Origin of the sequence: Bacteroides sp. (genome assembly GCF_030151085.1) — a bacterium.
Lineage (GTDB): Bacteria > Bacteroidota > Bacteroidia > Bacteroidales > Bacteroidaceae > Bacteroides.
In genome coordinates this window covers 115344-173014 of the sequence record NZ_JASLER010000056.1, presented here as the reverse complement: position 1 = coordinate 173014, position 57671 = coordinate 115344, and the positions used below count along the sequence as shown (strand labels likewise).

General features: G+C 45.7%; 31 protein-coding genes (1 of these 31 only partly in view). 3 read left to right on the top strand and 28 right to left on the bottom strand.

All coding sequences use genetic code 11. From position 1 onward, the window contains the following. Positions 1 to 154 precede the first annotated feature (154 nt). Both Q1W14_RS11465 and Q1W14_RS11460 read left to right on the top strand, forming a co-directional pair. Positions 155 to 745, top strand: coding sequence for a DUF3575 domain-containing protein (locus tag Q1W14_RS11465; RefSeq protein WP_300701579.1), 591 nt, complete (start codon positions 155 to 157; stop codon positions 743 to 745). Positions 746 to 773: 28 nt separating this feature from the next. After that, positions 774 to 2222 carry a DUF3868 domain-containing protein gene (locus Q1W14_RS11460; RefSeq protein ID WP_300701577.1) on the top strand — a complete coding sequence of 483 codons (1449 nt, stop codon included), beginning with the start codon at positions 774 to 776 and terminating at the stop codon, positions 2220 to 2222. A gap of 94 nt (positions 2223 to 2316) precedes the next feature. On the opposite strand, the gene Q1W14_RS11455 is transcribed toward Q1W14_RS11460, so the two are convergent. The 24 genes from Q1W14_RS11455 to Q1W14_RS11340 form a co-directional block, all read right to left on the bottom strand. Continuing rightward, positions 2317 to 3273: an ROK family protein gene (locus Q1W14_RS11455; protein ID WP_300701575.1), complete on the bottom strand. Its 957-nt coding sequence runs from the start codon at positions 3271 to 3273 to the stop codon at positions 2317 to 2319. 84 nt (positions 3274 to 3357) lie between these two features. Then, positions 3358 to 4623, bottom strand: a complete 1266-nt coding sequence (locus Q1W14_RS11450) for a DUF4995 domain-containing protein (protein ID WP_300701573.1) — start codon at positions 4621 to 4623, stop codon at positions 3358 to 3360. A 110-nt stretch (positions 4624 to 4733) separates the two neighbouring features. After that, positions 4734 to 5315 carry a hypothetical protein gene (locus tag Q1W14_RS11445; RefSeq protein WP_300701571.1) on the bottom strand — a complete coding sequence of 194 codons (582 nt, stop codon included), beginning with the start codon at positions 5313 to 5315 and terminating at the stop codon, positions 4734 to 4736. A 20-nt stretch (positions 5316 to 5335) separates the two neighbouring features. Further along, entirely contained in the window at positions 5336 to 7027 is a 1692-nt protein-coding gene (locus tag Q1W14_RS11440) for a RagB/SusD family nutrient uptake outer membrane protein (RefSeq protein WP_366945756.1), read from the bottom strand. A gap of 11 nt (positions 7028 to 7038) precedes the next feature. Next, on the bottom strand, positions 7039 to 10167 hold the full coding sequence (locus Q1W14_RS11435) for a TonB-dependent receptor (protein WP_300701569.1): 3129 nt from the start codon (positions 10165 to 10167) through the stop codon (positions 7039 to 7041). 69 nt (positions 10168 to 10236) lie between these two features. Then, entirely contained in the window at positions 10237 to 12735 is a 2499-nt protein-coding gene (locus Q1W14_RS11430) for a DUF4962 domain-containing protein (RefSeq protein ID WP_300701568.1), read from the bottom strand. Positions 12736 to 12774: 39 nt separating this feature from the next. Continuing rightward, complete coding sequence (locus tag Q1W14_RS11425; RefSeq protein WP_300701566.1) at positions 12775 to 15255, bottom strand: DUF4962 domain-containing protein; 2481 nt, start codon at positions 15253 to 15255, stop codon at positions 12775 to 12777. A gap of 652 nt (positions 15256 to 15907) precedes the next feature. Then, positions 15908 to 19966 (bottom strand): hybrid sensor histidine kinase/response regulator transcription factor, encoded by a 4059-nt coding sequence (locus Q1W14_RS11420; protein ID WP_300701564.1) that lies wholly within the window; start codon positions 19964 to 19966, stop codon positions 15908 to 15910. A 129-nt stretch (positions 19967 to 20095) separates the two neighbouring features. Continuing rightward, positions 20096 to 22030 carry a heparinase II/III family protein gene (locus tag Q1W14_RS11415; RefSeq protein ID WP_300701562.1) on the bottom strand — a complete coding sequence of 645 codons (1935 nt, stop codon included), beginning with the start codon at positions 22028 to 22030 and terminating at the stop codon, positions 20096 to 20098. Positions 22031 to 22059: 29 nt separating this feature from the next. Then, a complete protein-coding gene (locus tag Q1W14_RS11410; RefSeq protein ID WP_300701762.1) occupies positions 22060 to 23322 on the bottom strand; it encodes a DUF4995 domain-containing protein in 1263 nt (420 codons plus the stop codon). Between the two features lie 25 nt (positions 23323 to 23347). After that, positions 23348 to 24754: an alpha-L-fucosidase gene (locus tag Q1W14_RS11405; protein ID WP_300701560.1), complete on the bottom strand. Its 1407-nt coding sequence runs from the start codon at positions 24752 to 24754 to the stop codon at positions 23348 to 23350. Between the two features lie 19 nt (positions 24755 to 24773). Then, a complete protein-coding gene (locus Q1W14_RS11400) occupies positions 24774 to 25634 on the bottom strand; it encodes a hypothetical protein (protein ID WP_300701558.1) in 861 nt (286 codons plus the stop codon). Between the two features lie 21 nt (positions 25635 to 25655). Further along, a complete protein-coding gene (locus tag Q1W14_RS11395; protein ID WP_300701556.1) occupies positions 25656 to 27254 on the bottom strand; it encodes a SusD/RagB family nutrient-binding outer membrane lipoprotein in 1599 nt (532 codons plus the stop codon). An 11-nt stretch (positions 27255 to 27265) separates the two neighbouring features. Continuing rightward, the gene (locus Q1W14_RS11390) at positions 27266 to 30298 is read right to left on the bottom strand and encodes a TonB-dependent receptor (RefSeq protein WP_300701555.1); all 3033 of its coding nucleotides are present in this window, start codon (positions 30296 to 30298) and stop codon (positions 27266 to 27268) included. 374 nt (positions 30299 to 30672) lie between these two features. Beyond that, a complete protein-coding gene (locus Q1W14_RS11385) occupies positions 30673 to 33441 on the bottom strand; it encodes a DUF4962 domain-containing protein (protein WP_300701553.1) in 2769 nt (922 codons plus the stop codon). An 81-nt stretch (positions 33442 to 33522) separates the two neighbouring features. Beyond that, entirely contained in the window at positions 33523 to 35211 is a 1689-nt protein-coding gene (locus Q1W14_RS11380; RefSeq protein WP_300701551.1) for a RagB/SusD family nutrient uptake outer membrane protein, read from the bottom strand. Between the two features lie 17 nt (positions 35212 to 35228). Then, positions 35229 to 38510 carry a TonB-dependent receptor gene (locus Q1W14_RS11375; protein WP_300701549.1) on the bottom strand — a complete coding sequence of 1094 codons (3282 nt, stop codon included), beginning with the start codon at positions 38508 to 38510 and terminating at the stop codon, positions 35229 to 35231. 137 nt (positions 38511 to 38647) lie between these two features. Further along, positions 38648 to 39340 carry a DUF6250 domain-containing protein gene (locus Q1W14_RS11370; RefSeq protein ID WP_300701547.1) on the bottom strand — a complete coding sequence of 231 codons (693 nt, stop codon included), beginning with the start codon at positions 39338 to 39340 and terminating at the stop codon, positions 38648 to 38650. A gap of 76 nt (positions 39341 to 39416) precedes the next feature. Beyond that, complete coding sequence (locus Q1W14_RS11365; RefSeq protein WP_300701545.1) at positions 39417 to 43481, bottom strand: two-component regulator propeller domain-containing protein; 4065 nt, start codon at positions 43479 to 43481, stop codon at positions 39417 to 39419. A gap of 122 nt (positions 43482 to 43603) precedes the next feature. Beyond that, a complete protein-coding gene (locus Q1W14_RS11360; protein WP_300701543.1) occupies positions 43604 to 44872 on the bottom strand; it encodes a glycoside hydrolase family 88 protein in 1269 nt (422 codons plus the stop codon). 3 nt (positions 44873 to 44875) lie between these two features. Continuing rightward, on the bottom strand, positions 44876 to 46282 hold the full coding sequence (locus Q1W14_RS11355) for a sulfatase-like hydrolase/transferase (protein WP_300701541.1): 1407 nt from the start codon (positions 46280 to 46282) through the stop codon (positions 44876 to 44878). A 51-nt stretch (positions 46283 to 46333) separates the two neighbouring features. Continuing rightward, the gene (locus Q1W14_RS11350; protein ID WP_300701539.1) at positions 46334 to 49345 is read right to left on the bottom strand and encodes a polysaccharide lyase family 8 super-sandwich domain-containing protein; all 3012 of its coding nucleotides are present in this window, start codon (positions 49343 to 49345) and stop codon (positions 46334 to 46336) included. 66 nt (positions 49346 to 49411) lie between these two features. Further along, positions 49412 to 51973 carry a DUF4962 domain-containing protein gene (locus Q1W14_RS11345; RefSeq protein WP_300701537.1) on the bottom strand — a complete coding sequence of 854 codons (2562 nt, stop codon included), beginning with the start codon at positions 51971 to 51973 and terminating at the stop codon, positions 49412 to 49414. Positions 51974 to 52066: 93 nt separating this feature from the next. Further along, on the bottom strand, positions 52067 to 52519 hold the full coding sequence (locus Q1W14_RS11340) for an HU family DNA-binding protein (RefSeq protein WP_300701535.1): 453 nt from the start codon (positions 52517 to 52519) through the stop codon (positions 52067 to 52069). Positions 52520 to 52638: 119 nt separating this feature from the next. Between Q1W14_RS11340 and Q1W14_RS11335 the strand changes: the two genes are divergently transcribed. Beyond that, on the top strand, positions 52639 to 52776 hold the full coding sequence (locus tag Q1W14_RS11335) for a hypothetical protein (protein ID WP_300701534.1): 138 nt from the start codon (positions 52639 to 52641) through the stop codon (positions 52774 to 52776). 25 nt (positions 52777 to 52801) lie between these two features. On the opposite strand, the gene Q1W14_RS11330 is transcribed toward Q1W14_RS11335, so the two are convergent. The 4 genes from Q1W14_RS11330 to Q1W14_RS11315 all read right to left on the bottom strand — a co-directional run. Then, positions 52802 to 54439 carry a DUF6562 domain-containing protein gene (locus tag Q1W14_RS11330; RefSeq protein WP_300701532.1) on the bottom strand — a complete coding sequence of 546 codons (1638 nt, stop codon included), beginning with the start codon at positions 54437 to 54439 and terminating at the stop codon, positions 52802 to 52804. A gap of 82 nt (positions 54440 to 54521) precedes the next feature. Further along, entirely contained in the window at positions 54522 to 55550 is a 1029-nt protein-coding gene (locus tag Q1W14_RS11325) for a DUF6562 domain-containing protein (protein ID WP_300701530.1), read from the bottom strand. A 13-nt stretch (positions 55551 to 55563) separates the two neighbouring features. Next, entirely contained in the window at positions 55564 to 56550 is a 987-nt protein-coding gene (locus Q1W14_RS11320; protein ID WP_366945755.1) for a DUF3575 domain-containing protein, read from the bottom strand. A 15-nt stretch (positions 56551 to 56565) separates the two neighbouring features. Continuing rightward, positions 56566 to 57671 carry the final stretch of a DUF4962 domain-containing protein gene (locus Q1W14_RS11315; protein ID WP_300701528.1) on the bottom strand. It continues 1522 nt past the right edge of the window, so only the last 1106 of its 2628 coding nucleotides appear in the window; the start codon falls outside the window, past its right edge; the stop codon is at positions 56566 to 56568.

Below are 57671 nucleotides of genomic sequence, written 5' to 3'. Positions count from 1 at the left end.
TTCAAGAACATTTTTATGTAATATTGAAACGAATCAAATTATAAATTGTAATTAATAGATTTATTTCTTTTAAATGATTATCTGGTTGTTCAAAACAAAAATGGGTGGTCCGGCGTTTATCCCGTATCATTTTAAAACCTAAGCCAAGACAGTAATGAAAACAATTAAACTCTTTTTAGTGGCAGGTTTCCTGTTGGTCTTTGCCACATGTGTGTATTCACAAGATCAACCGGGCACCAAAACTTACCTGCCTAAGTTCGCCCTAAAGACGAATGCTCTTTATTGGGCTACGACCACTCCTAACTTGGGATTCGAAGTAGCATTAGCTCCCAAAATGACACTGGATGTATCGGGTAATTATAATCCGTGGAAGTTCTCGGACAACCGCCAACTAAAGCACTGGCTTGTTCAGCCCGAATTGCGTTATTGGCTCTGCGAGCGTTTCAATGGCAGTTTCTTCGGAATACATGGTCATTATGGAGAAATGAACGTGAGCAATCTCGACATTTTTGGAATGGGAGATTATCGTTATGACGGTAAAGTATATGGTGGTGGAATTTCTTACGGTTATCAGTGGATATTGAGTAGACGTTGGAGTATGGAAGCCACTATCGGCGTAGGATATGCCCGTCTTGATTACGACAAGTATAAATGTGGTAAGTGCGGTGAGAAGCTCGGTCATAATACCAAGAATTATTTCGGACCTACCAAAGTGGGACTGAGTTTCATATATGTTATCAAGTAAGTAGAACCTTCCTAAACCCAAAACAAGAATGAAAAAGTATCTATATTTTATATTGTTGGCTTTGCTCACTATACTTCCTGTAAAAGCGCAGAGCCTTATGAACAATACCTTGAATTTGTCCGACGTGTCTTTGTGGCAACAAGGTAATACATTGTCTGTCACCATGAAGCTTGACATGCAGAAGTTGACTATCAGTCCGCAACGCTCGCTTACTTTGACTCCTCTTTTGACAGATGGTCAACATAATGTTGCTCTTCAGGATATTATTATTAATGGTCGTCGTCGTCAGAAAGCATACATGCGTGGGCTTGCCATTGAGAGAAAAGCTCCTGATGCAATTGTCATTCCTTACGAAAAGAGAGAAGTGCTGACTTATACACAAGTCATTCCTTACGAACCGTGGATGGCGAATGCCGCTTTCAATTTAGTAGAGAATCTTTGTGGTTGCGGTAATGCTAATGAAATGATTGCTCAGGAACTAATAACAAATGATGTTTCTACAGAAGCCAAGCGTCTGGCTGCCATGATGCCGATAGTTGCCTTTATTCAACCCGAAGTAGAAGTGGTGAAGATGCGTAGTGACCAGTACGAAGCTCATTTGGACTTCCCGGTGAATAAGTTTGTTATTCTTCCCGAATTTATGAATAACAAGAAAGAGCTGACAAGCATTCATGATATGTTCGACAAAATCCAGAATGACCGTAATCTGACCATAACTCAAATTAGTATTGAAGGTTTTGCTTCACCTGAAGGTCCGCTGAAGTTTAACGAACAACTTTCTCAGAAGCGTGCCGATGCTCTGAAGAATTACTTGGCAACTAACGAAAAAGTTCCTGCCAATCTTTATAAAGTAACCTTTGGTGGTGAAAATTGGGATGGTCTTGTAAAGGCTCTTGAAGCTTCATCTATGAAGGAGAAAGAAACCTTCCTGAGCATCATTAAGAATACTACAGATGATGTACGTCGTAAGAAAGAGATTATGAGCGTAGGAGGTGGCGTACCCTATCGTATGATGCTGAAAGAAATCTATCCGGGACTTCGTAAAGTGAACTGCAAAATAGACTATAGTGTAGTAAACTTTGACGTAACACAAGGACGTTCCATCATTCTGACCGATCCGAAGTATCTGAGTTTGAATGAAATGTATCAGGTGGCCAATAGTTATCCGGCAGGCAGTAATGACTTTATCAATGTATTCGATGTTGCTGTTCGCATGTATCCGGATGATGAAGTCGCTAATCTGAATGCAGCCGCTGTATTATTGAGTCGTAAAGACGTGCGTAATGCCGAAAAATTCATGAATAAGGCGAATCGTCAGACTGCTGAATACATCAATAATATGGGTGTTTACAATTTCCTGAATGGAAATGTGCAGCAAGCCATTGCCAACTTCAATCAAGCGGCCCAAATGGGTAATAAGGTTGCCATTCGGAATCTGTCGCAATTGCAGCAGATTATGAATATGAAGCCTAACTGATAAAGGTCCTATTCTACACATGAAGTGTCTCCCCTGAGTTGTGTTGATTAATTAAAGTTCATTTTAATTAATCAACACAATTCAGGGTAAGTTATTATAAGGCCGCTTTAGTTTGAAATACCAATGAAGCGGCGCCTGCGCATCCGGCTTTATTTCCTAAGCCTGCCTTCATAATCTGAGTATTTTCGGAGCATGTATCTATCGCATATTCCAAGGCCGACTCCTTTATCTTTTGAATGTAAAATTCGCCGGCTTCGGACAATCCACCACCAATGATAACGCGTTGTGGACTGAAGATATTTATAAATCCCGCTATTCCTCTTCCCAAAAAAGAAAAGTGTTCGTTCATGCAAGCAACCGCTATAGGGAAAGATTCATGATACAACCGGACAATGAGTTCTCCATTTATTTCTGCGTCAAATTTTAATCCTTGTTTTTCGGTCGATGCGGTGAAGCGCCTGATCAATGCGGCAGTTGACGCATAATGTTCCAAACAACCTGTTGCCCCGCATGCACACTGTTCGCCGGTAGCTATCAGTGGAGTGTGTCCTAACTCAGTGCCCCGGTTGGCAAAGCCATTGAATAACTTCCCGTTGATAACAATTGCACCGCCTATCCCTGTTCCTATGGTGAGAAAAAGAAGGTCTGTACAACCTTTTCCGGCTCCATAGTTGAGTTCGCCTAAGCCCATAAGGTTGGCGTCGTTATCCTGCGAAATAGGAAGAGCGGTTCTTTTTTCAAGGATATCGGCGAGAGCAAGATTTTGCCAGCCTTTCAAGTTTTCGGCACCTCCAAGTACAATGCGATTTGTTTCGTCCATAATGCCGGGTGTACCGATGCCAATTCCTAAGATAGGATAATCGTGTTTATCGGCAAAACCCTTTGTCTCTTCTATCACTCGAACCAATTGACTGATTACAGCTTCTGCCGAAGTTTCAGCGTAAGAAGGTACTTTCCCTTCATACAGGAAATTGCCGTTGGAGTCGAGTAGACTGTATTTAATAGATGTTCCTCCTAAATCAATGCCAATGGCATATTGTTTCTGTGTCATAAAGTACATTTTTATTAAACTTAAATCCGCTACCACCGCTTTACACGTCAGTAACGGATTTAACCCTTGAAATCAATCTATAACCTATTTTGTTAAGTTTTTATATCTCTGTAAAGCTTCCAGATAATAGTAGTCCGCATAGTTCAGCGGTACGTCTATTTCTGAACCGTGGGGAAGTGAGCCGGTGGAATGCATTAGCACAAATCCCTGGTTGCCGCCTTTCACTGCCAGATAGCTGTCACTTGAAAGATTCTTCAGAATTGTTTCGGCATAGTCGAAATACTTCTTTCCGTTTGGAGCTAAAGTACTGAGCTCTAACATGGCTGAGGCTGTGATGGCAGCCGCCGAAGCATCCCGGGGAGTTGCCTCTCCTGCCGGAGCGTCATAATCCCAGTAGGGGATGCAATCGCCGTTATTGACACGTTTCATAATCATGTCGGCTATGTTCACCGCTTCTTGCAGGAAAGTAGTGTCCTTTGTTTCACGATAGCAGGAGGTGTAACCGTACACTCCCCACGCTTGTCCGCGTGACCAGGCCGATTCATCGTTTTTGCCTTGATGCGTCTGTCTCTTTTCTACTGTTCCGTCATTGTTGTAGCTTACCAGATGATAGGAAGTATAGTCGGGACGAAAGTGATTCTTCATTGTGGTTTGTGCATGTTTCACTGCTACGTCATAATATTTGGAGTCGCCCGACAACTTTGAAGCGTTGAACAGCAAATCGAGGTTCATCATATTGTCGATGATAACCGGGAAGTTCCATTCTCCGAAATCCCATGAACGGATACATCCGATTTCGGGGTTGAAGCGTGAACATAGGTTGTCGGCTGTCTCCAGTATAACGGCTTTGATTGTATCGTTGGGGGAAAGGCGAAGCGCATTTCCGTAACTGCAATTTATCATGAAACCTACATCGTGGGTATTCTTGAGGCGGCGTACCGGATTCAATAGATTGGTGTACTGCGTGGCACGGGCTTTCAGTTCTTCATCGCCGGTCATTTCATACGTGTACCACAGGCTGCCGGGAAAGAATCCACTGGTCCAGTCCTCTATGCCGCAAAGGTATTTCTGCTTTAATTTTTGGGCGGAGGGGTTAGGGTGCAAAGAATCAATGTACGACTTGTCTTCACGCTGCAACTGGCTGTCCAGGAAGTTCAAGTCATAACCCGCATACATGGAACGGGGTATCTGATTGGTGCCGGTCAGCTCCTCGGCTGTTGATTTCAGTTGGCAGGAAGCCACGTCGAGCGCATGCTCCACCCATCCGTCTTGTTTGGGAGTGTTGTTGCAAGCTGCCAGACTTAAAGCGAGGGCAGCAACGAGAATAGTATTCTTTTTCATATTCATCATAAGTTGATTATTAAAGTTTATATTCAAGATTCGGAAGTAGTCTGAGAGGCTTACAAGCTATATAATCAAAGGCTTTCAGCCTAATAAACTATTTCCGAAACTTAAATTAGTTACTTGATAACAACAGTCACATAGTAGTTTTCCGAAATGGCACGCACTTCGTATTCATCGGTCTTGATGATAGAGGTAGTATTTACATCGGTCACATCTATCTTTTTGGTCGGATCGAACGTGAGCACACGGAAAGAACCTTTCTTGCCGTTGAGCGTCTTGATGTAGATGTCCTGTACACCCTTCTTGGCATTGGGCCACGTCATTTTGTAGGCGCCGGATGCATCAGGGGGTAAGGTTTTTCCGTCTTTGTCTACTACTACATAGTCGGTGCCGCATATTAAATCTGTTACTGTCTCACCTTTTTTGGGAGGAATAGCCGAAGTATAATAATATACTTCAGGACTGTACGAGCGGGTAAATGAACTCATGAACTGGGTGGGGATAGCTATTGTTTCGCCTTGTGCCACAGAGTAAGCTACTTCGTTGTTGCCTCCCCATTGCTCGAAGCAATAATAATAGACATGTGCCAGATCAGGGTCGCCGTCTTCCCATTCGTCATGGTCGTTGCTGCATCCGGTAAACAGACATCCCATAGTAAGGATGCAAATAAGTGTGAGTTTATTGAATATCGTTTTCATATTGTTCTTTCTTTTATTAGTTATTTCCATTCCGGATTTTGTTTGATGTTACCACCTGAAGTCGCGATTTCATAAGAAGGAATAGGGTAAAGATAATCGCGTGCAGGATTGAAACTACGGCTTGCAGCCTCTTCAATGACGTAGATTCGAGGTTGGTCGTACACCTTGACATCATTATAGTTCCCATTTGTGTCAGTGAAGCGATGGTTCAGTTCTTTGTCCGTCTTGGCACTTTCGTCCGGGTTTACTAGGATGCCCAAAATTGCTTTGGGCAATACGTCTTCGGCTGTTTTCCAGCGGATGATGTCGTCGTAATGCAAGTACTCGTCTATGAACTCTACCATACGTTCGCGACGGATTTCTTCGAGCATGTTCAGACTGTTGGTCTTGACAAAAGCGTTGGACAACCGGGTGGTAAAGCCTGAACGCCGGCGAATCAAATTTACTGTTTCGTCCAGTTTCTGGTCGCTGATGTCTCCATTATACTCGTACAGTGCTTCGGCATACGATAGCAGTACTTCGGCATAGCGGATAATGATACGGTCGATAGTCTCCCTGCCGTTGGTGTCGAATTCGGAATTAAGGAAACCTTTCTTTATGGGATAGCCCGAACCACCGTAGTTGACGTTGTCGAATGGAGTGAATCCTACATTTTTATAAGCAACTTCACCGTACTTGAACACTGTCATGTCTAAACGTGGGTCACGGTTTTCAAAGGCATCGTTCATACGGATGTCTGCTTGATAGAGTGGCGACTTTTGTTTGGGCAAGCCGTCTGTATATAGGAAGTTATCTATCATTTGGCGTGTGATGGATGCGTTCATAGCTTTGGTCGATGCCTGATTGTGCATTACAATGGCATTGGATGCACCGTTAGGACCGTAAACCTTCACTAAAATGTTTTCTTTGTTTTGGCGTCCTTCGCCTTCAAAATAGAACAGCTTTTGAAAATCGGGATAAAGTTCGTGCCGTTTCTCGTTGTAAATCATGTCTTCTGCTGCGTCGATAGCTTTTTTTAAATGATTTTGGCTGTCACCTTCGGGCAGGCTGTGATACTTGATGTAAGTGCCTTCGTATAGCCCGATACGAGTCGTCATAGCTAAAGCAGCCGAGCGGGACACACGGCCCCAGTTGGCATTGTCGGCTACTTCGTCGATGTCAGGCAACCAGGTTGCGGCAAAATCCAAATCTTTGTAGCATTGTTGGATAACGATTTCACGTGAATCCTGACCACGCTTGATGTCCGGGTCGGTAGTATCATCAAATACTTTCAGAATCAAAGGCACGCCGCCATACTTCTTCAGCAGGTCGAAATAGTAGTAAGCGCGGAAGAAATAGGCTTCGGCCAACCAGCGATTCTTGATACTTTCGGAAACAGCTGCTTTCTCACCTTTGATGATGATGTTGTTGCATACGTTAATGTAGCTGTAGGGCTTGCTCCAGTCATCCGATCTTTCGGGAACGCCTCTGCTGCCCGCAGATATATCATTGGGGGTCGTTCCTACTATTTCATCGGAACGCATGTCGTGACCGTTGCCCGATAGGAATCCGGGCAGGTCTATGTATAGGCGGTTGCAAGCGCCTCTCAAGTCTGTTTCCGATTTCCAGAAGCCGGTATCGGTCAAGGTAGTTTCCGGGTATTTATCCAGTGAACAGCTGTTTAGCGCAAGTGCGCCAACAAGCAATGAAAATATAAGTTGTTTTTTCATCATGGTAATCTTTTTTAGAATGTAACATTAACTCCTACAGTCCAACTGCGGAAGAAGGGATAAAGTGATCGTGAAACATTGTTTTCGGTTTCAGGGTCTAACACAGACAGCATGTCGGTGATTTCAAACAAATCTTGTCCGGTGACGTAAACTCTCAGCTTTTCCATATACTTCTTTGAAACAGGAATGGTGTAGCCCAATGTCAAATTTTTCAAGCGTAAGTAGGATGCGTCTTGCAGCCAGCGGTCGGCAGCTTTGCTGTTAAAGTTTTCCCCTTTGTATTGGTACAGGCGTGGCCAGTAAGCGTTTTGATTTTCTTCCGTCCAGTGGTTGCGGTGAATAGTCCACGGCATTTGTTCATCTCTGTACATGGGGAACATGTCTCCACTCAGCATTACGTCCCTTTTGCCCACACCCTGGAAAATGGCTGTGAAGTCGAAGCCTTTCCATTGTGCTGAGAGATTGATTCCATAGAAGTAGCGCGGAGTAGTGTTGCCCAAGCACACCAAGTCGCCTGAATTTTCGGGAGTACCGCCTCCTACGCCAATTTGATGGTCCGGCTTGCCTTGTGCTACATATTTCACGTCACCGCCACTAATGATATTGTCATTGAATGACGAAAATCCGGGATGTTCTTCTTTATACTTGATATACTCTTCTCGGCTCGACCAGAAACCGTCTGTCTTGTAGCCCCAGATGGTATTGATGGGGTGTCCTTCCAGCAGACCGACAACTCCCGCTTTAACTACGCTGGCACCGTCGTACTTTATGAGTTCGTTTTTGCTGTCCGATACGTTGAAACCAATCTGGTAGCTGAAATCTTTGATCTGGTCTTTCCAGTTGATGTTGAAGTCCCATCCCCAAGTTTTCAGTTTGCCTACGTTCATTTTGGGCACTTTAATACCTATCTGCGAGGGCAGTTGCAGGTCGGAAAGCATCTCATTGTTGTATTTCCAGTAGTATTCAAAGCTACCGGTCAGGCGATTGTTCAAGAAACCGAAGTCCACACCGAGGTTGGTTGTTTCGATGATTTCCCATGTCTTGTCTTTAGAAGCCATGCTGGATTGGTAGAACCACTTTTCGCCTTGATAGGTTGTGGGGATGTTGTCTTGTGAGTGAGATATCAGAGGTAGGTAGTCGTACAAGCCCACTACGGCGCCGTTACCCAACTGACCCCATGATGCACGTAGTTTGAGACTACTCAGCCACTTGATGTCTTTGAACCATTCTTCCTCACTTACGCGCCATGCTGCCGATACGGAGGGGAATGCACGCCAGCGTTTGTCGGGTGCGAGTCGTGAACTTCCGTCGTAGCGTACATTGGCTTCGAGCAGGTATTTCTCTTTATAGTTATAATTGATACGCCCGAAGTATGACATCATGGCCCATGTACCGATGTAGTCGCCCAACACTGTGTTGGTAGCTTCCGAGGTATTATAATAGTTGAACGAGAAGAAATCGTTGGATAGCATGTTTTTTGCCGTAGCATTGATTTTGTCCATGCGGTAGTTCTCGTAGGAGCTTCCTGCCAAAACATTGAAATTGTGTTGGGCATCATCCAGACTGAAGCTATAGTTGGCAGTGGCTTCTAATACATCGTGGTATGAAGAGTTCTTTTCTTTATACAGCGAGTTGGCGGCATTGGCAGTTCTTCGTACCTCACCGAGGTAGTTATACCAGTTTAGTGTGCGTTCGTTGGTGTTGCGCGAGTAGTATCCGCCTCTTCTTGATGCGCTCAAGTTGATGCGCAGGTTTTTCACCAGGTCTTTGATCGTGAGTTGTGCTTTGCCCATGTACGATTCATACTTGCTTCTTTTTTCTCCACCGTTTTGCATGAGGTCGATGGGATTGTCTTGCAAGTCACCGTTGTAGGGGCTCTTGTAGTTTTCCTGCTCCGGCTGGTAGATAGATTGGCGTCCGCGATTGGTGAATAGCAGATTGAAGATGTCTGTCGATCCCCAAGCGCTTTCTGCCTGTTCATCGGACTGATACTGCACGTTGATGCTCAAATCTATATGTTTATTGATGGAAGCGTTTACTTTGGCCAATAAGTTATAGCGGTTGTAATCATCGGGACCATATTGCAGCAGACCATTCTTGTAAAAATAGTTGGCGGAGAAAAGGTAGTTCATCTTGTCACTTCCACCACTTGCTGATACGGAATGATTGTGCTGTAGCGCGAAGTTCTTCGTACCTTCCCCCAGCCAGTCCACGCTATCGAACAAGTCCCAGCGACCGTTATTCAGTGGGCGGTAGTTGAAGTTGGGATTGCCTACCCACGACGTTTTCTCAGCGTTCCACTCGGCACTACCTCTGGACTGTATGCGCGATTCGTTGATGAATGTTTGTTCTTCCCAAGCGGGAATGCGTTCGGGCATGTTGCCGGGAAGATTGAATGAAACGTAGCCGTTGTACGAAACTTTGGGTTTACCTTCGTTGCCGTTTTTGGTGGTGACAAGCACTACACCCGCCGCCGCACGTGCACCGTAGATGGCACATGATGCGGCATCTTTCAATACAGAGATAGAGGCTATGTCATCGGCATTGAGCAGTGACATATCGCCTTCTACGCCATCAATGAGCACCAACGTTTCGGTTGAGTTGACCGATGTGGCACCACGGACCTGTAAACCAGCTTTTGAGCCCGGTTGTCCGCTGCTACGTGTAATAGCTACACCCGGCATCTCGCCTTGAAGGGCGGAGAGTACATCGGTAGATGGCTTTGCGGCAATCTGCTCACCGTCGATAGCGGATACAGAACCGGACAAATTCACTTTCTTCTGAACGCCATAACCCACTACTACCACTTCTTGCAGCATTTCCGAGTCTTCGGCGAGTTTAATGGTTATTCCATTACATTCCGCGGCTTTCTTTTCAACGGTGGTATAACCGATGTATGAAAAGACGAGAACTGCCTCCGGACTTGTCTGAATATTGAAGTTGCCGTCAATATCGGTTATGACGCCGTTGGCTGTTCCTTTTTCCAGGATGGAGACGCCGATTAGAGGTTCTTTGATGGTTGCGTCAATCACCTTGCCTTTGTAGGAAGTGTTTTGTGCTACTATTCCCAAATTGCTGAGACATAGCATGCAACAAACCAATAGGAGCGATAAAAGACTCCTCTGAGATGTTTTTCCAGTCATAATAATTCTTTTAAAGAGGTTAAAAATATAATAATAAAACTTTGTTTTCATTCCATTTGCTGATGAAATTTACTTTTTGCCTGTAAATTGCATCTTCTGGTCATTCATTTCTAATGTTTTCCATTCACCGTCTATCTGGTCGTACAGCACGGAAGCATCCGCTTTCTGGCACTGATAGGCTTTGCCGTTCATTTCCGGATTCTTCTTTCCAAAGCTGAAAGTCGCTTGGCTCTGAGTGTTCCGGATGTATAGACCGGTGGGGCGTTTGGTGTTCAATTCCGCTTCGATTATCCAGTCACCGCATTGAAAACTGTTGCCTGTGCGAATTATTTCCACAGCTTGTTTTCCGTCAGTTTCTACCTGTATGACAGTCAGTATGCGGGTCTTCTTGCAGGGAGCGAAACTGGCAGTCAGTGACCAGGGACGGTTGAAGTCTTCACCCCGTACGGCAATTTGCTCGTTGGGTTCGCTGTGGTATCGGTCTGTTTGCGAAATGCTGCATGCCTGTTCGCTGAAGAGTTGTGCTACGGAAGTGAGATTTTCTTCCGTATTCTCTGTTACGAGGGTATTTGTCTTTTCGTCAATGGAGAATTTCACCGGGCTGTGCAGCAGCCAGTCCCACCGAACTGCTTTGTCGGCTTCCAGTTCATCGTAGATGACTACTTTGTCGGGATGCAGCAGGAAAATGTGACGGCGGTATTTCTTCAGCGGTGTTGGACCAAAGCCGTTTTCTACGGACTGTTCGAGTTTCTCGCTCTTAAAGTTATTTATCCACATGGGGTATTCGCTGACGCCACAGTAAGCATTCGAAGCATCGCCTAAAGCGTAGGAGATGTGTTCACCGTTGAACATGCGTGTGATATAACCATAGGCTTGGATGGTGAAGGGTTGTCCGATACCATCTACCAACAGAGTGTTCTGACCGCGAGTGTGACGATAATCCAGCAGGTTGTGTGCATCCTTGAAGTTCATATAATGCCCCACGGCACGATAAATGGCTTTTCCGCCATAGTGCAGGTTGAAGGCATTCTGATTGGAGTGTGTGTGGCTGCCCGAACCGTAGGGACTGGAATGGAAACTCAGGCTGAGGTTCCGCTTTCCATCTTTCAGGTTGGAGTTGGCAATCATCTCTCCGCTATCTTTAAACCATACGGCTTTCGGTGCATCTTTAGGTAGTTCGCTGTTAGTAGGGCGCTTCTTGCCGCTTGCCAATCGGTAGAGGCGGGTTTCGTATTCATCTTTGTATCGGTCGTTGATGGACGAGTACCAAGCGGCATAAGCATCGCCGGTGGTGCGTGCCATGAGGTCGGCAAAGGCACTACGTATGCGCAGAGGTTTCGGATTCATCTGTTCATGTCCGTCTCCGAAGCCTGCGCTGAGCGAGCTCGGTTGCCAACTGTAAGCTACACCTATTCCTGCATTCTTATACCACGGGTGTTGCATGAAGTCTGTTCCTGTGAGGTAGGAGAACAAAGTAGGTATGTAGAACAAGGACACGGCGTTGGCGCTGAAGTAAGCAGTTCCGTTGTGCCAGTTGCCATCACGGTTGAAGCCTGAGGCCGGGGCACGTGCCGTCCACAGCTCGTAACTGTATGCTAAATACTCCTTAGCCTGTGGATATTTATCGTATATCGCCAGTGAAGCCTGCAAGAGGTGACGGAATGTGAATTGCCAGAAGTGGTTGTCGAAGATGTGCACTTCTTCCTGATTAATAATATGAGGGGTGTACTGATTGAGAACCATCAGTAATATCTCTTCAATCTGTTTGCGCTCCTTTTCGGTGAAACGATTGTAGCAAGTTTCGTAGGTGCAAGCCAAGAGGTAAGCCAGTTCACCGGCTTTGAAGTCATTGTTTATCACCTTCTTGTCAACGTCTACGGCTAAAAGGCATCTGACGTTCTCTACCATTTTATTGGCATACACATCGCGTTGGAACATGGTGTAGGCGGTATTCAGGTAATCGGTATGAATATACATCAAGCCCACTTGCTGGTAGGGCGCTTTATCCATCTGATAGTTCATTGCCAACGCTTCGCGCGAATCGGCAATCATTGCTTCGAAGTCGGGATGCTGGCGCATGTTTTTGCGGGCGTTGTCCAATGAATCCCGAAGGAAGCAGTGGATGCGGGCATGCTCTTGGGGAATATTGTTCAGGAATACATCTACCGTAGGGGTGACGAATCGGGGAATATCCTCCGTAACATGGAACGTGTATGTATCGCTCCAAGGCATTGCCTCACCCGATTTACTGACCGAGCGTACGCGCCAGTACCACGTACCGTTTGCCAGTACTTGGTGCGGATTGAACATACACCAGGGGGTAGTTGAGGATAAGATACTGCTGGCGCTTTCAAATCGTTTGTCTTGCGACAAGTTGAACTGCAAGAAGTCCGACTGCTTCATCTCCTGGGGTATCAGTAGAGGAGAGGGATTGATGTATAGAGTATGGTACTGCTGTGGGAACGGCGTTTCGCGCACGTTCTCGTGAATCTGATCGGGAGTACCGGCATAGGTCAACTGCACCAAAGTGAGGCAGCACGTCAGCAGAGTCGTGAATATCTTTCTCATATATCTTTTTGTTTTAGTGATTATTACTTCTGTATCGACTTACCATTTACCCATCGTTTGTATGCACTGATCGCTCATCTCTTGCGTCTTCCATTCTCCGTTTATGGCGTCATAGAGCACAGAGGCATCGGCTTTCTTGCACGAGTAGCTTTGCCCGTTTATGATGGGACCCTTCTTTCCGTAGCTGAAGGTCGCTTTATTCTTATTATGATGAATGTACAAACTAGCCGGACGTTTAGCATTCAATTCCGCTTCAATCGTCCAATCGCCACATTGAAGCTGATTGTCTTTACGGGTTATATCCGCAGCTTGTTTTCCGTCGGCCTCTAATTGGATAATGGTCAATATACGGTTTGCTTTGCTGGGACCGAAGCTGGCAGTCAATGACCACGGATTGGTGAAATCTTCGCCACGTTCAGCGTTCTTCCGGTTGGGGGCGGCGGCGTATTGGTCAGTTTGACTAAGATTGCACGGCTGTTCACTGAAAAGGCGGGCTACGGAGGCGAACTGTTTCTCCTTATTGACTGTAACCAGAGTTGCTGTAGCTTCGTCAATCTCGAATTTCACAGGGCTGTGTAGTAACCAATCCCAACGTACGGCTTTCTCTGCTTCCAGCTCGTCGTAGATAACTACCGTGTTGGGGTGCAACAGGAAGATATGACGGCGATACTTCTTCAACGGTGTCGCTCCGAAGCCGTTTTCGGCGGATTGCTCCAGCTTGTTTTCGGCGAAGGCACGTACCCAATAGTTTATTTCGCTGATGCCACAATAAGCATTGGAAGCGTCTCCTAAGGCGTATGACAAGTGGTCGCCGTTAAACATACGTGTGATGTAACCGTTGGCGAGTTGCGTAAAGGGTTGTCCGATGCCGTCTATTAATAAGGTATTGTATGCGCGGGTGTTGCGATAAGACAATAGATTGTGCGGATCATCGAATTTCATGTAGTTACCTACGGCACGGTAAACAGCTTCTCCACCATAATGCAGGTTAAAAGCGTTTTGGTTGGAGTGGGTGTGATTGCCCGAACCGAATGGACTGGAATGGAAGCTCAGACTGATATTCCGCTTTAAGTCGTTCAAGTCACTGTTGGCTATCATTTCGCCACAATCTTTAAACCATACGGCTTTGGGGGCATCGGTGGGCAGGGAGGCTTGTGCAGGGCGTTGCTTTCCGCTTGCCATGCGATAGAGACGTGTTTCGAATTCGTTTTTGTATCGGTCGTTGATAGATGAATACCAAGTGGCATAGGGATCGCCCGTGTTGCGGGACATGAAATCGGCAAAGGCGCTACGGATGCGCAGAGGCTTACTGTTGGTATTCTCATGGCCGTCGCCAAAACCGTTGCTCAGTGATCCCGGTTGCCAGCTATAGGCTATGGCTAAACCGGCGTTTTTGTACCACGGGTGTTGCATGAAGTCCACTCCCGTGAGGTGACTGAACAAGGTAGCCGTATATGCCAGACTGATGGCGTTGGCACTGAAGTAGTTTGTACCGTTGTGCCAGGCTCCGCTGCGGTTGAAGCCGGAGGCGGGGGCACGGGAGGTCCAGAGTTCGTAACTGTACTCCATATATTCTTTTGCCAAAGGATATTTATCGTATAATACCAAAGCCCCTTGCAGGAAATGGCGGAAAGTGAACTGCCAGAAGTGTTCGTCGAAGAACATGTTTTCCTCGCGTCCCAATATGCGTGAAGTGTAGTATTGGGTTAGCGTATTCATAATAATGGTTTCTATCTGTTTCCGTTCTTCGGGAGTGAAGCGGTCCGGGCAGTTATCGTAGGTGCACGCCAGTGTATATACCAGTTCGCCGGCATTGAAGTCATTGGCTATCACTTTGGGGTCTGGTTCGGTGGAGAGCAGACAGCGCACGTTCTTTACCATTTTATCAGCATAGAGGTCACGTTGCAACATTTGGTAGGCAGTGTTCAGTTTGTCGCAGTCGGCAGCCATCAAGGTTATTTGGTTGTAAGGCTTGGTGTCGTTGCTGTAGTCTATGCTCAGTGCGTTGCGGCCTTCGTCTATCATGGCTTCGAATTCAGGATGCGAGCGTACTTGCTTGCGCGCTTGTTCCATATTGTCTTTCAGGAAACAGAAGATACGCGGATATTCTTTGGGTGCATTTTCCATGAATACGCTGAACGGGGGCGTAGCGAATCGGGGCGTGTCATCGGTCACCGTGAAACTGTACGTCTCACTCCAAGGCATTTCTTCGCCCGACTTGCTGATGGAGCGGAAACGCCAGTACCACGTGCCGGAGCTGAGCGTCTGATGTGGATTGAACACGCACCAAGGCACGGGCTTGGATAGGATATTGTTGTTACCTTTAAAGTCTTTGTTTGGTGATAGGTTGAATTGCAAGAAGTCCGATTGCTTCATGGCAGGTGGAACAAGCAACGGAGCGGGATTCAAATAAATGACATGCTCCTGCTGCGGATAAGGCACTTTCCGAATGGGATTGTTAGCGTGCAAATGGGTTAGCATTGTGCACAATATAACAAAGGTAGTGAATAGAGTTTTCATAATATGCTTTTGATATTTTGTTCGTCAGCAAAGGTAGCGGATAGGCAAATAGGGGGCTTATAGGGTGGTGTAAACGTATTATAATGTGATACAAAAGGATGGTATTTGTGTCCATTTGGCTGATAAAATAGTCTAAAACCAAAGAAGAAGAGGTATGTGAACTGACGTGAGTTGTCAAGAGCAGATTTACGAAAGATTAACCGAGTGAGGCTACAGCCTCTCGTTTGTGCCATCAAAACAGATGATGTGTTTGCTCTGAATGGACTATCTATTTACCCCAAACGCATCATCTGTTTACTCTGAACGGACCATCTGTTTTGCCACACCTTACTGTCCGGAATGCCGAGGATTTTTGCCAAACTCACAGAGGTTTTCAAGGCAAATGGCTGGCATTTTACCTGCTGAAACGTCACGTTTAGGGAGCTAAAGTGCAGCATTAGGTGAGCAAACATGAGGTATTTCAAGTAAGAATACGTGGGAGGTAAAAAGAAACGGAGAAGCAATGCCTCTCCGTTTATCCTAATTTAAAATTGAAGTATCTATAAATTCACTTTACAAATATACAACATTGCAAAGGCGATGTCAAGAGTTTCGGCAATTATTTTAGCTTGAGTTCAATCAACTATATTTAATCAAACTCAAGTACAACTGTTTAGTCCTCGGAAGTGTTCCCTCCTTTCTTGCTGTATTCGGAAGGAAGGCAACCAAAGTGCTTCTTGAAGCAATTAGTGAAATAAGAAGGGGTGTTGAACCCTACGAATGTACTGATTTCGGCCACCGTGTAACGCTCCTCTTTTAGCAGCTTGCATGCTTTGTTGAAGCGTATTTTGCGGATGAACTCATTCGTAGCCTCTCCGGTCAGTGCTTTCATCTTTATGTGCAGATTAGATCGGCTCATGCACATCTCGCGGGCAAACTCATAGGTAGAGAAATCGACGTTGTCCATGTGTTTCTCTACTATTTCGACGGCCTTCTTGAGTAGCTCTTCGTCCAAGGCATTGAGCGCCACCTTCTCCGGTTCAATCTCCAGCGAATTGGAATAATGCTCGATGGCACGATGCCGGGTGCGGAAGAGGTTCTTGATTTTGGTGGTCATCACTGCCAGCGAGAAAGGTTTCGGTATGTAGTCGTCCGCACCTACTTGCAATCCCTCCAACTGCTCTTTCAAATCCGTCTTGGCAGAGAGCATAATCACCGGAATGTGGCAAGTATATAAATTCTGCTTGATGTGCTTGCACAGCTTCAAACCATCCATAACCGGCATCATCACGTCGGTCAGGACAAGATCAATCTCTTGTTCTTTCAGTATATTCAGGGCTTCTTCTCCGTTCTCCGCTTCCAGAATCCGGTACGACTGCCCCAGCTCGGTGCTGAGGTACTGGCGAATATCCGTGTTGTCTTCTACAATCAAGATGTTTTCGCGGGGACGTTCCTCGGCTTCGGGCGTAGCACTCTCGGGGTCGCAGGTTTCGGCATCCATGAGGTACATGTCCGCACTATTGGTGGAGTGAATGGCTTGTTCGTTCTTGATACCTGTTTCGGTTGCTATTTCCTCGGGTTGGTAAGCATCCTCGTTGGTGGGCAGATAGATGGTGAAGGTGGTTCCTACGCCTTCGGCACTTTCTAAATTGATTTCTCCGTGGTGCAATTCTACCAGCCGATGTACTAAAGAAAGCCCGATACCGGTGCCGATGTGTTCATTGTCCATCTGATAGAAACGTTCGAATATTTTGCTTTGCTTGTCGATGGGGATGCCAGTTCCTGTATCTTGCACCTGCAGCAATAGGCGGCCATCTTCTTTTTTCAAGGCTACTGTGATGGCTTGCCCTTCATGGGTGTATTTGAAGGCATTGGATATCAGATTGTTGATGATAAGTTCTACATAGCTCGAATCGCATAGTACTTCGAGGTCTTCGACTTCGGAATAGAAGTTGTAGGTAATCTTCTTATGACGTGCCACCCGGTCGTAAAGGAGGAAGTTTTTCTTTACGATTTGATGCACCGGATTGAGCCTTACTTTGAGATGGAATACTCCCAGTTCGGCTCTGCGATAATCCATCAGTTGGTTTACCAGGTGCAGGAGGCGATTTGTATTCTTCTGCACATGCTCCAGTTGCTTGAGAATCCAGCGGTCGGTCACCTTGCTAAGCACTTCTTGCAGGGGAGCCAGAATCATGGTAAGTGGCGTACGCAGTTCGTGGGAGATATTGATGAAGAACTGGAGTTTCATTTCGTTCAACTCCTTTTGACGTTCTTTATCCGCAAGCTCCATCTGTATTTGTGCTTTCATACTTTTACGCATCCAGAAATAGTAGAAAATGAAGGTTGTGGTTGCGATAAAAAGAGTAATGAATAGCAAGGTAGCCCACCAAGTCTTATACCAGACGGGAAGAATCGTAATTTCCAGTTTGGTAGGCAGTTCGTTCCATCTTCCATCACTATTGGCAGCTTTCACTAAAAAACGATAAGTGCCTTGCGGTAGATTTGAGTAGGAAGCTATGCGGGAAGTTTTGGAATGATACCATTCTTTATCGTACCCTTCCAACTTATACGAGAAGGTATTATGGGTGCCGGATATATAATTGGGTACGACAAATTCTAATGCGAACATAGATTGTCCGGCCGTCAGCGTGATGCTATGTATCTCGCTGATATTTTTCTCCAATATCCCTGTTTCATCTCCTGGATAAACGGTTTTATTGAATAACGTCAATCGAGTTATGATGACTGGCGGTATATACGGATTGTCCGGGAGCTGTTCCGGTCGGAAAGTAGTGATTCCGTTGATACCTCCAAAATACATCAATCCACTCTTGGTATGACAAAAAGCATTATTGGTGAATTGGTTACTCTGTATTCCATCATTGTCCGTATAATTACGGAATTTCTCGGTTTGTGGCTGAAAACGGCTTAGTCCTTTGTCTGTGCTAAGCCAAAGATAACCAAATGAATCTTCCATTATGCCATGTACTACATTATTAGGAAGTCCTTGAGCGGTTGTGTATTGCTTGATTTCTTTCGTCTTTTCGTCAAAGCGGTAAATGCCATTGCGAGTACCTATCCAGAAAATGCCGTTTTGTCCGGACTCGAATACGCAGTTAACCATTTTATGATTGATGAGGAATTGTGATGGCAATATAGGGCATTGTAGCAATTGTCCGTCTGTCTCTGTATACACATCCAAGCCTTTTTCACCAATTAGCCAAAGCCGATGTTTGCTATCACGAACAATGGCAGTAATCTGCTTGTTTAGAAAAGGGCTTCCATCCGCTTGGGTATGGATAGGAGTGATCTTTTTGTTTTTCGGATTGAAACGTAATAGTGAGCTTATTCCACTTATCCAGAATTCACCGTTTTCTGTGGGTTCAAGGGTATAAACGTTGTTCGTCTCGTTCGTGCAAATTGTTTCAATACGTCCTGATTTGCGGTGGAGGATATTAAGACCGCCTGTGTGTGTACCTATATAGACCTGATCATTAGTCTCATCAATATAGATTACTTTCACATCGTTAGAACCGATACCCTCTTTTTGCGTGTAATGCTTGAAAGTCTGTGTATGCGGATTATAGAAGTTCACTCCACCGCTATTGGTACCTATCCATAAGTTACCTTCTGCATCTTCTTGAATACATCCTATGATATTACAGTTTAGTGAGTTACTTTTGACTGTTGATTGAAGATTATAAAAGCGGTCTTTGAAAGGATGGTAGTAATTCAGTCCGCCGAAGTAAGTGCCTAACCACATACCGCCTTGCAAGTCCATGAAAATATCGCGTACAGAAGCTTGTGAAAGACTGCCGCTTTCCTGTGGGTCACTATTGTAGACATTAAAGCTGTTCTCTTTTTCATTGTAAATGTTCAATGAATTGAGCGTTCCTATCCATAGTTGGTTTTGTGAATCAAGGGCGAGTGTACGGATGTAGTTGGAACTGATGGAGTTTTGAACCTTTGGATTACGGGTATAGCTTTTTACTTCGTTTGTCCGGAGGTCGATACAAAATAATCCGCTTCCTTCAGTTCCTATCCATAGATGTATTGGAGATTGTTGCAAAATGGTGTATATATCCTTGTCTCTTAGTGCTTCTGAAGCAATGTTTTTCAGCGTATTCTTTTCTATGGAATAAACAAATACTCCTTCATTACTGCCGATATAGATATGATCGTCTTGACGATAGAGGGCAGTGGGTATAATGGATGAAAGAGAAGGAGTGAGACTGTTGCCGGTATATTGAAAAGTTTCGGTATCGAACAATAACAATTTCTCTTTTCTGACATAGAGTAATAGTAGTTTGTCGTTGACTTCTACAATGCCGTTAATCGCTAGGTTTTTCCCATTCTCCTGATAAGTGAAGTTCTCGAATTTGTCTGTGTTGACGTTATAGAGAGAAAGGCCTTCATCGGTTCCTATCCATATTCTGCCTTGTTTGTCTTTTATGCAAGTTCTGATAATATCACTTCCTATGCTGTGTGGGTCTTGTTCATCATACTGATAGACGGTGAAATCATAACCGTCGAACTTATTTAATCCGTTATGGGTGGCAAACCACATATTGCCTTGATTATCTTGTGTAATATCGAAGACGGTGCTTTGCGACAATCCTTTATTTAACCCTATATGAATAAAGCTGATTGATTTAGACTTTTGTCCATAGAGTCCATAGAGGGAAACTATTAATAAATTTACGATGAGGTATAAGAAAAGTCGTTTCATATCTTAGCGCATTTAAGGTAATGGGGCAAAGATATGTAATAAAATTATAAATTGGCTCTGTTACTATATAAAAAAAAGAATAACATCGGCTATGCAGTCACATATCGTATGTTATTCTTTTTCCCTCTTTTACAGCTTTTTTATAACCAATTTGCTCCTGCCGGAAGTTGCTTGTGACTGTATTGTGAGACGAATACGTGCAAGTTTCTTCTCCTTCCATGCCTTTATCAATTTTGGGTCCGTCAATTCTATGGCATCGACCGCAGGGTTTAGTAGTTTCTTATTATATTCTAATTTAAATCGACCGGTTTCGTTTGTCAATATGATGTCTTTATTATCATCAATTATCACTTCACAGCACGTCATTAAATTCAAGACCGATGGATTTTGGAATGAAGCCAGTTGCCAAGCATCGGTTATTGTGAAGTCTTTCCCTTTATTCAGCGTGTAGTTGCGTATCCAGCTATCTACATTTGCCTCTTTAGGATAGGCTTGGGCAATATTGACTTGGTATGATACACTTCTGGAAGCAGCTTTGTATTGTTGACTATGTGCCGCAAATTCTTTACCGTTCTTTTGTTCCATTCCGTTGATGGTAGGCAAGTTGTGATAACCGGACTGCATGGTCCATATTGTATATCGTTCCGGACCGAAAGTTTGTCGGGTATAAGTTCCCACCCCGGCATCTATAAGTAGCGGACTGTTATTGTAATAAAGAATGCACGAACCGACATCATTATGATTGTGACTTTCCTGATTGTGTCCACCCTTAGCCGCGAAAAAGAAACCGTTCGTTTGACCTTCGCGGTCGCGGGTTACACAAATCTGAGTATCTTTAAACCAATAGCCACCAATCAGCGGTTCGCCTTGCGGATGTCTGACAATCTCCTTGTACATGAAAAGCTCGTCCAAAGCTGAGGCGAAATAACCGTTTACGCCATCTTTGAAACTTTGATTCTGCTGTGCCATTAATGCTGCGAATTGCATCATCTTGGAATCTCCGATTCGTTTCCCATATTGGTAAAGAATGCCGGGGTTCGGATTCACTTTGGGTGAAGAGTCTGCAAAGTTCACGAAATAGTTTCCACCAATGTGTACCCGGTAGATGTATTGCGCCATGTTGTGCAGAAGAGGTTTATCGAAGATATTTATACGATTACTGGTTACTTTGCCGAGTAAATCCAAAAACTTCAACGCATATCCTGCCGCTCCGCTCCAATAAGTGGGGCCTTCGTCGCAAGCGCCGTCTTCATGGTACATGCTGAAGAAGGAATCGGTTGACTTCATTAACTTCCATATTCCCTGTTGAATGCGCTCCGGGTTTTCTTCCATCAGCATCAAGGCTTGCAATACATTGTAATTGATCCACGGGTTCCAGTTGTTTACTTGCTGACCACTGAATCCCATCCACCAATAATCATCTCGTGCAAAATAGGGATTAATCAGATTCTTATTGACTTCTTCCACTATTCTTTTGTTGATAAGAGGACTTACTTTTTCGAACTCTTCTTTAAAGAAATAGTGAGTCCAAGCCATTTGGGCACCGATGTCGGCAACTACCAACTCAATGGTCGGCTCATTTCTGTCGGGCAGTCCCGAACGGTCTTTCTGAAAGTTCAGATGCGCCGAATGTATCCAGGACGTTTCACATAAGAACCATACACCGTCTATGATGGCATCCATGAATCTGCCTTTCCCTTCTACGAGTTCAGCAAGAGTCAATGCTTGTAAAGCTCTGTGGTTGGCACGCCCGGTACGTATCTCTCCGGTGCGCTTAAAGGCTAAATAGTCTGAAGCAAGGTCCGGTTTCCATACGTGATTCAGTACTTTCTCGCCATTTCTGATGATAATCTCTCCTATTTCAGCATCTACTTTTTCTTTCCAAGCGTTTCGGTCTGCATAACCGGGATAGTCCACCCAACTTTGTTGGTAGCGGATAGCTACACCTAAATCTTCATAGGCGATGGAGTATTCAAGCAAATGTCTTTCAGTTGCATTTGTAGAAGAGCAAGTTGCACTAATAAGTAGATAGCTTGCCAATAACAGTAATTTGAATCTTGCCATTTATAGAATATATTATGTGTGGAATTTTACTATTTCATCATGTCCAAATACCTTTTCAGGGCTTCCAAATAATAGTAATCGGCATAATTTAGAGGCGTATCTATCTCTGAACCATGGGGCAATGAACCTACCGAATGCATTAATATATATCCTTGGTTTTTGCCTTTTTTTGCCAGATAATCTTCTCCGGTTAAGTTCTTTAATAGGGTTTCGGCATACTCAAAGTACTTTTGTCCATCGGGAGCAAGCGTACTGAGTTCTAAAAAGGCGGAAGCCGTAATAGAAGCAGCCGATGCATCACGCGGTGTCTCTTTGCTGTCCGGTGCATTATAATCCCAATATGGAATACTGTCGTTGGTCTTGACTTCATTCATTATCATCTCTGCAATATGTGTGGCTTCTCTTAGAAATTCCACATCACGTGTCTCACGATAACATGCTGTATAGCCATATACTGCCCATGCTTGTCCGCGTGCCCAGACCGACCGGTCACTCTGACCTTGATGAGTGCCTTTGCTCTCTACCGTGCCATCGTTGTTATAGCTGATAACATGGTAGCATGTATAGTCAGGGCGGAAATGATGTTTCATTGTTGTTTGGGCATGTTTCACGGCTATATCATAATATTTTTTGTCTCCGGTAAGCCTGCTGGCATTGAATAGTAAGTCCAGATTCATCATATTGTCAATGATAACAGGATAATTCCAATGTCCGAAATCCCAGGAGCGGATGCAGCCTATCTGTTCGTTGAAACGTTCGCATAAGTTGTCCGCAGTTTCTACTAACACGTTCTGGATAGTATCGTTGGGAGCCAGTCGTAATGCGTTTCCGTAGCTGCAATTTATCATAAAGCCTATGTCGTGGTTATCTTTATAATACCGTACCGGATTTAACAGATTGGTATATTTGATGGCTTCGGCCTTTAACTCTTCATTGCCGGTCATCTCGTAGATATACCAAAGGCTACCGGGGAAGAAACCGCTCGTCCAGTCGTAGATATTGCAAAGCCGTCTTTTCCCTAACTTTTCGGCAGGTGGGTTAGGCCATAAAGAGTCTTGAAACACTTTCAGGTCTTGTTCCATTTGTCTCACTAAGAAATCGACATCGTAGCCTGTCCAGATGGAACGAGGGAGCAATGCGGAATCCGTGACCTCTTGCGCTGTTAATTGCAGTTGGTGAGACGCTACATCCAGCGCATGAACAGTCCAATTCTTTTTGGGTGTATCAGCGCAGGATGATAAACCAAGAATTGTGATTATAAATAAAATAAAGTTCTTCTTCATTCTGTTCAGTTTTGAAAGATGGTATTATATCGGGCTATTTTTTGAGTTTGAAGCTAAAAGCTATTGACTCGTTTTTTAAATTCTCAGGTAGGTTTACTGTAACCTTCCCATTTTTGCAGGTATATTTTACTTGCTGGTTATTCTGGAGCAGAATCATTTTGCCGGTTGGTCTATTACCTTCCCATTCGATAGTATTCGGCAATTTTTCTCCTTCGGGCAATGCATAGATGGCATATAGTGTTTTTCCATCTTTATTGGCAGTGAACCATACATTTCCGCTGTTATAATTGGGAGTGATGCGCGTTGCATAGATAGCTTTCCCGTTTTGCTTGAGCCATGCGCCGGTTTGTTTCAGAACAGCATGTATCTCTTCTTCAAAAGTTCCATCAGAGTTCGGACCTAAGCCCAATGCGAAACATCCGCCTTTGGCTACAATTTCAATCAATGTATTGATAACCCAAGTAGCCGATTTGCATTGAGCATTCGGTTTCCAACCCCACTTTCCGGTCAAGGGCATATTCGATTCCCAGGGGTGAGCTATTTGAGTTTCCGGTATTTTGCGTTCCGGAGTCTGATAGTTCTCGTTACGTCCAGGCACCGTTCTGTCTGCTACAATCAATCCCGGTTGTTTGCTGCGCGCTTTGTTTACAATCTCGTCTATCTTAATATCTTGTTGTGGCTCCCGTACCCAGCCGGCATCTAACCAAAGTACATCCATACGTCCGTAATCAGACATCAATTCGTCAATCTGATTGGCTGTGAATTGCTGGAACTTGTTCCATTTCTGAGGATTTGCCTGAATATCATAATTGGGGTTACGTGTTGGAGTTGCATAGTCGGGATCCCAATAATCCTCGTTGTGCCAGTCCGCTTTCGAAAAGTAGGCACCAATCATGAAATTCTCTTTGCGGAAAGCATCGAAAAGATGATAAGCTATATTGCTGTATTTGCCATTCTTATAAGGACCTTGGGCTATGTTGTAGTCTGTATATTTAGAGTCGAACATACAGAACCCGTCATGGTGTTTTGTGGTGAAAAGCAGGTACTTGAATCCGGCTTCTTTCATTGTTTTTGCCCAATCGGACGGCTCAAAGTTAACAGGATTAAGCTCTTTGGCTTGATCCCAATACCATTTCTTGAATTCACCGTACGAGACGTCATTTGCCTTTTTGCGGCTTCTGTACATCCATGGTTGCGGTTCAGAACACAATCCCCACGATTCGGCTGTGCCACGGACTGCATATACTCCCCAATGGAACAGCACGCCGAATTTTTGGTCTTGCCATTGTTCCAACTTCTTCAGAACTTCCGTATCAGTAGGGTATTCGTAGGTTTCCGAACTCTTATGTACAAAGTCGTCCGCTTTAATTTTAGTATCTTGCTGTGCATGGAGTGCCAGAGACATACAGATACTTGCAGTGAATAGTAAAATCTTTTTCATTGTTACTGAATTTATTTGGTTATTTGATGAAAGCAGGTTCTCCGCTTATTTGTTTTATGATATCCTTGACTTTTTCAACTTCTTGTTTATTGCCGCATACAAGTAAAGAGACGCCCCCCTCGGCTCCGTCGATACCGCCTTTGGCAGTAACGAACACATCCACTTCGGCAAATTCCTTGATAGCTTCGATTTCGGTATAGATGTTGCCTTCTGTGGCGTTGAGGCGCACGGTTCCTTTGTCTCGGTTGGTACTGTTATTGACCAGTTGCTGCATTTCAAACAGGTCTTGTGTGGTTTCTTTCTCCAGTCCTACCGGTACAATCCAACGTCCTTTGCCGTTGTCGGTGTATTTGCGCAGCTTGGCTACGGTGCCACCATCGGGGGCCCCTACGCATACGGCGGCTTGGCGTTTGGCATAATTCACTATGTTGGCGCCTTTGAACACGATGTCTTTGGCATTCATGCGAGCCAGCGCATCGACGTAAGGCATGTCAATTATTTCTCCTTTTATCAGTACGATTTCAGAACGGCGTTTTAAGTCTTTGCCAAAGTCTTCTTTCGAGCTGGGAAAGATGCGTCCGGTAACAAAACTACCTCTGGGAGCTTCCAGATTAGCAAGTTCTTCGGCAATGTATGTATTGGTAGTTCCCAGAGTAATGATGACGATGCCGTTCTTCAGTCTGTCCTGTACATCTTTGTTCACTACGATTCCCTTGGCTATCAAACGCTTGCTCTCACTAACAGTCAGCCGTACGGTTGATATGATTTCATACGCTTTCTGTGTGTCCGTTTCAAGAACTTGCTTTCCGTCTTTTGCTTGTTGGGTGCAACTACTGAAGATTATCATCATCGCAGTTAAAATGCAGCTTATTGTTTTCATATAAGTTTTATGATTCATTGATTAGTTATAACGGTTGGTATCCCACCAAACACGTACATTTACTCCATCTCCTTTTCCTCCATTTAAAGAAGGGGCAGTTGCATTTTCTTTGTTGTTAATTAATTCATTATCAACATAGCGAAGCTTCTTGATGAATTCTCCGTTTTCTGCATTAATGCTTGATTCCAAACTTAGTACAACAGGATTCAGATTCGGATATCCCGTACGTCTGAACTCTGCCCATGCTTCATTGGAGTTAGGATAGATGCCGATCCATTTCTGGGTGATGATTTGTTCTAACCGGGTTTCAAAATCGGCATTGTCTTCCCATTTCACTTTTCCGGTAGTCAAATAGATTTCATCTTCACTTGTTGTGTAAGTTCCCTCAGGAGCACCGGCTCTCATTTCTTCAAAAGAAGCTTTGATACCTGCTTCATAATTGCTTTTTGCGTCTCCTGCTCCTTCCCAGCCACGTATGGCAGCTTCTGCTTTTAAGAAACAGACCTCTGCGTAGTTCATCATAACCAGAGGGCGTATAATGTCTCCGGATGGAGTAGGGGTGTGTGAACCCTTGTCTGCGTTGTTCCAAGTATATCCCCACATATATCCCCAAACATTGGAGTTGAATCTGTTGCTATATTCTTCTTCTGCCAGATCGGCTTGTGCAACTCCGTTGGGTACTCCTCTGTATTGTACTTCCGATTCTCCCGATACCCAGGCCTCCGTTTGTGAACACATTAGTGTAAGGCGGGGATCAGCGATGGAACTGGTATTCATCAGCATATCCACCATTGTCTTGCTGGCTCTGAATTCATTACGATAACTGCATGGACCCACTAAAGGATTGCCGTGACATTCGATATATAGACTTGTCGAGAGATTGGCATTGTCCTCATTGGAAGTCATTAATGATTCTTTAAGAGCGGCTGTTCCTTCTGTTTCAGCTTTGTCCGGATCAATGAACGACAAGCGTATGGCAGCACGAAGCCGCAGAGAGTTAGCCAGTTTTATCCATTGGTCAACGTTGCCTTGAAACATTAAATCTTCGCTTCCATAAGTCAGTTGTCCTTCGCGCTTTTGTTTCAATAAGCCAACTGCTTCGGACAATTCTTTGAAAATATCGTAATAAATCTCTTTTTGGCTGTCGTAAGGAGTTTGAGTTTCACCTTTCCCGGCTTCGAAGTAAGGTACATCTCCAAAAATATCTGTGATGCGCATGCTGCCCATGGCTGTCACTATACGCATAATCTGGTACATGTCATTGTATTCAGGATGCTTTCCCAATGTTTGCTCCACTTCACGGAGATTTTTCAATTGAGCTTGATAATAAGGAGTCCAATAACCGCGTTCCGCCCATTTATTGTTGAATACATAATTGCCTGAATTGAAACTGGGGGTAGTATTGGCAATGTATTGACAATATAGAGAGGAATATAAGAGTGATGACATTTGGTATTCACCGATGTCTAATTGGAATCCTTCATGTTGCATATAGGGCAATACAAGCTGTGGTGATACTTCGTTTACTGCCAGCGGATCTTTGTTCAGGTTTTCAAATCCGTTTGTACAACTGAACATACATACAGATGTAACTATTATAAGTGCCTTATTCAATTTCATAGTAATCATATTTAAAATTTAACATTAAGAGAGAAACCGATTGTTCTTGTTGAAGGGAGTGCTGCAAGCTCATAAGCTTGGTAAACATCCTGACTGTTTTGGGCAAATTCTGCATTTACGGGTGCTGCTTTATAGATATTGAACAAGTCCCGTCCTACAATGGCTACCTTTACTTTGCTGATAGGAGTCTGTTTGAACCATAAATCGGGCAAGGTGTAGCCTATTGATAACTCGCGTAGCTTCACGTAGCTTGCATCGTGTAAGAATTCCTCACCTACCGGGTATTGACCCGATATGGTAGAATAGAATTGCTGTGCCGTAATTTCTTTGCTATTTTCCTCACCGGTTGATTTTACAATGCCATTCACTACCATTCCGTCACGACCTTTCATGGTACGTGCGGATGTTCCGGCTCCGCAAGCAAGTGCGTCGGTCAGAGAGAGGAATTCGCCTCCCCATCTTACATCCACCAAAGCGTTGAATACGATATTCTTATAACTGAGTGTCGTACTGAAAGAACCTGTCCAATCCGGCATCATATTGCCGATTACCTGGCTGGATTTTGTGTTGATAAGGGGTAATCCTTTTTCATTCACCAATATTCTGCCATCCTCATTCTTTTGGTAAGCAGTGGCTACGATGTCACCGAACTTGCCCCCTTCATCTATGACGACACTTCCTATCCGGATGGAATTGGTACTGGTGAAAGTATAACGTTTAATTTTCTCGTTCAATTCAATGTTGCGGGTAGAATTCGTGCCCCAATTCAAATTTACATCCCAACGCCAGTCTTTGGTTTGTACAGGAGTTCCGCTTATCATAAGTTCCACACCTTTGCTTTCCATCTTGCCGGAATTAATTTTCTTATACGTATAACCGGAAGATCCTGGGATCGTGATAGATAAAATCTGATCAACAGTGGTCGATCTGTAATAAGTAAAGTCAAATCCTAATCGGTTATTGAACATGCGGTAGTCGAATCCTACTTCCCAGGAAGTAGTCTTTTCAGGTTTCAAGTCAGCTAAAGGGTAGGTGTTGGAAGTTTGTCCTACCGTATGTATTCCTTGAATGTTACCCAATGTATATACATTATAAAGTGAATAGGGAGTCGTGTCATTACCCACTTGTGCCCACGAACCGCGTATCTTCAAGAAGTACTCGCGCGGCATTTTTAGAATATCTGATAATATACCGCTTAAACTTACCGATGGGTAAAAATAAGACCAGTTGGAGGGTGGCAATGTAGATGACCAGTCATTTCGGGCAGAAACATCCAAGAAAGCATATCCCTTATACCCTAAAGTTGCATTTCCTAAAACAGAGTTGACACGGCTTGAATTTTTATCTTGAGTGGCAAGCTTGCTGGTACCGTTACCTAAAGCGGTAAAGCCGGGTATGATGGCTGCTCCACTTTCCGCTTTCAAGGATTTGAATTTATTATAGCGTGCAGCGATTCCTAAGTTGGCGGTTACCGAGAAATCTTTGAATCTTTTGTCGAAGTTCAACATTAAATCCGCATTTAGCTCCTCTCTTGTAGAATTGGTGATCCTTATCAAGTTGCGCGGTGTCGTTGCTTTATTGTGGTAAGTAGAATACTCTTCCAAATCATCAGAAAGGCGGTCAAGTCCTATTCTTCCGGTCAATTTTAAGTAGTCGGTGATGTGTCCGGTCAGAGTCAGCATTCCCAAGAGACGATTACGATTTAATTCATTTCCGTTTCCGTCCAATAAAAACTGATAGGGGTTTAAAACGCTTTCACTATCCCCCGACCAGTTTACGGTGTATCCCTCTTGTCCCATGGGGTTTCGTAAATCGGCAAAGCGAATGCTTCTTGGAATCTGGATGATTTGCTGCCAAGGACCTTGATTCCATGCCGGCTTATTTTTAGCCTTTTCTCTGAAGTAAGTCACTTTGCCTCCTACGGTTAAATATTTACTTTTGAATTCAACATTTAGGTTATAATTTTGCTTGTTGAGTGATTCGTTCGGTAATATGCCTTCATTACGGCTGTCTGTAAAGGAGAAACGTGCATTTAGTTTTTCACCGCCACCGCTTACGCTTACTGAATTGACATAGTTCAAAGCTGTACGGAAGAAATCATCCACTTGGTCTGTTTGAGGGAGCATGGCGTAATCTTGATATGCTTTGTCTCCATACAGTACATTACGCCAGTTTTGGATGGTTTGACCTTCCATTTTAGGTCCCCAAGATTGTCTGGCTTCCATAGAATAAGCTCCGTTACTACCTTGTCCGTACGTGTCTTGGAATTCATAAGAATTATAGGCTTTCGTCATAGAAACATATCCGTTATATTCTACTTGAAACGATCCGGCTTTACCTTTTTTTGTGGTGATCAAGATGGCACCGCTTTGTGCTCTCGAACCATATAAAGCGGCTGCATTAGCACCTTTCAGCACAGAGATGCTTTCAATGTCATCCGGATTAAGATCGGATGCTCCTGATGCATAATCTCCGTTTTTGTTGTCCAGAATAGGCAATCCGTCCACGACCCAAAGCGGAGAATTGTTTCCACTCAAAGAGTTAAGTCCACGCAGGACGACACGGGTTGAACCGCTGACACCACCTGCCGATTGAGAAATCTGTACACCTGCTATTTTCCCTTGCAGCAGGTTAGAGACGCTTGTTGAACGGTTTTCGGAGAATGACTCTGTTTTCACTTCCTGCATGGCATAGCCCAATGCTTTCTTTTCGCGTTTTATACCTAAAGCGGTTACTACCACTTCGGACAGCATTTCAGAATCTTCTTTCAAGGTTATGGTGAAGTTTTGTTTCCCTTGAATACCGATTTCCTGTTTTACATAACCGATATACGAGATGACTAATTTGCCGTCACTTGGTACCTCTATGGTGAATGCTCCATCTATGTTAGTGATTGCACCAATGGTGGTTCCTTTGACGGAAACGTTGGCGCCGATTACGGTTTCACCGTTTGTATCTTTCACGATTCCCGTGATTTTAATCTTTTCTTGGGCGTACATCCCGATACTGAACAAAGTCAGCATAGCTACTAAAAATGTCTTCATGTGTTTTTCCATATTATTTTCTAAATTAGTTGGTTTCTTCTATTCAATTTTTAGATTAGCGCTTTAGTTTGCTTCTCGGGAATAAAATTCCCTTGTGCGTTTGTTATGAGTGATAGAATGATACCGGTTAACAAGGATAATAGTTTTCTCATTGTATCCATTAAAATTAAGTTTCTACTTTATTGTTCCGCCTGATGCAAAAGTAGCTCAGAGCTACTGAATTTAGTTTATATATTGTTGAATAGGTTTGCAATTTTGTGCAGAGTGTGTTTATTTTCAATGAAAAAATGTTTGTATTTGTATAATAGCTGATTTTGTTATAGATTGTTATTCATTTCCTTGATCAGCAGGAAGGTGTAATTGGTTATGTCCGCTTATGGCATTGTTGCAGAAATAGCTGGAACCATTAGCGGATAGTGATCAATAGATTCTTGCAAGCCGTTAATCTTGTCGAATAGTAGAGTGCTGTGCGAAAACTTCCTGTTATCCGTTTTTATCGACTGCTCTGTAGGACCATAAAGCAGATATTCTCCAGTAGTTTTATTCTCTATTTCCAATCGGGCTTCTTTATCCGTATCAAGCTGAGCTTTGATGCGGTAGTTGCCAATAACAATTACATTATTGGAATCAGGTTCCACTTCGACAAAGGACATTGAGTTTGATTTATCAATCTGAATAATAGCCATAAATCTCATTTCTTTAGATTTCTGTGCGTTCTCAAACTTACTGTGGAACTGCTGCTTCTCAAATACCTTTGCCGGTCTTCCTCGTTGCGGATTGAGCCAATCGAAAGGTTTTATATAAGAGGTATCAGCCAATGAAACAGACAAAGGAGAACTGCCGAATATCTTGGCGAGTGCGTCGCAATTATCTGTATCGGCTATCAGAGAATTATCCGCCGCATTTACTTTCATGTGGGAGCGTTGCAACCCATTGAGCTGGAAAGTCCAGGTTACTTCCTTTTCCGCTTCCAGTTCGTCATATACTACAAGTATGTTTGGGCGGAGCATGGCCAGATGACGGCGGAATTTCTTGACTTTAGGATCATCGTTGTCATTCAGAATAAAACCATGTTCCGGCTTATATACTTGGGCGTTCTTCAGCACTGTAATCCAGTTGATGGCACTTTTGTCAAATTTCACATACGCCTTTGATGCATCTCCCAGAACATAGGTGATGTCTTTTCCGTTCAGGTAGCGGGCAATCCAACCGTATGCACTGTGTGAGTAGGCTTGTGTCTTCCCGTCTACAGTGATCGTATTTCTAGTACGGCTGTGCTTCTGTGCCAGCAGATAATGCTTGTCTTGTGTAGTAATTCGGTAGCCGGTGGGATAGAATACGGGTTTGCCTTTGTAGGAAACGTTGAAACTGTTCTGTTCCGCCAAACCATGCGAACCGACGCCGAAAGGCGAACTGCGGAAAGACACAAACAGGTTTTTCTGAGTGTTCAGCACATCAGTATTCATTACCACAATGCCGGTTTGAGGAAATACAACAGACTGCGGAATATCTTTCATCTCCATCGGTTTAACTTCACGAGGTTGATGCTGGAGACGGTATGAAGCGAAGTTCGACTTGTTAAAGATATACGGTTGACCCAATGATTGCTTGGAAGTCCGGTAGGCGTAATGGATGGCAAACGGGTTATTCAGTTCTTGTCCCAGAATATATGCAAAGTCGGGGCGGAGTACATTCAGGCTGTGCACCTCCTCACTTCCGTCTCCAAATCCATCACCGGCGGAGTGGATGGGTATAGTATAAGCCAGTGCATTGGCACAGTTGGAGTACCAGGGATGCGCAAACAAGTTTACTTGGAACAAATCCCGGTACAACAAGTAGTTGTGCACCATTGATTCCATGTTTACGTGTATATATCCCATATTGCCATTAGGCCATACTCCGTCGGCAAGGAAACCGCCTCCCGGTGATCGTGACAGCCAACTGTCATAGAGCATTTTAAACCAGATATCCGCTTCCGGTATATGATTCTTCATGACAATGCTTGAATAGAACACATCATAAAAGGTATGTTGGAAGAAGTGGGCGCACAGAATGCCATCGGCGGAACCGATATTCTCTTGCATGATGTGGTCTATGACGAGTGATGCTATTGTGCGAATAAAATGTTCATATCTTTTCTTCTGCACTTCACTCAGGTGATTGTAAACCATGTCATAAGCCATTGCCAGTGTTGACATCGATCTTGCTCCGGTAAAGTCTGATATCTTGTACATTCCCGCCGGATCTTTGGAGGCGATATGCTCGGACAAGATGATAGCCTTATCCAGATACTTTTCTTCCTCTGTAATCTGATAAGCATTTAGTAGGTTGCTGATGTCACTACATATCGCTTCTACTTCATATCTCAGGCGGAATCGCATGATTTGTGTTTTCTCGGCTTGAGTTGCTGTGGCAGGTATGGCTTCAGCTTTCACCTTGTACTGTCCGGTCTCTTTGCCGAGCACGGCATTAGCTTTGTTTTTTAGTATTTTTATCAAGACCTCTCGGTCGGTAGTGAAAGGTTGCCGATGGTCTATGTTTTTAAAGATACGGGGATGCTGTTCAGGCAGCATACGGTAGGCTTCATCAGCGTTAGGAGATTCAAATAAAGGAGCACTTTCGGGAATATTCATTTCCCATGTTTCTGACCACTCTTTCCCAGATATACGATATCGCCAGTACCAGGTTCCCGGTTTGAATGCTTTATGGTGATTGTAAAAAGCCAGCCTCAACTCCGTGCGTACAAATGACTCTTTATCAGAGAAATCTTTTGTGCGTCCTATCTGAATATCATAACGCAGAAAGTCATTCAATTTCTTATCCGATTCTTTAGCCGGAAAGGAGGTAGGGTACTCATAGTCTGCCATCGGCCAGGTAAATATAGGCGGATTGGTTATCAGACGATGCCCCTTTGTCGGGTAGGGGAACTCTCGGTTTCCTTTTTGTCGGATGCAGTTCATGTCAAGTAGGTTTATTCCATCCCCGTCTTCAATGCTCTTGTCATTGACTTTGAAGGATTGGGCAAACTGATGAAAGCCTTCAAAAAGTTGCTGGCTTTTGATACTTTGTCCTGATAGCGACTGTAACGATAGAAAGACGGATATCACAGTGAGGCATATTGTTTGGTCTATTCTTTTATTCATAGTATTTGATTGGGAATATAAGCTTCTTGAAATAAAGTGAGATATCCGTCGAAAACGAATATCCCACTTGTTCCGGAAATATTAATAACCGGGATTATTCTTCCCTTCTAATTTAGGGTTACTCTGCATCTCTTTGAGAGGTATGGGAAACAGTTCATGCTTACCGGATGTAAAGTTCTTATATGCCGGATAAGCATCGCTTTTGCTTATCGGCTTGTTCAGGACGCTTTTGCTTCCAAATGCCTCTAAGGCTTCTTTCAGTATTCCCCAACGGATGAGGTCGTATTTCCGTTGTCCCTCGAATGCTAATTCGAAACCACGCTCCCAGTAAAGTGCCGTACGGAATTTGCCTTGATCGTCTCCATCCTGAATAAATGGAAGGTCATATACTTTAGGGGCTTTGAGCAGTTCTTTATAATTGGCATTGGTTATCGGGGTTGCTCCCGAGCGGGTACGCACGCTATTCAGAAGAATCCATGCTTGAGGAGTGTCACCGGTTTCGTTGTACGCTTCGGCAGCCATCAGAACTACATCGGCATAACGTAGTACGCAGTAGTTTACGTTAGTACTATTAGGATTGGAGAACCCGATTGGCATCCATTCACGGCGCCATTTCCCGGGATACCATTTGTTTGACTTGTTCTCGACTTTTTTGTGTTTATAGTCTTTGGCGTCCCATTTGTACATATAAATACAGACCATTACATCACGTCGTGTGTCATTTTCCTCGAAGAAGTCTTTCCACTCCGGCACAACTCTGAAAAATGCATTGGCACGTCCCATGAATTTATCGGCTTCTGTAGGCAGGATGCCTGGCGCGTCAACTTCAGGTCCATTGTAAGTCCCCCAAAGACCATTGCCTTGCAGACTTCCGGATACATGATGGAGAGCTACTTCCAAAAGACTTTCCTGAGAGTTCAAGATTTGACCGGAAAAGCTTTTAAACAGTTCTGTATAACCTCCGCTATAGAAATCGTGATAGCCATGTGCCTTGAAAATCTTCCATTCTTCAATTACTGCCTTGAAATATTCATTTCTCTTTGCATCATCCGGGCGAGTGAGCGTGCCGTCTTGTTGCAGACTGTAGCCTGCCCGTTGCAAATATACCCGCATCAATAATGCCCTAGCCGCTCCTTGAGTCGCTCTTTCGGGCGATGTTTCCGCATTGGCCCAATCCAATGTCTCTTTAGCAAAATTCAAGTCTTTGATAATCTCATCATAGATTGTTTCACGATTGATGCGTCCTCCGAATGCAGATTCATAATCAGCAGAATATGTAGTCTTGAAAGGGACATCTCCCCAATATTTGATTAAATCGAAAGATAGGAATGCACGTAAGAAACGTGCTTCTGCTACTAATCTTTGTAAATTCTTGTTTTCGGAGTATCCGTTCATGTTCTGGATGCCATCAATAGCATAGTTTGCACGGTCAATCCCTTGATATTTATACATCCATATCTCTTGAATCCATGTGTTGGCTGAAGTCAGATTATAATGTGCAATATCCCGGCGTGTGTTATCTGAAGCCACTCCATTAATATAATAGGTATCATCCGATGCGGGAGGAGCCATTTCATTGCCTCCATAATGAGATTTACTTGCAATAGACTCATAGATGCTATATATACTCATTTCTGCTTTGGATTCGGAAGTGAAGTATTGTTCTTTCTTATAAAAAGAGTCCGGATCTTCGGTCAGCATGTCTTCACATGAGACAAGACTTGATAATAATATGGTTAAGACTACGTATGTAAAATGATGCTTTTTCATTGTTCTGTTTTTTAAGATTAAAATGCGACATTAATTCCGAATATAAAAGAACGGCTGCGAGGATATGCTCCCGAATCCACACCTGGTGTCAGGCTGCTCGACATAGTAGAAACTTCAGGATCAAACCCTGTATATTTAGTCCATGTGGCTAAGTTGTTGCCTGTTGCATACAAACGTAAGTTACTTAATCCTATTTTGCGGATTGTGCTTTTGGGGAAAGTATATCCGATGGTGATATTACTTAATTTCAAGAATGAAGCATCTTCTACGCCCCATGAGTGAATGTAATTATCACCACCCTCTGCATCGTAGTAGGCAGGTAAGGTTTTACCTGCATTAAGAGCGGTCAATTCAGTAGGATCTGTTACGACTTGTCCGTTTGCGCCGATAGTCATCCAGCGGTTCGAACTATTCATGACATTTAATGCGTTATAGTTTTTGTTGCCGATTTTAGAGTTGATGAGCTTAGTGGCGTTCAGCACCTCATTTCCATAGCTGAATGTCAAGAATACGCTTAAATCAAAATTCTTCCATGTGAAAGTGTTATTCAAGCCACCATAAAAGTCTGGATTAACATCGCCGATAACAGTCTTGTCATTTTCATCAATGATTTCGTCATCGGTCAGATTCTTGAATTTCCACATACCCGGTCGGACCGAATTACGGTCACCATGATAAGGAATACCATCTTTAAGAGTGTAAGCCTGTTTATCAGCATCGTAATTGAAATCGCTTACTTGATACAAACCTTCTGTTTGGTAGCCGTAAAATTGTCCTAAAGGTTCTCCGACAGCTAACTTATGAGTGTTTAAGTTAAAACCGAATTTAGCTTCATACAACTGCACTGCTTCACCTGTTAAGGCTTCAACTGTATTTTTATTGTGCGATAGTGTCAGAGTAGTATTCCAGTTGAAATCTTTAGTAGCGATGTTCACGGAATTGATTGTTAAGTCAAGTCCCATGTTTTTGGTTTCACCAGCATTAATAACCATGCTTTGATAACCGGAGGAGTAGGGCAATATGGCGTTCAATAATAAGTTACTGCTTTTATTGACATAGAATTCAGGAGAAATGGTTAACCTTTGATTCAGGAACCCAAAGTCCATACCTAAGTTGAATGTTTTATTAGCTTCCCACTTTAAATCGGGATTTGGTATCTGACTGGGTGCATATCCTGCTACAGTGCCATCTCCCATAATAGCGGAAATAGAACTTAAAATGGCTAAACTATTATAGCTTCCGATACGATTATTACCTGCCAAACCATAACCTATTCTGAACTTCAAATCAGAAAAAAGATTGAGATTCTTGATGAATTCTTCTTCCCCCAAGCGCCAGGCAGCTGATACGGCAGGAAAATACCCCCACTTATTGTTCTTTCCAAACTTGGACGAACCATCAGCCCGAAGTGAAGCCGTAAATATATATTTGTCGGCAAAGTCATAGTTGATACGTCCGAAGAAAGAAATTAATTTATCATCGTAGTTCTCACTTGATTCCGGAATTCCGGCAATACCTAATGATAAATCACCCAATCCGATTTCATCGTTAGGGAAATTACTGGCTGATGCTTTGAAATATCGATCCCAACGGTTCACAAATTCTTGTCCTATCATGGCGGTAAAGCTATGACGATTGAAATCTTTAGCATAAGTCAAGACATTAGAAGTTTGGAAACTTCCGGTTTCTTTGTTCATAATAGAACCGTTTATGCTAGAACGTTTGCCAATTATTGATTCGTCGCCGTAGAACATTTCATGTCGGAATGTCTGGTAGCGCATACCGGTAGTATTGCGGAAGGTCAACCCATCTATGATATTGAATGTTAAGCTACCGTTGGCCTGAAAAGTGCGGTATTCCTTGTTGTTTTCTTCCTCTCTGGCAGAAATAAGCGGGTTTTGCATCACATTTCCACTTTCGTCAGCCAACAAAGGGTCTTCACCCGACAGTAAATCATAGTCATTACCTTCTATGCCAATAGTGGGACGATACTGTATGATGTGCGTCATCTTGTTGAAACGGGCTTCTGTATTGGACCCATCCTCTCCGGTTCCATTTCCTGAAGTGCCCACTCCATAAATATTTAGTTGGTCAAAACTGATACGTCCGGTTACAGATAAACGTTTGCTGATTTCGCTATTTACACTAAGAGATATATTGTGCTTATGGTTTCCACTATACATCATGGCACCTTCGTCCTTGAAGTAACTGTAAGCCATGTTATACTGTGTTTTTTCACCACCTCCGTTTATACCGACACGATAGTTTTGTGCAACAGTGGTGCGTCCCAAAACTTCTTCTTGCCAGTTGATACCTTTGCGGCTTCCATAGTTAGCCCGGATATCTTTGAAGTCTCCATAACGTTTTTGCCATTTGGCTATTCCCTCTTCTGAATCAGATGCGCTCACAGTTCTTTCATAATCAGCCAATACGTATTCATAAGGGTTCAGTACATCCAGTTGGTTGGCTAATTTCCTTACACCTACGTAACTGTCAAATGTAATAGTTGCTTTCCCTTTATTCTTGGCTCCGTTTTTGGTAGTAATTACCACTACGCCATTAGCACCCCGTGCTCCATAAATAGCGGTAGCCGAAGCATCTTTCAATATGTCGATAGTCTCTATTTCCGCGGGATCCAAGGTTGACATGCCGTCTTCGGTGGGGAAACCGTCGATGACATATAGCGGTTCGTTGCTTTGGGTGATAGAAATACCTCCACGTACGCGGATAGAGATAGATGCTCCGGGAGCACCTTCACTTTGCGATACTTGTACGCCTGCCATGCGTCCTGCCAATGCCTGAGTTATATCTGAAGTTGGTATTTTCAGCAATTCTTCGCTTTTGACGGAAGCTATGGAGCCAGTCAAATCCTTGCGTTTTACTGTTGCATAGCCGATGGCTACTACTTCATCCAGCATCATGGCATCTTCTTTCAAAACAATATCAAGTTGACTTTTTCCTTTCAATTCTACATTAAGAGTAACATATCCTATGAAAGAAATAACGAGAGTTCCGTTTTCGGGAACATCGATTGTAAATCTACCGTCAATATCTGTAATGGTTCCGGTGGTAGCTCCTTTGACACTTACATTGGCACCGATAATGGGTTCTCCCGTTGCATCTTTTACAATACCGGAAATTTTCTTGTATTGCGAGAGGCTTGTGATGGAATTCTTTTCATTAATGGAAAGTGAAGAATCTTTCTTGTCTTTGGCATACCCTGAAAAGCAGCATACACTTGTAAACAACGAAAGTAATAACATTCGCTTGATTTTGTCTTTCATTTTAATCTTGATCATAATATTAATAATAGGTTAATAACTATTAGAATTTGTTTCCTACAAAAGTAGTAAACCGAGTTATTAAGCTATTTTTATTATGTTGAAAGAAGCTTAGGAAAAGCGTGTAATGATTTGGTTTTTGTTGAACTTCATTTTCATTTTGTCCTTTTGACCCTGAATCCTGCGAATAGCACATGATTTTTCAATAATCGTAAACCGAAATGGCCATCACCTTCATTCCCTTTCAGAGGATGGCTGAAGAGCATTTCATCATTGACAAAGAAATAGGTAATGTTTTTCTTCACTTGTATGCGGATGTGGTACCAACGGTCAGGAGAAAGTAGGTGTTGTTTGTCGGTGTATTCCTTTATGACGGGTCTTGCCAGCGAGTCTTTCAGGTCGGGACCTCCTCCTAAATATCGGCGAAAGCGGGTGGTGGAATTGTGATTGCCTCCGTAACCTACGTAGAAGAGTTTTAGAGTTTTGTAATTGGGGAAGAATCCGTTTCTGTATTGACTGCGGGCGAACAAATCGTCTGGATGATCCGGATCGTTGGCACCCCAGAAGCAGTTCAGGTCGCTCAGACGGTCGTGCTTTCCTCCTTGCATGACGAAACAGGCAGAGTAGCTGATTTCATACTCTCCGGACAGACGATTTTTGTACCACAGTGTAAAACCTTTAGGGGCTGTGATATCCAGTGTATCTCCTGATACGCTGATGTGCATATTACCGGAATGATCTTCTGCAAACCATTGCTTCAAGGTTATTGGTTCTTGTGCATGGAGCGTAAAAGATAAGGATAGGAAAATGCTTCCTGAGATTGTTCCGAGAATAGATTTGTGTACCATAACTTTGTGTATTATAATTTGGAGCAAAGTTAAGGTGATACAGTATATCCGCATTCCGGAAATGTTGAATTGATTTTTAATTCTGTTGAGTACCTTTGTTTTTTGTATATTCCGATGGCATGTAACCGAAGTATTTCTTGAAACTGGTAGCAAAATAGGAAGGGGAGTTAAACCCTACCATTGTGCTGATTTCTGCTATCGTATAGCGTTTCTCATCCAACAGTTTGCACGCATGGTTGTAGCGTATCTTACGAATAAATTCATTCGCCGATTCCCCGGTCAATGCTTTCATTTTCAGATGCAGGTTGGACCGGCTCATGCACATCTCACCGGCAAATATTTCTGTAGAGAAATTTATGTCGTCGAGATGCTTTTCCACTATCTCTACCGCTTTCTTCAGTAGCCCCTCGTCCAAGGGATTCAGAGCAATCTTTTCCGGCTCGATTTCCAAAGAATTGGAATAGTGTTGAAGGATGTGATGGCGCGTACGGAACAGATTCTTGATTTTCATTGTAAGCAAGGATAAGGAGAATGGTTTGGGAATGTAATCGTCCGCACCGACCTCTAATCCCTCTAGTTGTTCTCTTAGATCAGCTTTGGCAGAGAGGACAATGATGGGAATGTGGCAAAAATGAAGATTGCTTTTCACCCGTTTGCAGAGTTGCAGACCGTCCATTATGGGCATCATGACATCAGTCAGGATCAGATCAACACTCTGCTCCTTTATCTGTTCTAAAGCTTCTTCGCCATTTCCGGCTTTCAGTATATGATAGTTGTTTTGCAGTGAATCATTCAGATATTGCTGTATCTCTACATTGTCTTCCACAATCAGGATGGTCTCTTTCTTGGAGTCTGCTTCATCCGGGGTTTTATCTGTTTCTGTTTCCGGCTCTGCATCAACAATATACATCTGCTGTTCATTGGTGGTATAGGCTGCTTTCTGGTTCTCTTCTTCGGCTGTATTGGCTTTTTCGTCAGGGCGGTAGCTCTCTTCGGTGGTCGGCAAGTAGATAGAAAAAGTGCTGCCTGCTCCCTCCTGACTCTCTAAGGTGATGTTCCCATGATGCAAGTCCACCAACCGGTGTACTAATGAAAGTCCGATGCCACTGCCTAAGTGTTCGTGACCTACCTGATAGAAACGTTCGAAAATTTTTCCCTGTTGCTCTTTGGGAATACCCGTACCGGTATCTTTTACCTGCAATACCAGGTTGTCTCCTTCTTCTTTTATCGTCACGGTGATGCTTTGCTCTTCTTGGGTATATTTGAAGGCATTGGACAACAGGTTATTCACAATCAGTTCCAGATAGTTCGGGTCGCAAAGTATTGACTTGTTCTCTACTTCCGAATAAAGGTTATAAGTTATCTTTTTGCGTTGTGCCAGTTTCTCATAGAAGAGGAAGCTCTTTGCGATGACTTGATGAATCGGATTGTATCTCACTTTCAGGTTGAACACTCCTAATTCCGCTCTTCTGTAATCCATGAGTTGATTGACCAAATGCAGCAGCCGGTTTGTGTTCCGCTGTATATGTTCTAATTGTTGTTGTGCCCAACGGTCGTTTATCTTCTCAAGCAATTCTTGCAGGGGAGCGAGGATTAATGTCAGCGGAGTGCGTAATTCATGAGAAATATTGATGAAGAAACGCAATTTCATTTCATTGGTCTCTTTTTGCCGCTCTTTGTCTACCCGTTCCAGCTGTATCTGCGCTTCCATGCTTTTACGAATCCAGAAGTAACGGATAATGAAGGCTGTAATTGAAATGAAAGCGGCAGCGAATAATAGGAAAGCCCACCAAGTCTTATACCAGACGGGGAGTATGATAATCTCTAATTCAGTAGGCGTATTATTCCATTTGCCGTCATTATTGGCAGCTTTCACGAGGAAACGATAAGTGCCGTGTGGCAGATTGGCGTATGAGGGGGTGCGGAACCCTTCGGTATGGTACCACTCTTTGTCATATCCTTCCAGCATATAGGCAAAAGAGTTGTGGTTACCCGCTATATAGTTGGAGACTACAAATCTGATGGAAAACATGGATTGTTCTGCGGTCAGGGTGATGCTCCGGGTTTCACTGATGTCTTTTTCCAATATGTTGCTTTCATCATTGGGGCGGACGGGTTTATTGAAAATAGATAGCTGCGTAATCACTACCGGCGGGGTATAGGGGTTTTCAGTCAGTAGTTCGGGGCGAAAAGTAGTGATGCCATTGATGCCTCCAAAGTACATTTTCCCATCGCTTGCCAAGTGATGGGCTTGAGTAAATTGGTTGCTCTGCAATCCGTCTATACTGGCATAGTTGCGGAAATTCTCCATTTTGGGTTGATAGCAACTCAATCCTTGGTCCGTACTGATCCATAGTCTTTCCAAAGAATCTTCCAATATGCTATAAGTTACATTGTTAGGAAGCCCTTCCGCAGTGGTATATTGTTTTATCTCTCCAGACTCTTCATTGAAACGATATATTCCGCTTCGTGTCCCTATGTAGAAGATGCCGTTGCGGGATTCATAAATGCAATTAATGAATTTCCGGGTTACAGTAGATTCGGCAGGTAGTAACTGAATCCTCTGCAAGTCGGATGCTTCCTGTTTATAGATAGTTATTCCTTCTTCGGTTCCGAACCACAGACGCTTTTTGCTGTCCCTGAATATCATGGTGATTTTGGTACTCTTAAATGGTGTTCCGTCCTTTTCAGCAGTCAGAGGTGTAAATGTTTTCTGTTGTGGATTGAAGCGGACAAGTCCTCCAAGCGTTCCTAACCAATACTCACCGTTGCCGATAGGTATGATAGCATAAGTACTTTGGGAAGCAACGGTCGGGGTATGGATATTCTTAAATGTTTCAATGCGCCCGGAGTTGCGGTTCAGTATGCTAAGCCCTCCGGCATGCATGCCAATATAAACCAGGTTCCGTTCTTCATCTACATATATGGTTTTTATGTCATTGGAACCTAATCCGTCTTTCTTTGTATAATGCTTGAAAGTATGGGCTTTTGTGTCATAATGATTCACTCCACCGCTGTTCGTTCCTATCCATAAGTTTTTTCGGGCATCTTCCACGATGCATCCTATTACATTGTCGTTCAATGAATTTTTATTGGCTACGGACCGGATATTCCTGAACCGGTTCTTTAGTGGATGATAATAATTCAGCCCGCCGAAGAATGTGCCTACCCACGTCCCTCCTTGTGTGTCCATAAATATGCTTCGGATGGACGTTTGTGAAAGGCTGCCTTCTTTCAAAAGATTACTTTCATACGTTGTGAAGGAGTCGTTTGCTTTATTGTAGATGTTGAGAGAGTTGATGGTACCTATCCAAAGTCGGTCTTGATCGTCTACGGCAAGGGAACGTATGTAGTTGGAACTGATATAAAATTTGTTTTTGTCTGTATTGGCGGTGTAATTGCTTAAGATCTCTCCGTTCTGAGGATTTATAAGGAATAAGCCGTATCCTTCAGTTCCCACCCACAGTCGGGTGGATGATTGTTGTAAAATGGGAAGTATATTTTTGTTTTTCAGTATTTCGGGGGCAATAGCTCTGAAAGTGTTTTGGGAGATGGAGTATAAGAATAAGCCTTGAAAACTTCCTATATAGATATTATCCCCTTTCCGGTAGAGGGTAGTAGGTACTAACGTAAACAAATCGGGAGTTAGCGGGCAGTCTTTGGTGAATTTTCCCGCTTCGACGTCAAAAGCCAGTAGCTCATTGTCAATCATAACAAGCAGCAGTCTCTTGTTCACCTCAATGATCTTACTCACCAACATATTCTTTCCGTCTTTTTTGTGCTCAAAATTCAGGAACACATCCTTGTTGTTGTCATAAAGCGAAAGTCCTTCGGAGGTGCCCACCCACATTCTGTTTTGGCTGTCGATCTTGATCGTGCGGATAATGTCACTGGCAATGCTATTCGGTATTTTCTCGTTGTGTTGGTAGACTGTGAAATTGTAACCGTCATACTTATTCAGACCATCATAGGTGGCAAACCACATGCAGCCGTGCTTATCTTGCGCAATATCAAATACGGTACTTTGTGACAACCCTTCGTCCAGTCCGATATGGACAAAACTGATGGGTTCCGTTATTTGTGAGAAGAGGGAACATGAGAATATTCCGGATAGTATTAGAAGTAAGATTTGCTTTGCCATGGCTGATATAATATAAATGTTAGGTAAAGATATATAAAAGACTTCATTTCTACCAATGTTAATGGCAGAAATGAAGTCTTTTTTTATAATCCTATATGTAGCAATTGATTATTCTACCGGATTTATAGGGAACCATATAGCGTTTGTTTGTTGATTAACTTCAGATAACGCAACAATCCTTCCATATAATAATAGTCGGCATACGAGAGCGCTCCATCCAGTTCGCTATTGCGCAGGAAGTTGCCGGTTGCATGCTTCAGGATGAAGAATTGATGTGTGCCCGGATCAGCCAGATACTCCGGTGAGGAGAGGCTTTTCAACTGTTTCTCTCCGGCATCGAAGTACTTCTTTCCTTGAGTGGAGTAGGTGCTGAGTTCCATCAAAGCCGAAGCCATCAAAGCGGCGGCTGAGGTATCCCGCATCTTCGAACGGTGGGGCGATGAGTAGTCCCAATAGGGGATCAGGTCGGTGGGCATATTGGGATGATCCAGCAGGAAGTCAGCGATTCGTTCCGCATGTCTCAGGTATTTCCGGTCGCCTGTCTCCCGATACATCATGGTGAAGCCGTACAATCCCCAGGACTGTCCGCGCGACCAGGTAGATATTTTCGTGTCGTCCGAACCGTTGTTCCAGTCGAACTTGCGGAGTTTACCCGTTTCCGCTTCGTAGTCCACTACATGCGGGCACGAAAGATTGTCGCGATACTGGTACTTCATGGTCTTGTCCGCATGCGAAATGGCGATATGCTTCAAGGTGGTATCACCGGACAATTTGTACGCTTCCATCATCAGTTCCAGGTTCATCATATTGTCGATAATAACCGGAAACTGCCAGTCGCGGCTTTCGTCCGGTTCCCACGACATGATGAGCCCGGTTTTGTAGGAGTAGCGGGAACTTAGGGTCTTGGCGGAGCGGAAGATGATTTGCCGGTATTCCTTTTTCTGCGTCAGTAGCCAACCATTGCCGTAGCTGCAATACATCTTGAAACCAACGTCGTGGTCAAAGGCATTGAACTGTTCCGGTTCCATCAGTTCGGTGGCGTGTGCCGCACGGGTCTTCCAGATGCTGTCGTTTGTATAGGCATATAGATACCAGAGGGTTCCCGGGAAGAATCCGGCTGTCCAGTCCGTTGTTGCTACCATTCCGTTTTGGATGGAACGGGGGAGTCGGGAGGTGGACTTCACGACTTCAAACATTTGCTCCGATTGTTGGGCAGCTACCGATAATGCTTTCCGGCTCCATTCGGGAACATTCAGCTTTTTTAGGGGTAGGTTCTGCGCTTTTGTTTCTGTGCAACAGCATATCAGCAAGAATGCGATGTTGGCATGGATGATTCTTGCAATGCAGGCATGGATGATTCTTGGAAAACTTGTCTTATATATCTTCTTCATGTCTTAGGGTTGTGTCTTTAATTCGTCTGCCATTTGCTTCTGGAACTCTTTTATCATGGCCTCCAGTTTGGTGGTGACTTCCGGGTGCTGCTTCGCCAAGTTATTGGTTTCTTGCGGGTCTTTCTCCATGTCGAAGAGTGCCAGTTCTATCTTTCCACCTTTGTTGAGCTGTATGCCGGGGTGTCCGTCTTTGCCCGGAGTGGTCACGGTGCGGTATTCGTGGGGGGTGACGCATTTCCATTTTCCGTCGCGCACGGCCTCTACCGTTCCATCATATACAAAGTAGAAAGGTTGGTGTGCCTGTGGTTTTCCCGTCAAGGTCTGCCATACGTTCTCTCCGTCGAACTTGTTCATTCGGGGCATTTGCGAGCCGGTCAGTTCTATCAAGGTGGGGGCGAGGTCGATAGCGGACAAGAACTCATCCGACACACTTCCTGCCGGGATTTGTTTGGGCATGCGGGCGATGAAAGGCACCCGTTGACCGCCTTCAAAAGTAGTTCCTTTTCCTTCGCGCAGTCCGCCGTTGGATCCGCCGTGATCTCCATAGCTCAGCCAGGGGCCGTTGTCCGAAGTGAACAGTACCAGTGTGTTTTCATCCAGTCCGGTGCGTTTCAGGGTTTCCATGATTTGTCCTACCGACCAGTCTATCTCCATAATGACGTCCGCATACAATCCTTCGCCGGATTTACCTTTGAACTTGTCCGATACGCCCAGTGGAACGTGGGGTTGTGTATAGGGCAGATAGAGGAAGAACGGTTCGTCTTTATGTGTCTCAATAAACTGCATGGCACGCTCGGTCAGACGAGTGGTCATTTGGTTTACGGTGGGATTATATTCCACTACCTTTTCGCCGTCATATAAAGGAAGCGCCGGGTAATCATGGTCCGGTTTCGGGTGGAAAGGCCACATGTCATTGGAGTAGGGGAGACCGAAGAACTCCGTGAACCCATGTCGGAGGGGCAGATGTTCGGGACGGCAACCTAAATGCCATTTGCCGATAATCCCAGTGGCATAATTGTTTTGCTTCAGATAGTCGGCGATGGTATATTCGGAAGATTCCAGTCCGTTCTCCGAGGTATCATCTACTACGCCCGGCAGTCCTACGCGTTCGGCATAACGACCTGTAAGTAGGGCGGCACGGGAAGGAGTGGAGGCGGCGGCGCCTGCATAGAAGTTCGTGAAGCGGGTTCCTTCGCTTGCCAGTTTATCCAGATGAGGCGTTTGTAAGCGTGGGTTGCCGTAGCACTTCATGTCTCCGTAGCCCTGGTCATCGGTCAGCAGAATCACGATGTTCGGTTGTCGGGTGGTGGAATTGTTCTCTTGGGTGTCCTTGCCCGCTTGAGCCGGCTTGGAGCCGTTGCAGGAAGATAATCCTGCAACGGTTAAACAGAGTATATATGCTTTATTCATAATCTATAAGTTATTTAATGTAAGTTCGATGAATTTGCAGAGTAACTTAGGTTATTTGGGAATGTTGATTACAATCGGTGTTGCCGCATAGAGGTCGGACTGATAGTTGTAGTGTGCCGCATCTCTGCTGTCGGGCAGTTCTACGGTCACTTTGCTGCCTTTGCCGTCTTTGCCGCCGGCTGCAATGGTCACGGTTTCACCTTCCATAGGATAGATGCCTCCAACTTGGTAATCGTACGTCCCTTCTGGAAGTTGGGTAGAGAGACTGAAAGACAATGTTTGTTTCTCTCCGTCGGGCATCGGGTTGTTAACGGATAGCGTCCAACTGTCTCCGTTATCGCATAGCATAATTTGGACTACGTCTTCGGATGCGACTTCCACGCCACCCACGGAGATGGTACCCGGTTGGAAGAAGGCATATTGCCAAGTCTTGTCCGGAGCAGAGTAAACGGCATGTGCGGTGCTTGCCAGTTGTGCGAACTCCACCTCTTCCTGTAACTCTTTCACCCGTTCCGCCATATCCTCCTTACTGATGTTCGGAATCATGATATAACGGTAGCTATTGTCCCACTCTTCTCCGGGTGTGACGCCGTGGTTCAGGGCGATGATGAAGCCGGGCGCTTTGCTTGCTTTTCTCCGGTCGGTGATATTTACTTCACTGCCGGTCTTTATTACTAACTGCAATTTCTTCTCAGGCAAGATGACATAGCCCTTCTCTCCTTGGTGCAGCCAGCAAATGCCCTCGATGCTTTCGGCAAGGTTGACCGACTCTTCGGGAGCCACTTCTTGTACCTTTCCGTTTACGCACCAAGTCAGCGGTCCGTTGAATACCGACTGGTCGATAAAGGTAGCTATCCCTGCCTGCTGCCCCGGACGCTTGCGGGCAATGCCACTGCCTTGGGCTATAATCTTGTCATTGATGAAGTGGTAAGACTTGTATGCGGTGGCAGAGCTGTATTTCTCTTTGGGCAGATGATGATAGATACCCATACCTGCTGTGCCGTCCGCCAGCACCCCGGCTATCTTGTTAAGTCCCGGCAGAGAAGCCTGTGCTCCGCCTTTCACCGGAAGCGGGTCGGTGCGCCACTCCTCGGTCAGTCCCGGCAGGGCATGCCAGTCAAAGCTCTTCAATACCTTGTCGGAATATTCGTCTCCTCTTACTTTCAGTTGCAGGATGCCATATCCTGCATGCCATGAGCGGCGTATCTTCTTGTCAAAGTCTTCGGCGCCCACGGTGCGTTCCGATTTCAGCTTCAGCGAACTGAAAAAGGGTGTTTCGTTTGCACCCCGGCGGTGTACCAAGTATTCGTTCACCCAGTAGGCATCGGTGCCGGAGTATTCGTAGGTGTTGGCTTTCAATAGCTTCAAAGTACCTTTCAGTTCTTCCACGCCTTCTATTTGTGCCTTCTTGCTGATGGCTTTCAACAGGTCGTTCACGGCTCTGGGGTAGGTTCTTTTCACGAACTTCTGCGGATCTTCCAAGAATGCGCGCCCGGCAACGATGAAGTCCATGTGCTGCTTGTAGAAGAGTTTGGGATAGACGTGTAGCAGGCGGTCCAGCTGGAATTGCAGGTATTTGCCCGGTATCTCGTAGGGGGTGTTCTTGAAGTATTGATACCCTGCGTTGCAATCCGTCAGCCACTCAAAGCCGTAAGATACCATGGCGGCATCGGTGCCGTTTCCGGTGTGGTGTGAGATGGTGCCGTCCGGCTGGAAGCCCGACTGGATGTATTTGTGAGCGGGGACGTTGTATTTGGTCATCCAATGCGCCACGTCTGCTGCCACACCGTTGGGGCTCCATCCGGGTGAGAAGCTGAATCCTTTGTAGGGCTTGTCCTGATAGAAATCGCTGTACCAATATTGCACGTAGGTCATCGGGCGGTTGTAGTCCGCCCAGATGATGGGCATGGCGAGCATGGTGCGCGAGCGGTGTCCCAAGTTGGCATCTGCCCATGCGCCTGCCGAGTAGAGCGTGTCTTGTATCTCTCCCCAGCGTTCCTTCGGGTTGTCGATGGCACGGCGGCTCTGAATGATGGAGGTGAATACCTGGAAATAGCGTATCAGCGCATCGTGTACTTGCAGGCAGGTTTCATCTCCTTGTTGCATGCCTTTCAGCAGGTCGGGCATCAAGTGGAGGACGGGTACTACCAGCGGGTCGGTCATGGTCCATTGGTGGGTAGCTATCTGATGGCCCGCCAACTTGTGTGAGGACAATAGGCTGAAGCCGTCGCCGGTACAGTTGCCGATGGGCTTGCCGTCTATCTCGATGTCGGTGCCCTCCACGGGGACGGACTTGGTGTAGGCGAGGATTGCTTGGTAGAGGGCATTTCTCAGTTCCTCCCGTTTCTGGGGTGACCCTTGCGGGCCATATACTTTGGAAGTGGCGTAGGCATAGCCCAATCCACCTATACGGTCGGCCACTTTCAGCCAGTCGTAGTCGATGGTGCCGCCTTGCCAGTGGTCGTCTTGGGAGACGGGACCGCTGTAATCCTGCGGACGGGTGGTGTAACATTTTTCTCCCTCAAACCGTCCGTTGTTACGTTTCAGTTCAATCAGGGTGGAGGCTATCTGTTCGTCGGTAGGTTTGACCTTGCCGTACATACGCTGGTTGTTGATGACGGTGGGGGTATAGCGTTCGTTGAACATCGACCAGAGCGTTTCCTTTACAATCTTTACTTGGATGTTGAACTTCTCTATCAGCTTGTTTCCGTCTTTTAAGGCTACGGTCATGCGGTAAGTGGAGGGCTGGTCGCCGGTGGTTTGTCCTTCACTCACGGTGAGTACGCCCATGATGCGTTTTGACAAGTCGTAGCGGGTGTCGATGCTGAAGAGGTTGTCTGCTGCCTGCTTCACGATTTCAAAGCGGTAGCCTTTGGGGATGGGGCGGGTGTGCACATCCTTGTTTCTCTCCAGATGGATGCGTCCGGTGACTTCGGTTCCTGCCGGACTGCCGACGGGGATGTCGAAGTAGTTGGCGAAAATCTTCTCTTGTGCCACTGCGGTGAGTTGTAGGCAGGGGCAGAGAAGGCAGATGATTAAGAGGTACAAATAGTTCTTTCTCATGGTGTTTATCTTTTATTATTAATATATGTTCTCCTTATATATAATGTAGGGAAGAAGTGCGTTGCATCACTCGCCTCCCACGGCTCGCGTATGTTTGGGCAGGAAGTCCGTATCTTCCCGGAGTTGCGGCACTCCCCGGTATTCGTCGTACAGGACGGAGGAGAAGGGATGTTTTCGGCGGTAGACTTCCTTGCCGGGCAGGGTCACATCTCCGTTGCCATAGCTGAACACAACCGGGTCCGTGCTGTGGGTGATGGTGACCGAGGGCTGATAGTCCGGATTCAGTTCCGCTTGGATCTGCCAGTCTCCGATATTGAAGTTGTTGCCGTCGTTGTGGACGGGCGTAGGGCTTTTGCCCTGATCGTAGACTTGCATAATGAACAGGAATCTGTTTGCCCGGCTGTCCTTGACGGTGGCGTTCAGGTGCCACTGGTTGGGATAGGCGGGATTGGGGACGTCGGTGGGCGGAACGACGAATTGGTCGGTCTGCGAAGTCCGGAAGTCTTTTCCACTGAACAGGCGGGCCTGCATGGTAAATCCTTTTTCCTTATTGACTGTGCTGAGGGTGAAGCCGTCCGATTCTATGTAGAAAGCGGTCGGGCTATGCAGCAGCCAGTCCCAGCGCACGGGCTCGGAGGCTTCCAGTTCATCGTAGATGACGATGATGTCGGGGTGCAACATCCACACGTGGCGCAGGTATTTGGTGAGCGGTGTAGCGCCGAAGCCGTTGTCGGGAGTCTGCGTGATGCCTGCCTCGGCAAAGTTTCCGAGCCAGTCTTTGAGGTCGCAGGTGTCGCGATAGGCTCCGGAGGCGTCGCCCAGGCAATAGCTGATATGGTCTCCACTGATGCCCCGCAGGATATTTCCGTAGGCTTCGGGGGTGAAGCTTTGTCCGATGCCGTTCACCAGGATGGTGTTGTGCGCACGGGTGTGGCGGTAGGACATGATGTGATGGGGCGAGGCATATTTCAGGTAATAGCCGGTGTTATGAAACACATCCACGCCTTTGTAAAGCAAGTTGAAGGCATTCTGATTGGCAAAGGTGTGCTGGCTGCAACCGTACCGGCTGGAACGGAAGGCCAGCGAGAGGTTGCGGTCGATGTGCGTTAGGTCGGAGTGCATCACCGCCTCTCCGGCATCTTTATACCAAATCATCCGGTCGATGTCTTGCGGCTGTTCAGTGTCGTAGGTGTAGGCATTTACGATGCGGTCTAATCTTAACAGGAAGTCTTGTCTGAGTTCGGTGACGCATTGTCCGGCATACCACCGGGCGTAGTTGTCGTTGAGGTTGCGGGCAATGAAATCGGCAAAGGCGATGCGTAGCCGATAGGGGGGGGCCGGGTCTTCGTTGCCGTCGCCGAAGCCACAGTTGCGCGAACCCACGGGCCAGGTATAGGTCATGGCTCGTCCGGCGGCTTTGTACCACGGGTGTTGCAGAAAGTCGGCACGGGTGAGGTGGGAGAGGAGCGACGGCATATAGGAGAGGGTCTCTACGTTGGTGTTGAAGTAGGTGACGCTGTTGTGCCACACGCCGTCGCGGTTGTAGCCCGAACCGGGGGCGCGTGCCGTCCATATTTCGTAGTAATATTCCAGGATGGTGCGTATCTCGGTGGCGTAGGGCGCTTTGTCGTACAGCATGTAGGCGGTCTGGAAGAAGGTACGCATGGTCTGCTGCCAGAAGTGGCTGTCGTATAGGTTGTTCTCCTGCGAACCGACGTATGCCTTGTAGTATCGGCGCGAAATGGCCATCAGCAGTTCTTCCGTGGCTGTACGCTCTGCTGCCGTAAGTTGGTCGTAGAGGGTGTCGTAGATGCGGAGGTAGGCAGTGGCGATGTGGGACGAGATGAAGTTGGAGGCAAACAACTCCTGCTCGGTGGGCGGACGTGACACCAGTTGGCGGAGTATCTCCAGCATCTTGTCCGAATAGGTCTCTTCTTGTGTCAGATAATAGGCTTGGAACAGGTAGTTGACGTAGTTGTCCAGGTTGATGGCGCTTTCCTTGTCTTGGTAGAAGGAGGCGATGTCGGTGAAGTCTTGCCGGAGGGCTGTGGTGGCACGTGATTTCAGTGCTTTGTACTCCGGATGTTTGGATAGGTTGGCGCGGGCTTCTTCGGCTTTGCTGTCGAGGAAGCAGTAGAGGCGCGGATGACCCACGGGGAGGTTGTCGAAGAGGACTTCGGCGGCGGGGGTGACGAATTTGGGGAGGTCGTCGGTGATGATGAAATGGTAGGTTTCGCTCCAGGGTTGCGGGGTGCCGTCGGCTGTGAGGGAGCGGAAACGCCAGTACCAGGTGCCGTTCTCCAGCGTGCGGTGGGGGTTGTACATGGACCAGCTTACGGCTTTGGAGGTCACGGTTTCTTCGGGCTTGAAGTCGGCGCTGCGCGAGAGGGCAAACTGAAGCAGGTCTTTGGCTTCCCTCATACATTCGGGCACGATGAGGGGGGGAGGGTTCAGAAACAGTTCATTATCCGCTTTCGGATAGGGGTGTTGACGGATATAGTCGTGATAGACATCCGTGTTTGTGGTACTTCCGCTTTCGCCGGGTAGCGGTTCTTCGAGGGTGTCGGAGGAGCAACCGCTGTGTGAGAGCAGGAAAAACAGGCCTATGAGCAGATAAAAGAGTTTCATGGGTTGGGTTATTTTTGGATGAATTTGATGAATTGGATGTGATAAGATTTCAGGCACGGAGTAATCCATGCCTGAAAAGTACCAAGAGTGTGCTTATCCTAACGGATTGTCGTTTTCGTCTCCGCTTCCCCCGGTTCCGCCGCCTTCGGTGGTTCCACTTTCGTCTACGATTGCGCCATTCCATTTCACCCAGCGTACAGAAGCGGGCGAGAGGGCACGTGTGGCGGTTCGTCCGGTGGCGAAGTGGGTCTCCGGGGTGAACCGCACACGGGTGCGTTCCACGTCATCGGGTACTACTTCTTTTTCCGTATCGCGTCCGCCTTTGCGTGCGTCGATGGTGTATCGAAAGAATCCCAAGTCTTGCAGATGCACGCTGCGTCCGCTGTTCATGCCTCTGGACATGACGGTGGGCAGCGAGGCGAGCACTGCTACGATGTCAGCTTTGCTGACGGTTGATATTTCGGCAATTTGTTCTGCCAGTTCGTCTATCTCCATGGGTTTGTCCACGAGTACGGCCGTCGGGTAGAATTTCCCGGTGGACTTCATTTTGGTTGGTTTGAAATAAGCCATAGTAATAATTATTTAGTTCTGCAATAGCGCATTTCGGAGATGTAGGGTTTGATGCCGTCAAAGTACGGGTTTGTCGTTGACAAAGTACGGGTTTGATGTCGTCAAAGCACGGGTTTGATACCGATGCCGCCAGCGATGCTTGTGGGCAGGGGGAAGGCCGGGTATCGTTTGTTTACAAATGGACTGAAAAGAAAGGCAAGGCAATGGGGGAGCTTTGCCTTTCTTGGGGTTGATGTAAGGTCGAATTGGGGGGCGTTACTACTTGGCTGCCGGAACCTCGAAGATGGTGAGGACGGGGCGCACCCAGCCTTTTACGATTTTATTGGTTGCTGGAGTTGCCTTAGCAAGAGAGTATAGTGGATTTGCATCCGCAGTATATTTCATTTGAGGAGCCATCAAGTTCGCTTTATCTACAGCAAGTGTAGAAGTCAGATAGTTCTGATTGGTCTCATCTGCCGTAAATGCATCTCCGATGGTTGCTGTGATAGCTGCATCTACCGTTGCTTTAAACGTTTCGTCTATTGCAATATCTTCTCCAAAACCATAATACATTCCGAGTGGTTGTAATATTTGGGCATAAGATGGAAGATACCAACCGCTTGTGCCTGTGGCGGGAGCGTCAGTCATGTCATTAATGGCTTCAATAGAAGGGTAATTTGCTGCTTCAAAGCCTGTGCTGCCGCTGATGCCTTGCATGTTGGCATATCCGTTGAAAGCAGTGAGGCTGCCATCTCCGGCGGGAAGATTAGTGAAGTCTGTGAGTGATGAAAACTGTGTATTGCGACCATTTCCTACACTTTTTAGTGCCATTACATAACCTTTGATTGTACTTCCTTCAGCAGCTTTGTCTCCATATTTTGCAATATCGTCGCCTTCGCCAGCACCTACATGGAAGATGATTCCGATGGCTGTTTTGCTTGCATTATATGCCGAGGACCAAGTTCCGTCACTGTAATAATATTGTCCGACTGCCATAGCACTTGGATCCGGGTATTTATCATTAATATCCACATCCACTGTAACGTTATTGTCTGCCGAGAAGTTAGCTTCCGCATTATTTTCTACATTGCTATCTAAAGAGATTTGACCAGCCTTGATGGTTTTTGTTTCAGTGCCGCCATCTTTCTTGGTAAATACGATTTCGATGTCCTTATCCAGTTTTGCCTTGTCTGCTGAAGCGAAGATGAAAGTAGAGAACAGCGTCTTGTCTTTCGGTTCAATACCTGTAGCTGCAATCTCCGTATAACCGGCAACTTTTCCGGTAGAAATATCGTACTTACTTGGTGCCATGAACTTTGGTGCCAAAGACGTGCAGCTGGCAAGATAATCAGAGTTATCCGTCAGAGTCACCTTGGTGAACGGGCGTTTCAGGGTTACGCTGAGGCTGCTTGTAGTACCGTTCTTATCTACCACTCCGCAGAAAGCATCGGCGGAAACGTTGTTAAAAAGGCTGGCATCTTTTTTATTGAAGTCAATAGCTTTCAGGCTCGTTGTGCTATAAAACAAGTCGGTGTACGTGGCAGGCTCATCGGCTGCTCTCGAAGCGGGTGCTGGGGTAGTAATGAAGTCCGCCCACAACAAACATTGGTAATTGGTAGCACTGGGCACGGTGAAAGTAAACTGCAACTTGCCGTCAGTGGCTTCCGATCCCAACTTCTCGATACGGGTAATCAGTTTTCCATTCTCTGCTTTGTCCCATACCTCAAGGATGCAACGCAACTGGTGTCCTTCGGCTGCTCCGGGCAACGCACGTGTAGAGATGTTATCTGGCAATTGAGCGGATAGGCTTACTGCTTGTTCTCCATTTTCGGTGTCGGAGATGATTTCTTCTTGACTGCATGAGGCAAACAACCCAATGCAAAGTGCCATGGCTAGGCTTAACAAACTTTTCTTCATGATCTTAGAATATTAAATTTAGTGATTATTAGGATTGATTCTTCTTCTATTTCTAATGATTGATTCTATTTCTTATAGTTGATTATTCTACTTCTATTTCATCCTTGATGCTGCCGTCGTAGTCCGGGTCGAAACCGATACCTCCCGACGGGTCGGCAGTGAGGAAGTTGGAACGGATGATGCAACTCTCATCCGCCTTGCACCCCAACAGCAGGTAGGTGAGGGCAACGACTGTTCCGCTTTCGTCCGTCACTTCCACGGCGATGGGGATGCCCGTTCCGTCGCTCGGCACAAATACGTGGTCGAAAGCGATGCTCACCTCTTTGGTCTCCGCTTCGGGAGTGACGATGCTGCGGCTGTAAGAGATGTATTGCAGGGCGTTCTTGGCTATCTCGTCCAGCGCATTGAATCCGGTATAGAAGAAGCTGGTGTAGCGCACGGTGATGGTGAACTTCTTGCCCTTGACTTCTCCGGCGGCTATCTTTTTAAGGAATTTAGTCACGTCGTCGGCTATCAGCTCATAGCGTGCCACGGGACGCTTTAAGTCTATCTTTATATTCTCCTGCTTGTCCCATTCGTTGCGATAGCGGCTCAGCGGCAATTCACGGCTGGCGTAGAGCACGTCCTTGTATTCGGCGTTGCCCGTGTAAGGCTCCGTATTGATGGCAGGCACCAGTGTGGTGGTGTTGTAGTATATGTCCGCTTCGCTGCCTGCCTCTACGTAGTCTGCCCATACCACGAGGCGGTAGTCGCGGGCATGCAGCTTCATGTTGACGTTGACGGAGGTCTCTTCGGCACCTGCCGAACGGTCTTTGTAGATGACCTGCCGCATGGCGAGTTGGCGGTTCTGATAGGCGTCCACGATGATGCGGTGGCGATAGACGGTTGTCGGTTCGTCGGCACGTGTATTCGTCCGTGTGGCGGCTGCTTCATCTATCTTCAAGTCGAGCGCAAGGTTGAGGTTTACGTTCACCCCGGTAGGGTCGACACCCAATTCGCCGTTTCCGGTGAGTTGCGGCTGCTCGTACAGGCACGAGGTGGCCAGCAAGGGCAGTAGTGCCAGGCAGAGCATCCGTTGGAGGATAGCGGTATGTGTTTTCTTTATCTTCATAACTTCCGGGTATTTAGAAACGGTAAACCAATGAGATGCCTGCACGGGTGATGCCCCAGTAGTGGCGGACACGAGTGTCCAGTTGGGCACCGTTCTCTATATTATAAAATGTGTCGTACTTCATGTTGGCATAGCCTGCACCGATGTTGAACTCGGCTCCCCAATGGGCGGACAACGGCAGCTTGTAGCCGTAACTGATGCCTGCACCGAGCAGGGGACGCTTGCCCGTCTGATAACGGTTCTCCTCCCACTTCAAGTTGAACCAGGCTACATGGGCATGCAGACCGAAGAAGTGTCCCGTGCCTACGGACTTCAACCACCAACGACCTTCGGGTTGCAAGGCGAAAGTGCGCAAGCCGTGCTCGCGTTCAATGTCGCCGATGCTCCACATTACGGGCAGGTCAAGGGATATGCGCTCGTGTAGTTCGACTTCGAGCGCAAGGTTCTGCACGGCTACTGCCAAGAAAGGAACATTGGTTTTCAAGGCAATGTAACGGCTGCTTGGGGCTTCGGACTTGGACTTAGACTTGGCTTTGGGCTTCGCTTTAGCCTTGGGCTTCGTATTCTTCGAATCGGTCCTTGTTCTCTTCGAATCAGCTTTTGCTTTCTTCGGAGTGTCTTTCTTTGCTGCGTCTTTCGTTGCTGTCTCTTTCTTTTGAGCGCCTTTCTTCTTAGCGTTCTTCTTTTGAGCACCTTTCTTCTTAACGTCTTTCTTCTTGACGTCTTTCTTTTGAGAAGCATTTTGTTTCTGCTTAGCGGCACTCTTCTTTTGAACAGTGCCCTTTGCTTTCTTTGCATCCGGTTTCGCTTTCTTTGCAGCCGGTTTCGCCACAGCTACTTTCTCCGTCTCTTTCAACGGTTTGTACACTGTCTCTTTGGCGGTGGCGGAGCTTTTCATCTTCGGCTTCTTCGTTTCCGCTTCTTGCGAGCAGGCAGCGGTAGCCATTACCAAGCATAGCGCCACAATCAGGCTTCGTAGTAGGTTAGTCTTCAGTTTCATCTCTCTTCTCATTTATTAGATTTCCAGTTCGGGAACTTTATCTGTCAGAGACGTTTCGTAGCCATCTTCGCGTACAATGGTTTCTTCTCCTTTGTAATCAATGCTCACGTCATCGCCCTGACGGGTACTGCGAACACTGAACGACGGAACACCCTCGGCGGAAAGATTCACCTGGATAATCCAAGACCCTATCTTGATACTACCGTCTTTCAGCATTTGCGGTGCGGGAAACTTCTGTGTCGCATCCTTCGGCTTGGCATGCGTACTGATGATAGTAGCAAAGCGATATACCTGCTGCTTGTCCGAAGAGGCGGTGAAATGCCAGTGGTTGGGATAAGCTTCGAACTTGCCGTTGGCATCTGCCTTCAGCCAGTTGACGGCAGGCACCAAGAACTGACTGGTGGTGTCCGTTTTCAGTTCACCGGTGGCAAAAAGGAAAGCATCGGACACGCCGCTCTTGCTGGTACCTTCTATATGTACATAGTTCTTGTTCGTTTGGTCCACACTCATCGGGTTGGTCACTGTATGCAGCAGGTAGTTCCATGTCACGGGTTGGGCGGCTTCCAGTTCGTCGTAGATAAAAGTGAGACCTGTTTTGCCTAATTCCACTATATGGCGGCGGAAGGTCTTCAATCCTACTTCATCCCATCCATTCTCCGGAGTAAATTCCACGCCTGCCTGCTTGCCTCGTTTCAGCCAAAGCTCGGAGATGACCTTGCCGTAAGCGTTGGAAGCGTCACCTACCACGTAGCCTATCTTCTTGCCTACGTAATGGCGGGGAATCCAGCCGTAGCCTTCGGTGCCTATGCGCTGTCCCATGCCGTTCACCAAGATGGTGTTGTGTGCGCGGGTGCCTCTGTGGCAGGTGACGGCGTGCTTATCTACAAACGCCGTGTGATGGCCGCTGCTGTAGAAGATGGATTGTCCTGCCCAGAAAGTATTAAAGGCATTCTGATTGGCAAGTGCATGGGATGTGCCGCCGTAAGGACTGCTGCGGAAACTGACCATGGCACTGCGTCCGGTGTTGTCCAGATGGGTAGAGAAGGAGGCCAGACCGCTTGACGGGAAGACATGTCCCATAGGCAGGTCGGAAAGTCCGGGACCCTCGGGCAACGGCTTGT

Coding starts and splice junctions, on each gene's coding strand:
- Q1W14_RS11440 (WP_366945756.1), bottom strand. CDS start 7,027: ATGATGAAAAAACAACTTATATTTTCATTGCTTGTTGGCGCACTTGCG.
- Q1W14_RS11405 (WP_300701560.1), bottom strand. CDS start 24,754: ATGAAAAAGATTTTACTATTCACTGCAAGTATCTGTATGTCTCTGGCA.
- Q1W14_RS11375 (WP_300701549.1), bottom strand. CDS start 38,510: ATGATCAAGATTAAAATGAAAGACAAAATCAAGCGAATGTTATTACTT.
- Q1W14_RS11450 (WP_300701573.1), bottom strand. CDS start 4,623: ATGATGAATATGAAAAAGAATACTATTCTCGTTGCTGCCCTCGCTTTA.
- Q1W14_RS11370 (WP_300701547.1), bottom strand. CDS start 39,340: ATGGTACACAAATCTATTCTCGGAACAATCTCAGGAAGCATTTTCCTA.
- Q1W14_RS11395 (WP_300701556.1), bottom strand. CDS start 27,254: ATGAAATTGAATAAGGCACTTATAATAGTTACATCTGTATGTATGTTC.
- Q1W14_RS11430 (WP_300701568.1), bottom strand. CDS start 12,735: ATGAGAAAGATATTCACGACTCTGCTGACGTGCTGCCTCACTTTGGTG.
- Q1W14_RS11425 (WP_300701566.1), bottom strand. CDS start 15,255: ATGAAAACTCTATTCACTACCTTTGTTATATTGTGCACAATGCTAACC.
- Q1W14_RS11340 (WP_300701535.1), bottom strand. CDS start 52,519: ATGAAGTCCACCGGGAAATTCTACCCGACGGCCGTACTCGTGGACAAA.
- Q1W14_RS11460 (WP_300701577.1), top strand. CDS start 774: ATGAAAAAGTATCTATATTTTATATTGTTGGCTTTGCTCACTATACTT.
- Q1W14_RS11420 (WP_300701564.1), bottom strand. CDS start 19,966: ATGAAACGACTTTTCTTATACCTCATCGTAAATTTATTAATAGTTTCC.
- Q1W14_RS11455 (WP_300701575.1), bottom strand. CDS start 3,273: ATGACACAGAAACAATATGCCATTGGCATTGATTTAGGAGGAACATCT.
- Q1W14_RS11365 (WP_300701545.1), bottom strand. CDS start 43,481: ATGGCAAAGCAAATCTTACTTCTAATACTATCCGGAATATTCTCATGT.
- Q1W14_RS11435 (WP_300701569.1), bottom strand. CDS start 10,167: ATGACTGGAAAAACATCTCAGAGGAGTCTTTTATCGCTCCTATTGGTT.
- Q1W14_RS11350 (WP_300701539.1), bottom strand. CDS start 49,345: ATGAGAAAGAACTATTTGTACCTCTTAATCATCTGCCTTCTCTGCCCC.
- Q1W14_RS11415 (WP_300701562.1), bottom strand. CDS start 22,030: ATGGCAAGATTCAAATTACTGTTATTGGCAAGCTATCTACTTATTAGT.
- Q1W14_RS11385 (WP_300701553.1), bottom strand. CDS start 33,441: ATGAATAAAAGAATAGACCAAACAATATGCCTCACTGTGATATCCGTC.
- Q1W14_RS11325 (WP_300701530.1), bottom strand. CDS start 55,550: ATGAAGATAAAGAAAACACATACCGCTATCCTCCAACGGATGCTCTGC.
- Q1W14_RS11465 (WP_300701579.1), top strand. CDS start 155: ATGAAAACAATTAAACTCTTTTTAGTGGCAGGTTTCCTGTTGGTCTTT.
- Q1W14_RS11400 (WP_300701558.1), bottom strand. CDS start 25,634: ATGAAAACAATAAGCTGCATTTTAACTGCGATGATGATAATCTTCAGT.
- Q1W14_RS11445 (WP_300701571.1), bottom strand. CDS start 5,315: ATGAAAACGATATTCAATAAACTCACACTTATTTGCATCCTTACTATG.
- Q1W14_RS11355 (WP_300701541.1), bottom strand. CDS start 46,282: ATGAATAAAGCATATATACTCTGTTTAACCGTTGCAGGATTATCTTCC.
- Q1W14_RS11330 (WP_300701532.1), bottom strand. CDS start 54,439: ATGAAGAAAAGTTTGTTAAGCCTAGCCATGGCACTTTGCATTGGGTTG.
- Q1W14_RS11380 (WP_300701551.1), bottom strand. CDS start 35,211: ATGAAAAAGCATCATTTTACATACGTAGTCTTAACCATATTATTATCA.
- Q1W14_RS11390 (WP_300701555.1), bottom strand. CDS start 30,298: ATGAAGACATTTTTAGTAGCTATGCTGACTTTGTTCAGTATCGGGATG.
- Q1W14_RS11345 (WP_300701537.1), bottom strand. CDS start 51,973: ATGAAACTCTTTTATCTGCTCATAGGCCTGTTTTTCCTGCTCTCACAC.
- Q1W14_RS11360 (WP_300701543.1), bottom strand. CDS start 44,872: ATGAAGAAGATATATAAGACAAGTTTTCCAAGAATCATCCATGCCTGC.
- Q1W14_RS11335 (WP_300701534.1), top strand. CDS start 52,639: ATGTCGTCAAAGCACGGGTTTGATACCGATGCCGCCAGCGATGCTTGT.
- Q1W14_RS11320 (WP_366945755.1), bottom strand. CDS start 56,550: ATGAAACTGAAGACTAACCTACTACGAAGCCTGATTGTGGCGCTATGC.